The organism is Fusobacterium sp., assembly GCF_032477075.1.
Lineage (GTDB): Bacteria > Fusobacteriota > Fusobacteriia > Fusobacteriales > Fusobacteriaceae > Fusobacterium_A.
Window position 1 is genome coordinate 1 of sequence record NZ_JAWDXO010000009.1, and the last position, 57,671, is coordinate 57,671.

A 57,671-nucleotide genomic window follows, 5' to 3' on the forward strand; every position below is an offset into this window, starting at 1 on the left:
AGGAGTGGGATTCCAGTATGGAGATTATGATATAGACAGAATAGCAGCAGGAAGAGGAATAACTGAAACAAGAAATTATTCATCAAACTATAATGATATGACATATGATATCTATCTAAATGGAAGATATTCCAACCCAATAGGAGATAATCTATTTCTTGAACCATATGGAACACTTTCATATACATACATAGATCAGGATGGAGCAGATGAGGGAAACAAAGCTCTGGCTATAGAAACAGATTCAAAATCATTTGACTATACATCAGCTAAAGTAGGAGTAGACCTTAAAAAAGTAATACCACATGAAAAAGGAAAGAGTACACTGACAGCAGGAGTAAGCTATACAAGAATATTAGATGGAGCAGATGAGGAACATATCAAAGGAAGATTTAAAAGTGGAAGGGACTTTGATATCTTAGTTGCTCATAAAAATGAACATAGCATAGGACTGAATGCAAAATATGCTCTTGAACTTGAAAATGGAGTACTTTTTGATGTAAAGGGAACTTATGCAGTGGAAAGAGAATCAAATAATAATTCAGGAAAAAATAAAACAAAAGGTGAATGGATAGTAGGAGCAGGATTGGGGTATAAGTTTTAATTCCATATAAAAAATTATTTCAACAAAACAGTAAAATTCAGAGTATCTAAAAATATTTACTCTATTTTAAAAATTAATAAGGATTGATTTCTGTGACCTACAGGAGTCAGTCCTTTTATATTTCATATTTTAAGCAGAAATATATTTCCAGATTTAATATATAAAAAAAACTTATTATAAAATTTTTAGAATATAAAAAGGGAAAAAATTTTATAGAGGACTTTGTATAGATTTATGATATAATATGAAATGGAAAATAATTTGAGTTATGGAGGAGAAAAAATGAAGAAAGCTGTACTTTTGGATGTAAGTGCAATAATGTATAGAGCATATTTTGCAAACATGAATTTTAGAACTAAAAATGAACCTACAGGGGCAGTATATGGTTTTACTAATACACTTTTAAGTATAATAAAAGAGTTCTCCCCTGATTATATAGGAGCAGCTTTTGATGTAAAGAGAGCTTCTCTGAAAAGAAGTGAAATATACAGTGAATATAAAGCACAAAGAGATGCAGTACCTGAAGATCTTCTTTTGCAGATACCAAGAATAGAAGAATTATTAGATGGATTTAATATAAATAGATTTAAAATAGATGGATATGAAGCTGATGATGTAATAGGAACACTTTCTCAGAAGCTGTCAAAAGAGGGAATAGAAGTAATTGTAGTTACAGGAGATAAAGATTTAGCTCAAATACTTGATAAAAATGTAAAAATAGCTCTTCTTGGTAAAGGAGAAGGTGGAGATAAATTTAAAATACTGGAAACAGATGAAGATGTTGTAGAATATTTGGGAGTAACTTCTAAAATGATTCCGGATTTTTTTGGCTTAATAGGAGATTCAAGTGACGGAATACCAGGAGTTAGGAAAATAGGACCAAAAAAAGCTGTTCCTATGCTTGAAAAGTATAAAAATTTAGAAGGAGTTTATGAAAACATAGACAAATTAACTGAAATACCAGGAATAGGAAAATCCCTTATAACAAATATGAAAGAAGATAAAGAAATAGCTTTTATGAGCAGAAAACTTGCTGTTATAGAAAAAGATATTCCATTAGACTGTAAAATAGATGATTTAAAATATTCTCTGGATAATAAAAAACTTTTGAATTTGTTTAAAACATTGAAATTTAGAGTGTTAGTAAAAAAAATGGGATTGGAGTCAGCAGCACCACCAGTTGAAGAAAAAATACCTGAATCTAGCAATCTCCAGATGGGGTTATTTGCAACTTCTTCTGTGGAGGAAAGGGAAACCGTTGCACCAGTATCAAAAGATAGAAATTTTATGATAGTGGATGATGAAGAAAAATTTAAACAATTCAGTGATAAATTAGCAAAAGAGAAGAGATTATCTTTCTTTTATTCAGAAACAGGATTTGCTGTAAGTTCTTTAAAAGATGATTTTTATATTCCATTAGGACATACACCACTGTTTCATAAAAATCTTGATTTAAGTAAAATAAAGGAATTCTTTAGAAATTCTGATTCTGCATTTATAACATATAATTTTAAACCTTTATTAAATGAGGGTATAGAAATAAAAAATATGGATATGGATTTAATGATAGCATATCATTTAATTTCTTCTCAAACTAAAGAAGGAGTGGAAATCCCTCTTGAGCAGCTATCAGGAATAGATATACCATCATATTCGGAAAAGTTTGGAAAAGAAGCTCCAGGTAATCTTTCTACTGAAGAATATGGAAAGTTTCTTGCAGAAAGAAGCAAAGGAATAATGGAAACTTATGGTATAGCAATGGAAGAGATTAAAGGAAAAAATCTTTTTGATGTGCTTAAAAAAATAGAAATGCCTCTTATAAAAGTACTTTCTGCAATGGAAAGAAGAGGAATAAAAATAGATCCAGTATATTTTGCTAAATATGAAAAAGAGCTGGAGACATTATTAAATGACCTTCAAAAGAAAATATTTGAGATAGCAGGAGAAGAATTTAACTTAAATTCTCCTAAACAACTGGCAGAGGTTTTATTTTTTAAATTAAATTTAGACCCTGTGAAGAAAACAAAAACAGGGCTTTCTACTGATGAAGAAGTGCTGGAAAAATTGAAAAATGATGGAATAGAAATAGCTATATATATACTAGAATACAGAAAATATGCAAAACTGAAAAATACATATGTAGATGCTCTTCCTAAACTGGCAGACAGTAAGGACAGGCTTCATACAACATTTAATCAAATAGGAACTACAACTGGAAGACTTTCATCATCTAATCCAAATCTTCAAAACATACCTGTAAAAACAGATGAAGGAATGAAGATAAGACAGGGATTTATAGCTGATGAAGGAAATGTTCTTATGGGAATAGATTATTCACAGATAGAACTTAGAGTTCTGGCTGAGCTATCAAAAGATAAAAATCTTATAGCTGCTTATAAAAACAACGAAGATCTTCATAGAGTAACTGCAAAAAAAATATTTGAACTTGAAGATGGACAGGAAGTAAGCCGTGAACAGAGAATAATTGCCAAAACTATAAATTTCAGTATAATATATGGAAAAACAGCTTTTGGATTATCTAAGGAATTAGGAATCACTCAAAAAGAAGCTAATGATTATATTAACAGATATTTTGAACAGTATCCCAAAGTAAAGGATTTTGAAAGATCAATAATTGATTATGCTGAAAAAAATGGATATACAGAAACATATTTTGGCAGAAGAAGAATAATAGAAGGAATCATTTCTAAAAATAAAAATATAAAAAATCAGGCTGAAAGAATGGCTGTAAATAGTGTAATTCAAGGAACTGCTGCTGAAATACTGAAAAAGGTCATGATTGAGATATTTAAAGTTATAGAAAATAAAGAGGATATCTCTCTTTTATTGCAGGTACATGATGAACTTATATTTGAAATAAAAGAGGAAAAAATAGAAGAATATAGAACAATAATAGAAAATATAATGAGAAATTCTGTTAAATTTGATGATGTAGTCCTGGATATAAATACCAATATTGGTAAAAACTGGGCAGAGACAAAATAGTTAAAATCAAAGGGGGAGAGCAGAAATGTCTTATACCTTTAAAGTAAAGCAGGAGATATTGGCAAATGAGGTAACCAGCGAAATAGAAAAAACATCTGAATTATCTGGAATACTCCTTAGTAAGAATGCATTAGGAAAAGATAAAATAGAACTTAAGCTTGAAAATCTTTCATTAGCAAAAAGAGTATATAAGATACTTAAAGAAATAACCAATCTTACTATTGGAATAAAGTATCTTACAAGTCGGAGACTTGGAGAACATAATGTATATGTTATAACTGTGCAGAAACAAAGAGGATACAGAGATTTTATAAATAAAATAGACATACCTAAAGATGCTGTATCAGATAATGAAGATATACTTAAAGGATTTATAAAAGGAATATTTTTAGCATGTGGGTATATTAAAGACCCTGTGAAAGAGTACGCTTTAGATTTTTTTATTGACAATGAAGAAGCTGCTGACAAGCTTTATGAATTGCTTCAAGAAGAAGGAAAAAAAGTATTTAAAACTAAAAAAAGGAATAAACCTTTGGTGTATCTTAGAAATTCAGAAGATATAATGGATGTAATGGTAATGATTGGTACTATACAGGCTTTTTTCAAATATGAAGAAACTACTATGATAAAAGATTTAAAAAATAAAACTATCAGAGAGATGAACTGGGAAGTAGCCAATGAAACAAAAACATTAAATACTGGAAATAATCAAATAAAAATGATAAATTATATAGGAAAAATACTTGGTTTGAATACCCTAAGTCCTGTGTTGGAAGAAGTAGCATTTTTAAGATTACAAAATCCTGAAAGCTCTCTTCAAGAAATAGCTGAAATGATTGGTATATCAAAATCAGGAGTAAGAAATAGATTCAGAAGAATTGAAGAAATTTACAACAATCTTTTAGAGGAAGAAAGAGAATAGGGGAATAAGCAATATGAAAATAATCAATGATATTTTTGATACAAAGGAACAATTTCACAATAGCTATGTTGCCATAGGGACATTTGATGGAATACATTATGGACATCAGCAGTTGATAGAAGCAGCTGTGAAAAAAGCTAAAGAAAACAATGGGGTGTCTGTTGTGTTTACTTTTGCCAATCACCCAATGGAGATAATAGATGCTTCAAAAATACCTAAAAGTATCAATACTTTAGAAGAAAAGATATATATTTTAGAGAATATGGAGGTAGATTATCTTATCCTTCAGCCTTTTAATAAAAAATTCGCTGATTTAACAGCTGTTGAATTTGTAGAAATATTAAAAAAAGATGTAGATAGTAAGGAAATATTTGTAGGATTTAATTTTTCCTTTGGAGAAGGGGGAAAAGCAAAAACTAAAGATCTTATAGAAATTGGTGAAAGTATGGGTATTAAAGTTAACGAAATACCTGCTGTAGCTATTGATGATCAGATTATCAGTTCCACTTTAATCAGAAAAAGTATTCAGCGTGGAGAATTTGAAAAAGTGAACAAATATTTAGGACATCAGTTCCTTATAATTGGTGAAGTAATACATGGTAAAAAGATTGCAAGACAGTTAGGATTTCCTACAGCTAATATAAAATTATCAAATAGATTATATCCTCCTTTTGGAATATATGGTGCTATGGTAAAAATAGAAGGGGAAGATATAGAAAGATATGGTGTAGTAAATATAGGAGTTAACCCTACCTTAAAACCGGGAGAGAGAAGTGTAGAAGTACATATTCTTGATTTCGACGGAGATATATATGGGAAAAAAATATATGTGGAAATAATGAAGTTTATGAGAGATGAGAAAAAATTCAGTTCTGTAGATGAGCTTAAACAAGTGATAGGGAATGATGTAAAAAACTGGCAAAGTTTTGTAAAAGTGAGGAAAAATGGATATAGTTCTAAAGATAGATAATTTTGAAGGGCCTTTGGACCTTCTTCTTCATCTTATAGATAAAAAAAAATTGAAGATATCTGAAATAAAAATATCTCAAATAATAGATGAATATCTTTCTGTGCTGGAACAGGCAAAAGATGAGAACTTTCACATAAAAGTAGAATTTCTTGTTGTAGCATCTGAACTGTTAGAAATAAAAGCTTCAACTCTTTTAACTATCAATGATGAACAGAACAAAGAGAAGGAATTAAAAAGAAGATTAGAAGATTACAAACTTTTTAAAGAGATAGCTGTAAAAGTTGGAGAGATGGAAAATGAATATAATATCTCTTATTCCAGAGGTGAAGGAAGAAAAATTATTAAAAAAGTAGCAAAAGAATATGACCTTTCTAAACTAAAAGCTGGAGATTTATACAGTTTATATGTAAAGTATCTTAAAAAGAATGAAGATGATGAATATATGGAACTTCATCTGGATAAGCAGTATACTTTAAAAGATGAAATGGATAGATTATACTTAAAAACTTTTTCACAAAACAGAACTTTCGATTCACTTTTTGAAGAAGCAGAAAATAGAATGCATCTTGTATATATATTTCTTGCCATATTAGAATTATATAAGGATGGACTTATACTTATAGATGGAGATATGGTTATGAGAAATAAGCATTGATTAAATTTTTAAATACAACTATATAATAAAAATAGAGGAGTTTTTTTTTATGTTCAGAAGCGGGCTTCTAGTAATGATAATAACAATGGTAAGCAGAGTTCTGGGATTGGTAAGAGCTACTATTATAGCTTACTACTTTGGTGCTTCAGCAGCAACAGATGCATACTTTAGTGCTTTTAAAATAAGTAATTTTTTTAGACAATTACTGGGAGAAGGAGCATTGGGAAGCTCATTTATCCCTTTATATAATGAAAAAATAGAAACAGAGGGAGAGGAAAAAGGAAAAGAATTTATATATTCCATATTAAATCTTATCTTTATTTTCAGTACCATTGTAACACTTTTAATGATAATATTTTCACAGAATATAATAAATCTTATAGTAAATGGATTTCCAGCAGAAACAAAAATACTGGCATCACAACTTTTAAAAATAATGTCAGTATATTTTATATTTATAAGTATTTCTGGAATGATATGTGCTATGTTGAATAATTTTAAACAGTTTGCAATTCCAGCTTCAACTTCAATCTTTTTCAATCTTGCCATAATTTTAGCTTCAATGGGATTCAGCAAAACTTTTGGTATCTCGGCTTTAGCATATGGTGTTGTAATTGGAGGAATATTCCAGCTTTTAGTAGTACTGCCATCATTTTTTAAAATAGTAAAAGGATATTCATTCAAAATAAATTGGAGAGATCCATATTTAAAAAAAATATTTATACTTATGTGTCCTATGTTGGTAGGAATAGTTGCAAGACAATTAAATACAATAGTAGATCAGGTATTTGCTTCATATCTGCAAGAGGGTGGGGTAACAGCTTTGGAAAATGCAACAAGACTGTATCTTCTTCCAGTAGGGGTATTTGGAGTATCTATATCAACTGTTATATTTCCAGTATTAGCAAAGGCAGTAGCAAAAAATGATTTAAAAACAGCAGAAAATAATATTGTTAAAGGACTTAATATACTGTTATTTTTAATTATACCTTCAATGGCAGTACTGACATTTTATTCTGCTGATGTTATTAGATTGACACTTTCTTATGGAAAATTTGGAGAAGATGCTGTAAAAGTTACATCAGAAGTTCTGCTTTATTATTCATTGGGATTGTATTTTTATACGGCAATATATCTTATGACAAGAGCATTTTATAGTGTAAAAAATAGTTCTTATCCTGTAAGGTTTTCTATAGTCTCTATTATAATAAATATAATTCTTAATTTTATTTTGATAAAGCCAATGGCATATAGAGGACTTGCTCTTTCTACTTCTATAGCTTCAGGAGTAAATTTTTTACTTCTTGTATATGTATTCAGAAAAAAATATATGGAATTTCCATTGAAGAAATCTTTAATATTTTTCGGAAAAGTATTATTAACAACAACAGCTGCTTTAGGTGCAAGTTATTATATACATAATACAATTGTTAAATTATTTATATTTTCAGCAGTATATATGGTATTCTGGACAAAATCTCTTATAAAAAATAAAATGGAAGTGTTTTAAATTATGAAAGAAGAGTATAATTACAGTATTTATACCCCTCATAAAATAGCAAAAGAGATCATTGAACAAGCATTTAAGTGCTATTTTGGTGAGAATAAAACTTTAAAAAAATTAAAAGCCGTAAAGTTGGGAGACCTTTCCTGTGGAAATGGGAATCTTTTGTTAATAGCTTTAGAAAAACTTTTAGAGATATCTAAAGAAATTACAGGAGAATATTTTTTTTCTGATACATGGGTTACAGGATTTGATATAAATGAAAAAGCAGTAAAGCTTACTGTAGTAAAAGGCAGGGAATTATTAAAGAGATATGGACTTGTTGGAGAGATAAAAATATTATGCTGTAATTCACTGGAACTGGAAAATATAAAATTTAATATCCTTTTAGGAAACCCTCCATATTTAGGAGAAAAAAATAATAAGAGTATATTTCAAGAGATACGAGAAACAGAATTCGGTAAAAGATATTATGAAGCTAGAATGGATTATTTTTATTTTTTTATAGAAAAAGGCATAGAAATATTAGAAGATAAAGGAATAATGGCATACATAACTACGAATTACTGGCTCAGAGCCGACAGCGGCAAAAAATTGAGAAAGACATTGAGAGAAAATGGAAATTTTTTGGAGATTATAAATTATGATAACTCAGTATTCACAAAGGCTGTAGGACAGCATAATATAATATTTCTTTGGGAAAAAGATAAAAAGAAAGATAAAAAAGTAAAAATAAACATTCCTGAAAAAAAATTTGAAATAAAAAATACATTATTGTACGATGATAATGGAAAAATAGTCTTAGCTGATGAAGAAGCTCTGAAATTTAATAAAAAAATATTAAAAATGTCTAACTATAAAATGAAAGACTTGGTCAATATTAATCAAGGAATTGTTTCAGGATTAGATGAAGCATATATATTTAAAGAGTATAAAGATGAATTTAAAGATTACTTGAAACCTTTTTATAAAAATAAAGATATAGAAAAATATACAAATAAAAAAAATAGTTTCTGGATATTATATCTGGATGAAAAAACTATTCCTGATGAAACTGTTATGAAACATTTAAAAAAATATCAAACTAAACTTTCCAAAAGAAGAGAAGTAAAAACTGGAAGTATTAAGTGGTGGGAACTTCAATGGGCAAGGGAAAGAGAGATGTTTACCAAATCTAAAATATTAGTGCGTCAAAGATGTAAAACTAATCAATTCTCTTATGATGATGGAGAATTTTATGGAAGTGCAGATATATATTTTATAACAAAGAAAAATGAAAATATAAATCTTTTTTATATACTGGGGTATATAAACTCAGAAGTTTTTTTACAATGGTTTAAATACAATGGTAAAATAAAAGGAAAAAATTTTGAATTTTATTCTACGCCTTTAAAAGAGACACCTGTATATTATCCTGAAAATAAAAATGAAATAATGTATGTAGAGGAATTAGTAAAAAAGCAAATAAAAAATTTTTCTCAAGAAAGAGAAAAGGAAATAGATGATTATTTCAGAAAAAGATTGAAATAGAAGAAGTGAGGTAAATTAAATGAAGGATTCATCAAATAGAAAAAAAAAGGTAGGACTTCCTCCTGGGAGTATAATATACACAGGTGAAGATTCTGATCACAAAATATCTATTGAAGTATTTTCATATAATGACAGTATAATAAAAAAGGAAAATTATAATGAAGATGATGACTTTAGTTTTGATAAAAATTTTAGAGGGGTTACCTGGGTAAATATAGATGGTATTCATAGTATTCCCTTAATAAAAAAAGTAGGTGAAATGTATGACCTGGATAATTTGATACTGGAAGATCTTGTGAACAGCACTCAAAGAGCAAAAGTAGAGGAACGAGAAGATTATTTATTTATAGTAATGAAAATGTTAAACTTAAATCTTATTTCAAAAGAAATAGCCTATGAACAGGTATCTTTCATACTTGGAGAAGATTATCTCCTTACATTTCAAGAAAGCCCAGGAGATATTTTTGATACTATAAGAGCAAGAATAGAAGCACATAACTCTAAAATGAGAAAGAAAAGTGTAGGATATCTTGCATATACAATAATAGATACAATAGTTGATAATTATTTTCTTATATTAGATGAGGTAGAATTAGAAATAGATCGATTAGAATCTAAGGTTATAAACAATTCTAATAAAGATGATCTTCAGTCTATAATGAACTTAAAACAGAAAGTAACTACTTTAAAAAGGTCGATATCTCCAATAAGAGAGCTTATAGCTAAATTACAGTCAAAAGGACTCACAGAATATTTTAATGATGATATAAAAATATATTTGACAGACTTGTATGATCATGGAATAATTGTATGTGATACATTGGATATATTGAACAGCAGGGTAACAGAGCTTGTTCAGCTTTACAATTCTACTATCAGTAATGGAATGAATGAAGTTATGAAAATTCTTGCTATTATATCAACAATATTTATGCCATTAAGTTTTTTAGCCAGCTTATATGGTATGAATTTTAAATATATGCCAGAATTAGAATGGCGTGATGGATATTATGTAATCTTATGTGTCATGTTTATTTTAGTTTTGGGAATGCTTACATATTTTAAAAGAAAAAAATGGTTGTAGTTATTGGCAAAATGCTTTATAATCTAATTAATATCAATGTACTTGGGAGGAATTTATGGGACTATTATCAATATTCAAAAAAAGTAATGATGAAGAATATTTGAAAAAAATTGAAAAACTGGAAGAAACGCTTTCTTCTAAAGAAAATGAAATTTCTAATTTAATCAATGAAATCGAATCTTTGAATAAGTTTACACCAAGACAGTTAGAAGTATTCGAGAAAAACCTTAAGGAGAACAAAGAAGAAGTTCAAAGGTTAAAAGATATTTTGGATTCTTACTGTATTCCTTATAATACTAAAGAAAAATATTCTTATAAGGTAGAAATTGAAAAATTTTTCTCTTCAAGTAAATTTCAAGAATTAAATATGGCATTAAAAGAAAAGGGAGTTACATATCTTCAAGAGATGACTTTTGATTTGCTTGATGCTATGCCAGAGGATTTGAAAGGTATAGAAGAAGGAAAGAAAAAGTATCAAGATTATTTGGATAAAAAGATTGAATGGGAAATAGTTACTCTTTTAAACAAAGGAGAAAAGATCAGTAAAATCTATAGTAAAACTAGAAAATTTGCTAACATACTCAGTGAAGGATGTTATGAATTTATGGAAGATATGAGAGATTATGATTTTGATAGTTTAGTAGATGCAGGATTTACTGCTGAACAAATAAAAGAATTTAAAGAAAAAAGAGATGAATATTATCTTGAAAAAAGAATAGAGAAATAATTGGAGGACAATAATGAAAAATATACTGCTGGGAGTAACTGGCGGAATAGCTGCTTATAAATCAGCAAATATAGTTTCTCTTTTGAAAAAGAAAGGTTATAATGTAAAAGTTATAATGACTGAAAATGCAACTGAAATAATAACACCTCTCACTCTTGAAACTTTATCTAGAGAGAGGGTTTATGTAAGTATGTGGGATAGGACTCCTCATTTTGAAGTGGAACATATTTCACTTGCTCAATGGGCAGATGTAGTGCTTATAGCACCTGCAACATACAATATAATAGGAAAAATAGCTAATGGAATAGCAGATGATATGCTTTCAACTGTAATTTCCGCAACTAAAAGTCCAGTCTTTTTTGCTTTAGCTATGAATGTCAATATGTATGAGAATCCAATTTTAAAAGAAAATATAGAGAAACTGAAAAAATATAATTATAATTTTATTGAATCAGATGAAGGATTTTTAGCATGTAATGTAAATGCAAAAGGAAGACTGAAAAATGAAGCTGAAATAGTAAGTATATTAGAAAAATATTTTGAAGAAAAAGAAACAGATAAATATTTAACTGGTAAAAAAATACTTATTACTGCTGGAAGAACAGAAGAAGCTATAGACCCTGTAAGATATATTTCCAACAGATCAAGCGGGCAGATGGGATATTCTCTGGCGACAGCAGCACAAAAGCTGGGAGCAGATGTTATCCTGGTTTCAGGACCTTCAGAACTTGATATTCCAGAGGGATTAAAAAAATTCATAAAAGTAAGAAGTGCTCAAGAGATGTATGACGCTACTGTAAAAGAATTTGAGACAGCGGATATAGCAATTGCTTGTGCCGCAGTTGCTGATTACAAACCAAAAGTATATTCAACTGAAAAAATAAAGAAAAAAGATGAAGATATGACTATTATTTTGGATAGAAATCCTGATATTCTATTTGAAATGGGAAAATTGAAGAAAAAACAATTTTTGATAGGTTTTGCAGCTGAAACAGAAAATATTATTGAAAATGCTCTTGGTAAATTAAAAAGAAAGAATCTGGATATGATAGTAGCTAATAATGCTGTTAATATGCAGAAAAAAACTAATGAAATATTTATAATAAAAAAAGATGAAGATATGAAAGAGATACCTGAAAAGGAAAAGTCTCAACTTGCATATGATATACTTAAAGAAATAAAATTATAAAATAAAAAAAGAGAGAATTTAATGAAAGGTATTCATAAAAACTTCTCTTTTTTTTGTATAATTTTTTATTATAAAGTTTTTTAAAATCATCATATAGACTTAGAAGAATGGAATTTTTGAACAATATAGCATTGGATACTTTTAGGAAATTAAGCCTGAGGAAATTAAAGGTTGACTTACAGTATACTCTAAGGTATATAATAATAAAAGATAAATGTAATAAAGGAAGGTAATTTGAATGTATAAAATAGTAGAAAAGAAATGGCTAACACCCATCATCTGTTATATGGATATAGAAGCTCCTGATTTAGCTGCTTCAGCTCAACCAGGACAGTTTCTTATTATCAAGACAAATCCTAAAGGGGAACGTATTCCCTTGACTATATGTGACTATGACAGAAAAAAGGGAACTGTAACTATTGTTTTTCAAGTACTGGGAGAGAGTACAAGAAAAATGGGAGAATTTGAAAAAGGAGAATATTTTGCTGATGTAGTAGGTCCTCTTGGACAGCCAAGCGAATTGATTCATACAGATATAGAGGAACTGAAAAAGAAAAAATATCTCTTTGTAGCTGGAGGTGTTGGAACAGCTCCAGTATATCCACAGGTAAAGTGGATGAAAGAAAATGGAATGGATGCTGATGTAATAATTGGTACAAGGAGCAGAGATACTTTAATATTTGAAGATGAAATGAAAGCTGTATCAGAAAATCTCTATATATGTACAGATGATGGAACATATGGGAAAAAGGGAATGGTTACAGATGTGATAGATGATCTTTTAAAAGAAGGAAAACATTATGATCATGCGATTGTAATTGGTCCTATGATAATGATGAAATTTGCTTCTAAAAAATGCAGAGAAAACAATATTCCAAATACTGTAAGCTTGAACCCTCTTATGGTTGATGGAACTGGAATGTGTGGTGCGTGCAGAGTAACAATTGAAGGAAAAGTAAAATTTGCCTGTGTAGATGGGCCAGAATTTGATGGGGATCAGGTAAACTTCGATGAAGCTATGAGAAGACAGAATATGTACAAGACAGAAGAAGGAAGAAATATACTTGAGATAGAAGATGGAGAAACTCACTATAATCCATCTTGTCCAAGTCATGAAATAATAGTTGATAAAAAGAAAAGGGTACCTGTAAGAGAGCAGGAGCCAGATATAAGAAATAAAAACTTTGAAGAAGTATGCTATGGATATAATATGGAAGAAGCTCAGGCGGAAGCATCAAGATGTCTTAACTGTAAAAATCCATTATGTGTACAGGGATGTCCTGTATCAATAGATATACCAGCTTTTATTCAGAAGATAAAAGAAGGAGATATGAAGGAAGCTGGAAAAATAATAGCAAAGTATTCTAATCTTCCAGCAGTATGTGGAAGAGTGTGTCCACAGGAAACTCAGTGTGAAGGAAAATGTATATTAGGAATAAAGGGCGAACCTGTATCAATTGGAAAATTGGAAAGATTTGTTGGAGACTGGGTAATAAATAATGGAATAGAATATGAGATAAAGGAGAAGAATAATAAAAAAGTTGCAGTTATTGGAGGAGGACCAGCAGGACTTACAGCAGCAGGTGACTTAGCTAAGCTGGGATATGATGTAACTATATATGAAGCCCTTCACAAGCTGGGGGGAGTACTAAGTTATGGAATACCAGAATTCAGACTTCCAAAGGAAAAAGTAGTTGATAAGGAAATAGAAAATCTATATAAACTGGGAGTAAAAGTAGTAACTAATGCTGTAGTAGGAAGAACTTTTACAATAGATGAACTACTAGCTAGAAGAGGATTTTCTGCTGTATTTATAGGAAGTGGTGCAGGACTTCCAAGATTTATGAATATACCAGGTGAGAATTATAATGGAGTAATATCAGCAAATGAATTTTTAACAAGAGTAAATCTTATGAGAGCCAATAAGTCTGATTATGCGACACCTATAAAAATAGGTAAGAGAGTAATAGTGGTAGGTGGAGGAAATGTTGCTATGGATGCAGCAAGAACTGCCAAGAGGCTTGGAGCAGATACAACAGTTGTATATAGAAGAGGAGAGGCAGAACTTCCAGCTAGAAGAGAAGAAGTGGAGCATGCAAAGGAAGAAGGGATTAAATTTCATTTCCTAGTATCACCAACAGAAATTATAGGAGATGAAAAAGGCTGGGTAAAAGAGATAAAATGCATAAGAATGGAATTGGGAGAACCAGATGAAAGTGGGAGAGCAAAATTTTCACCAATAGAAAACAGTGAATTTATAATAGAAGGAGAAACTGTGATAATGTCATTGGGAACATCGCCAAATCCTTTGATAGCTTCAACAACGGGAAATCTTAAAGTTAATAGATGGAAAGGTATAGAAGCAGATGAAGAAACAGGAAGAACATCAAGAGAGGGAGTATTTGCAGGAGGAGATGCAGTAACAGGAGCAGCAACAGTAATACTTGCAATGGAGGCAGGAAAGAAAGCAGCAGCTGAAATAGATAAATATTTAAAAAATAAATAAATTTTTAAAACCTGATGGAGTATTTAATGTATTTGATTTTATATTCTCATCAGGTTATTTTTTATTTAATTAAATTTAAAAAATAAAGTAACTTGACAAAATAAAGTTAAAAGAGTATTATTGGGAAAAGAAGTGATAGAGGAAAAATATAAAAATAAAGGAAACTATAGATTAGGGAGGTTCTTAAAATGAAAAATTATGATGCAGTAATAATAGGATTTGGAAAAGGTGGAAAAACTTTAGCTGGAGAAATGGCAAACCATGGTTGGAAAGTTGCAGTTGTAGAAAAATCAAATAAAATGTATGGTGGAACTTGTATAAATGTAGGTTGTATTCCTACAAAGTATCTTATAATAGAGGCTGGTAAAAATAAATTTAAAAATTTAAATTCTTTTGAAGAATATGCTGAGGTATATAAAAATACTATAGAAAAAAAGAATGAATTGATTTCTATTTTCAGAAAGAAAAATTATGATAATCTTAATGATAAAGAAAATATTGATATATATACTGGTGAAGGTTCTTTTGTGAATGAAAAAGTAATTGAAATAAAATTAGAAAATGAAGCTATTCAAATAAAGGGAGAGAGAATATTTATAAATACAGGAGCAGAAACTATTATTCCACCTATAAAAGGATTGAAAGAAAATAAATATGTTTATGATAGTGAAGCCATAATGCAGTTAAAAGAACTTCCTAAAAAATTAATAATAATAGGTGGTGGATATATTGGATTGGAATATGCAGATATGTATAATAATTTTGGAGCAGAAGTGACAGTTTTAGAAGGAAGTCCATTATTTATACCACGTGAAGACAGAGAAATAGCAAATGAAATACAAAAAGTTATGGAAAAAAAGGGAATAAAATTTGTTTTAGGAGCAAAAGTAATAGAGGTATTGGAAAATAAAGTAAGCTATGAAAGAAATGGTCAGATTGAAAGTGTAGATGGAGATACTATCCTTGTAGCTGTAGGAAGAAAAGCCAATATAAAAGGGTTAAAATTGGAAAATGCTGGTATAAAAACTACAGATGGAGGAGCAGTATTAGTTGATGATAATCTTCATACATCTGTTGATAATGTATGGGCAATGGGAGATGTTCATGGAGGATTACAATTTACATATACTTCTTTAGACGATTATCGTATAATTCGTAGTGAACTTTTTGGAGATAAAAAATATTCCTTAAAAGAAAGAGGTCCAGTTCCATACACTGTATTTATAGAACCACAATTTTCAAGAGTAGGAATGACAGAAGAAGAAGCTATCCAAAAAGGATATAAAATAAAAACTTCAAAGATAACAGCAATTTCTCCAAGAATGAAAATATCTGGTGAAACTGAAGGACTTTTAAAAGCAGTAGTAGATGCAGAAACTGGAAAAATATTAGGAACATCACTATTTTTTGCTCAATCAGGTGAAGTTATAAATAGTATAAGACTTGTGATGATGGCAGATAAAGATTATACTTTTTTAAAAAATGGAATATTTACACATCCTACAATGAGTGAAACATTGAATGATCTTTTTGGACAAATAAAATAAAAAAGGAGAGCAAGTATGAAAAATCAGTATGAATTACCATGTAATATAGCACAGACATTGAACATAATTGGAGATAAATGGACTCTTCTGATTGTTCATGAAATAATGCTTGGAGATAAAAGTTATAATGAACTTTTAAATAAATTAACAGGAATAGCATCTAACCTTTTGTCTAACCGTTTAAAATCTTTAGAAGAAGATGGAATAATTAGAGGAGAACTATATCAGGCACATCCTCCTAGATATAAATATACATTAACAGATAAAGGAAGTGATCTTGAAGATGTATTTAACAGTATTATTCTTTGGGGAAGTAGACATTTGAATAAATGTTATAAAAAGCTTGTGGATAAAAAAAATGGGTATAAAGTAGAAATAAAATATTTTATCCCTGAATCTAAAGAGCTATTAAATAAAGAAGACGTTGAAGCTAGAGAAATATGTTAAAGAGTTAAATTTTTTAATAAATTCTTTACTAAATTAAAGAGATTTGCTATATTATAATTATATCATTTTTTATTTAGATTTTAAGGATATAATTGAAAATTTACATTTAATATTATATTACTTAAAAATGAAAAAAGATTTTTATATTTAGTTAAATAATAAAAAATGTAATATATAGATTTTTCTGATGTTGAAATTTAGTTAAAGGGAGAAAGGTATGACACTATTTTCAAAAAAAAATAATTATTACCATATTAATTCAAATCATCAGGTAAAAAATAATGAACTGGAAGAAGTATTGACACTAGCTGCTGATGGAATTGGAAAATTTGTACTAAATGAAGATTTAACTGTTTTGTATTTTAATCAAGGATTGTGTAATCTTGTTGGTGAAAAAGCTGAAAATATTGAAAAAAATGGATTCAATAGTAATTTTTATGTACATCCAGATGATATGGAACGTATAAAAGAAGAAGTGGAAAAGATATTAGAAGCTAACCAAAAAAACTTTGAAATGACTTACAGACTCTTGCATGTATTAGGGCATCTAGTTTATGTAAAAGTTAATGGACTGATTATTGAGGAATTATATGAGGATAAATACCCAATATTATATTTAATTTTTACAAATATATCATCATTAATGCAAATGAATCATGAGCTTGAAATGGAAAAAAAACGTTATGCAATGTTTATTGATTTACTATTAGAGAGCTATTTTGAATATGATGTAAAAAGTGATATTTTGAAAATATATGACAATACTAATTTCTATTTATTTCCAGATAAAGAAATGAGAATGTTCAGTAAACTTATTGGAGATGAAAAATCTCCAATTACTATACAAAATTGTAATTCTTTATATAAGTGTATATTATCATTAAATAATTGTGGAAAAGATATAGAATTATTAATTGATAATAATGAGAAAAATTGGTTTCATGTGAAATATCATCAGCTTTTTGATTCTGATAATACAATAAATAAAATTATTGGTTCATATAAAAATATACATAAAGAAAAAATTATTGAATTAATGCAGAATGAATATAACTGTGAATTAAAAAAGAAAGCTGAGTATGATATTGTAACAGGCCTTTTAAATAGAGCAACATTGGAAGAGTTAATATCTTTAAATCTAAAAATAGATATTATGAAGGGGATAAATGTCTTTATGATATTTGATGTAGATAACTTCAAGAATATAAATGACAGTTATGGACATCCTTTTGGAGACATAGTTCTGAATAAAATTGCAAAGATATTTAAAGATTCATTTCGTACTGTAGATGTTATAGGAAGATTAGGTGGAGATGAATTTGCTGTATTTCTTCCACAAATACCATCAATTGAATGGATAACTCAAAAATTAAAAGGTATTCTTCCAAAAGTAAAAAGACTTTCTAAAGAATTGAATATAGAGAAGCCTATATCAGTAAGTATTGGAATTTATGAAATAAAGTTCTCTGATAGCTTTAAGGATATATTTTTAAAAGCGGATAAAGCTCTGTATCAAGCTAAAAAGAGTGGAAAAAACAGATATGAATTTTATTCAAAATAAATAAGTAAAACCAGATTCTAAAATTAGGAACCTGGTTTTTTATTGTTTAAAATATAATCTTTAATATATTTATAAAAAATTTAAGTAGTAAAATATTATGATAAAATAAAGGCAATCTTTTAATAGTTAAGCAGATATAATATTATACTAAAATACTAATTTTAAAATTAAAAATTTTTATTAATATATAAAAAAATAGGATTATCGTACTAAAAAAGAACTATTTTTAATTCAAATAAAAGAAAATAAAATTTCATGTTGACATTAAAATGAAAATAATGTATCATAAATAAATCTTAGAAGTCCTATATCTGATATAGGGCTTTTATTATAACACTATTGGAATTCTTAGGGAAAGAGGAGGAAAAATGGACAGCATATTACAGATAGTGAAGAACATAAATAATGTTCTTTGGAGTTACTTATTGATTTTTTTACTGTGTGGAACAGGAATAATGTTTACAGTGATGCTGAAGGGAGTTCAGGTCACTAGGTTTATGGATAGTGTTAGAAGGGTATTTCATAGAGGCTCAAGAAAGGGTAAGGCTGATTCTCAAGGAATGAATTCATTTCAGTCACTGGCTACTGCTGTGGCAGCACAGGTAGGAACTGGAAATCTGGCTGGGGCAGCTACTGCTATAGCAGCAGGAGGACCTGGAGCAATATTCTGGATGTGGGTTACAGCTTTTTTTGGAATGGCAACTATATTTGCTGAAGCTGTTCTTGCTCAGATATACAAAGAGGATATAAATGGAGAGGTAAGAGGAGGACCAGCATTTTACATCAGTAAAGGATTAAAATGTAAAGGTTTAGCAGTATTCTTTTCCATTACTATAATAATCGCTCTTGGGTTTGTAGGAAATATGGTACAGGCAAATTCCATAGGAGAAGCATTTAATGAGGCATTTGGAATAAATCCTATAATAATGGGAGCTGTAACAGTTGTTATAGCAGGACTTATATTCAAAGGGGGAGTTAAGCAAATAGCTTCTTTTACAGAAAAAGTAGTTCCTTTTATGGCTGTATTATATATAATAGGAGGACTGTATATACTTCTTTCTAACTTGAGTGGAACTATCCACGGTATAGAAATGATATTTGTAGGAGCATTCAATCCTAGAGCTGCCACTGGAGGACTATTAGGAGTGGGGGTGAAACAGGCTGTAAGATATGGAGTTGCAAGAGGATTGTTTTCCAATGAAGCAGGAATGGGAAGTACACCTCATGCCCATGCTATAGCCAAGGTCAGGAATCCTGTAGATCAAGGTATAGTTGCAATGTTTGGAGTATTTTTTGATACATTTATAATACTTACTATAACTGCTCTTATAATATTGTCAAATGTGCCAATAGATGGAAAAATGACAGGTATATCATTGACACAGTTTGCATTTAAACAAGGAATGGGACAATTAGGAACGATATTTGTAGCTGTTGCTCTTCTTTTCTTTGCTTTTTCTACTATTATAGGCTGGTATTTCTTCGGTGAAGCAAATATCAGATATCTTTTTTCCAGTAAGAAAAGTGTGGACATATATTCATATGTGGTTTTAGTTTTCATATTTCTAGGCTGTCTTTTAAAAGTGGAACTAGTATGGGAACTTGCTGATATGTTCAACGGACTTATGGTACTGCCTAATATAATCGCACTTATTGGATTATCTGGTGTAGTTAAAAAAGGACTGGAAGAATATAATAGAAAAGAAGGAAACTTTAAATAGAAAAGAACATTTTACTTAAAGAATTTTCAATAGTGTGTAGGAAAAAAATAAAAGATTTGACAAAACTGTCTTTAGGGAATATAATCGTAAAAAAGAATATAATAATTAAACTGCTAGGGGAGCTGAAAAGCTGAGAAGGATAAAACCTGACCCTTGGAACCTGATCTGGATAGTACCAGCGGAGGGAAGCAAGTTTATTTTTCAGCCTTATTGTAATTTATCTGGCAGAAAGAGAAAAATAATTGCTCTGTACCCTTCGGTATAGGGCATTTTTTATTTTCTGCTCTATAGCTCAGGAATAAAAATAACAGGAGGAAAAGTATGTATTCTACACAAATGGAAGCAGCAAAAAAAGGTATTTTCACAAAAGAGATGGAGATAGTAGCAAGAGATGAAAATCTGACAAAAGAGGAACTTATGGAGAAGATGGCTCAAGGTAGAGTTGTAATACCAGCCAATATTAACCATAAAAATCTTTATCCAAGAGCAGTAGGAGAAGGAATAAAAACTAAAGTTAATGTAAATCTTGGAGTATCAGAAGACTGCTGTGATTATTGCGGAGAAATGGTAAAGGTACAGAAAGCTATTGAATATGGTGCTGATGCAATAATGGACTTAAGTACTTTTGGAGATACTAAAAAATTCAGAAGAGAGCTTGTAGATAAATCATCAGTTATGCTTGGAACAGTTCCAATGTATGATGCAGTTGCAAAATTAGGAAAAAATATAAAGGATATGTCTATTGAAGAATTATTTAGAGTGGTAGAAGAACATTGTGAAGATGGAATAGATTTTCTTACTATTCATGCTGGATTAAACAGAACCTGTGTAGATAGATTAAAAAATAATAAAAGATTGACTAAAATTGTAAGCAGGGGAGGTTCTATACTTTTTCAATGGATGATGCTGAATGATAAAGAAAATCCTTTCTTTGAGCATTATGACAGACTTCTTGATATCTGCAGAAAATATGATGTTACACTTAGTCTGGGAGATGGACTCAGACCTGGAAGTATTCATGATTCCACAGATGCACCTCAGATACAGGAATTGCTTATACTTGGGGAACTTACAAAAAGAGCTTGGGCAAAAGATGTGCAGGTAATGATAGAAGGACCAGGGCATGTACCTATGCACGAGATAGTAACAAATATGCAGATTGAGAAAAAGCTATGCCACAATGCACCTTTTTATGTATTAGGACCTTTAGTTACAGATATTGCTCCTGGATATGATCATATTACAGCTGCCATTGGTGGAGCTATTGCAGCATCTTCAGGAGCAGACTTTCTTTGTTATGTAACACCAGCAGAACATTTAAGACTGCCTACTCTTGAAGATATGAAAGAGGGAATAATGGCATCAAGAATTGCAGGTCATGCTGCCGATATAGCAAAAGGATTAAAAGGTGCTATTGAATGGGATCATAGAATGAGTAAATTCAGAGGAGAACTTAACTGGAAAGGAATGTTCAGCGAGTGTATAGACCCTGAAAAAGCAGAAGCATACAGAGCATCCTCTGCTCCAATAGAAGAAGAGGTATGCACTATGTGTGGAGATTTATGTCCAATGAAAAGATGTAATGAGATTCTGGATTAGGAATAGAAAGGAAGAATATGGATATAATTTTAAATGGAAAAAGTTATTCAATAGAAAAAAACTTTACAGTTCAGAAACTTCTTAAAAAGCTAGAGGAAGAATGGTCAATAGAGCTCAGTGGAGCAGTTGTTCTTGTAAATGATGAAATAGTGAAAAAAGATAGATGGGAAGAAAGTGAGATATTTGAAAATGCAGAAATAGAAGTACTTTCTTTTGTATCTGGAGGGTAATTATTAAAATAGCTGCAATAATATTTTTAGAGAATTTTAATATTGAATATGAATAAGAGATTTATATTTTAAAAAACTTGTGTGAATTATAATCAGAAGTATAATTTTAGAACTTTTTAATAGAAAGATTTGTTTTAATTTTATTTATAAAAGATAAAAGAATAAATGACTAGATTGTAATATAGTAGTTCTGTTAATCAGAGATATCTTATTATTAATTTGTAGAAAGATGTTATAAATCAATTTTATGTTTTGTTTAATTAATTATATAAATCTTTCTGAAGTTTTAAAATTTAATCTTATTTTTATTTACATATATTGAATAGAAAAGGAAGGTAAAATGGATAAATTTATATTAAAAGGACATGAATTTAGAAGCAGACTTCTTACAGGAACAGGAAAATTTTCTGATAAAAATTTAGTAGCTCCTATGATGGAAGCCAGTGGATCACAAATAATAACAATGGCATTGAGAAGAATAAATTTTCAAAATCCTAAAGAAAATATTTTAAATTATATACCTAAACACATAACACTGTTGCCTAATACATCAGGAGCAAGGACAGCAGAAGAAGCAGTAAAAATAGCGAGAATTGCAAGAGAAGCTGGATGTGGAGATTTTATTAAGATAGAAATAATTAATGATTCACAATATCTTATGCCAGATAATTCAGAAACAATAAAGGCTACAAAAATATTAGCTGATGAAGGATTTACTGTACTTCCATATATGATGCCTGACCTCATAGCTGCTAAAAGAATGGAAGATGCAGGAGCAGCAGCAGTTATGCCTCTAGGTTCTCCCATTGGTTCAAATAGAGGAATAGTTACTAAGCCTCTTATTGAAATGATGCTGGAGACTAACAGAGTTCCTATTATAGTAGACGCTGGAATAGGAAGACCATCTGATGCTGCAATAGCTATGGAAATGGGATGTGATGCTGTTCTTGTAAATACAGCAATAGCTACAGCTCAGGATCCAGTGAAAATGGGAAGAGCTTTTTCATTAGCAGTAGAAGCTGGAAGAGAAGCTTTTCTTGCAAAAATTGCTGAAGAAAAGAAATATGCCAGTGCTTCATCACCTTTGACTGGATTTCTTTTCAGAGGTGACAAATAAGTGAGCTATTATGATGAACTTGTAAAATGGAAAGATTTTGATTTTGAAAATTATTTTTCTAGTGTTACAGATGAAGATATAAGGGAAAGTATAGGAAAAGATAAACTGGGAGTATATGATTATTTAAACCTTCTTTCCCCTAAAGCACAAAACCATCTGGAAGAAATGGCAGTAAAAGCTGCAAAACTTACAAGGCAGCATTTTGGAAATGTAATAGGGCTGTATCTTCCTATATATGTTTCTAATTACTGTACAAGTAACTGTATTTACTGTGGGTTTTCAAAAAAAAACCTTATAAAAAGAAGACATATGAAATTTGAAGAAATAGAACATGAAGCACAGGAAATAGCTAAAACAGGAATAGGAAATATACTTCTTCTTACAGGAGAGGCAAAGGGGTTAGTAGATAAAGAATATCTTAAAGGTGGAATAGATATATTAAAAAAATATTTTTCCTCTGTTTCGATAGAAGTGATGCCTCTAGATGAAGAGGACTATAAATATTTAGCAGAAGATGGATTAGATGGACTTACAGTATATCAGGAGACATATGATGAAGTAAGATATGAACAGGTACATCTTTCTGGGGAAAAGAGAAATTTTAAATATCGTTTAGATACACCTGAGAGAGGAGCAAAGGCAGGAATCAGAACTATTGGAATAGGGGCTCTTCTTGGACTGGGAGGAATCAGGAGTGATGCTTTTAAGACAGGACTTCATCTGAAATATCTTATGGAAAATTATCCCAACAGTGAATTCAGTATATCTTTTCCAAGAGTAAATGAAGCAGAGGGAAATCTGAAAGACAGCTATGCTGTAGATGATTTGACTTTTGTACAGATACTCCTTGCTAACAGAATATTTCAGCCAAAAGCTGGGATAACTCTTTCAACTAGAGAAAGTGTTGTAATGAGAGATAATATTGTAGCTCTGGGAGTAACAAAATTTTCAGCTGGCTCAAAAACAGAAGTGGGAGGTTATTCTCATGAAAATGAGTCTACTGCCCAATTTGATATAAGTGATAATAGAAATGTCGAGGAAATAGTAAAGGCTATAAGAGGAAGAGGGCTGGAAGTAGTATATAAAGACTGGGAGACATTAGTATGAAGATAGGAATAGCTGGAAGTGGCGGAATAGGCTCTAATGTAGCTGTACATCTTGTGAGATTAGGAGTAAAAGAACTAAAATTTGGCGACTTTGATGTTATTGAAGAATCTAATCTCAACAGACAGTTTTATTTTAAAGATCAGATAGGAAAATATAAAGCAGAGATGTTATATGAAAATCTGAAAAGGATAAATCCTGATGGAGATTTTCAATATGATATTATTAAATTTGAAAGGGAGAATATAAAAGAATTTTTTCAAGACTGTGATATAATAATAGAAGGTTTTGATAAAAAAGAGTATAAAAGTATGCTTGTAGAGGAATTATACCCAATGGGAAAAATTATAATATCTGCTTCAGGAATAGCCAGTCATGACTGTAGGGAAATTCAAATTAAAGAGGCAGGAAAAAATTTATATGTAGTAGGAGATTTTCAAAAAGATATTTCCAATTATAAAACATATTCTCATAAGGTATCCGTAGTGTCTGCCATCATGGCAGAAATAGCATTAAAAAGAGGTGGATATATTGAGGAATAGAATAGATATACCAAAAGGGCTCTACGGAATAACAGGAGATAATTTTGCCAATGGAAAGAGTAATTATCAATGTGTAGAGGAAATGATAAAAGGCGGAATCAAAATAATTCAATATAGAGATAAGAAAAAAAGCTCTAAAGAAAAGGTTGAAGAAGTAAAAGCAATAAGAGAACTTTGCAGAAAAAATAATGTATTTTTTATAGTAAATGATGATGTAGCTATTGCTATGCTTGTAGATGCTGACGGGGTGCATGTAGGACAGGATGATATGAAACCAGATGATGTAAGAAAACTTATAGGTGTGGATAAAATAATAGGTTTATCTACTCATTCAGAGGAACAGGGAATAGCAGCATATAATAATGAAAATGTAGATTATATTGGGGTAGGACCCATATTTCCTACTACTACAAAAGATACAGCTCCAGTGGGATTGGAATATTTAGAATTTGCTGTAAGGAATCTTCATCTGCCTTTTATAGCCATAGGCGGAATAAAAGATTATAATATAGATGAAATAATAAATAGAGGAGCTCAAAGAATATGTCTTGTGAGTGATATTCTTGGTGCAGAGAATATATGTAAAAAAATTATAAGCCTAAATAATAAAATTTTGAAAAAGTAATTATCATTTAATTTGATTTTGAGGACATATTTTTCTCTTTATTATAAGTTTGATATATTATTTCAATAGGTCAAGCCTCTTGACAATTACTTAATTAAGTATTAGAGTATAGTAAGAAATAATAAATTAACTTTAAGAAGAGAGGGATTTTGTGCTGAAGATATATGACGATATAATGGGCAAAACAAATTCTAGTTTTGCATATAAAATATTGAAAGAGAATATACTTAGACTTGATTTAAAGCCAGGAGCGGAGCTTCGTGAAATTGATTTATTTCATTCTCTTAATATGAGCCGTACACCTATCAGGGAAGCACTTATTCTTTTAAAACATGATGGACTAATAGAAACCCTTCCTCAAAGTGGAACTTTTGTTACTAAAATAGATAAAGAAAAATTTGAAGATGGAAGAATGTTAAGAATTTGTGTAGAAGAGAAAATGATACAATTAGCTTGTGATAATTTTTCACAAGATTATCTAAGAAGATTAGAAGATAATCTTGCAAAGCAGAAATTTATTCTTGATACAACTAGAGATTATGTAGAATTTCATAAATTAGATGTGGAGTTTCATCAAGTAATATTTGAAGGAGTTGGATATAGAGATTTATTTAAAGTAACTACAGATAATTTTTTTGATTATCAGAGAGTCAGAGTTTTAAATTCATCAAATAAGATAAAGGATAATTTTATTCAGGAAAGTCATTTAAAAATATTAGACATTATTAAAAATAAGAAGAAAGATAAAGTTCATGAATTGCTTAATGAACATTTTTCAAGATTGCCAGCAAAACTTGAACATTTCATTGAAGAATATCCATTTTATTTTAAATAAAAGAAACTGGAACATATTAGTTCCAGTTTCTTTGCTTACAACAACAAATTATAGGGTAGTTATGGATTACAACCTTAAAAGTTAAAAAAACTTGTCATAATTAATGAAGTAAATAAAACATAAAAGAGTATTTTAAATAAAGAAAATTCACTAGTCAATCAATTAAGAAATTTTAATTGTAATATTACCTATATTTATTATATTTTATAGATAAAATTAATAGTAAGCTATTTTATTAAAAAATTCTAATTTTGTTTATTAAGCATTCATTTTTTATTTATTTTAATTATAAAATATATTAAAAATGGCAACTTGAAGAAGTATTACAATGATAATACCTATTGCTCCACCACTTGCTCTTCTTCCTTTTTTTATATTATTCTTCACTTTTTCAAAATATAATATATTTCCTTTAAAACCTATATATATAGGAAAAAGAAAAAGAAATGCCAGGAATATTGAATGCAGATGATCTGAAGTAATATTAATAAGAATTATATATAGAATGGCATATTCATAAAGACCTCTATATCCTAACCAGAAAGGTGCCAGAAAAAATGCCCAGAAATTAAACTTTGTATCATCAGAAAGCCATTCATTCATATAGTGATTGAAATCATTCCCAATATGTTCTTGAAAACATTCAATATTATTTTCAATAAATTCAACATCTTCTACTAATAATGGATTTTTCATAGTATACCTCCTTTGAGTAGTTTTATATAATGGATTATAACAAAAATAGAAAAACAAGTCAAATTTTCAACTTAAAAAATATACAAAAAATAGTTTTATAGAAGATACAGATATAATAAAAAGGAAATTAAAATTTAAATAGAACTTTAAAGTTATTTTTATTTTTTAAGAACATGAGATATTTTTAGAAATAAAGATTTAAATTCAATGTGTGGTGTTCTAATTTTTCCTGTTCAATTAAAGAAATAATTGTTAATTGATAAAAGATTAATTAAAAAATAAAATTTTATTTTTTAAACTTTAAATTTTTTATAACAAGTTAAAGAAAAATGAATAAAAAGGTAAAAAGGAGTTTTTGGGGAAAACTCCTTTTTACATATATATATTAAAACATCTCGGGGAAGAGATTTGCATTAATATTATACAAATAAATTTTAATTTTCCTTTTTTAAATAAAAAAAAGAAAAAACTTTAATATTTTTAAAACTTCTTTTTTAGATTATGTATAAAGTCTCTATAAGATATAGAATTTTATTAATATTATATTGTCAGGAATTTCATAATTCTTTTTTAACAAAATTTTTTTATAAAAAAATAAATATTCAAAAAATGAAACAAAGAATTAAATAATTATTTTATCGGAGTTTAATTATGTCTTAAATTCTAAAAAATTATTGACAAATTATATTGGGATAGTATAGGATATGATTATAAAAATCTTTTTACAGATTTTTCTATATAAATCTTTCCCCAAAATTATTTATATAGTTTAGAAAATGGAACCAGACTGCTCTCTGGTTCTTTTTTTTATAAAAAATATTTTAAAATATTAACTTATAAATTGATAGTTTTAATATAAGTTGAAGAGAATGGAATTTATTATATTTGATACAAAAAGTTTCAGTTTGAATGAAGTTTTTGTTTTATCTATTAATGAATACAAGATTTCTAAAGAATATAAATAACTGAAAAAAAATAAAAAAACATTTGACATATTCTTCTCAATATATTATAAATATATTAATATATTTAGTACTTAAATAAAACTTTGATTTCCAAAATAGTTCATAAATGGAAAAATTGTTTTATAAAATACAGTAAATAAAAGTTTTTTCACAAAAATAGGAACTATTAAAGAAGTTTAATTTAATAAATTAGGGAGGGAAGAGAAGAAATGAAATTTAGCTATTATCCTGGTTGTACTTTAAAAACTAAAGCACAAGACCTTGAGAAATATGCCTTAGATTCAGCTGCTGCTTTAGGTGTAGAATTGGAAGAGCAGAAAGATTGGCAATGCTGTGGTGCTGTATTTCCATTAGGTTCAGATGAAATTGCTACAAAACTTTCTTCAGTAAGAAGTTTAGCTGCTTCTTATGCCAAGGGAGAGAAACTTGTGACTATATGTTCTGCATGTCATCATGTAATCAAAAGAACAAATGAAGAATTAAAATCTAATGAGGATATGAGAAGAAAAGTTAATAATTATCTGCAATTAGAAAACAACTACTCAGGAGAAGGTGAAGTAATTCACTATCTTGAAATGTTAAGAGATGAAATAGGATTTGATAAGATAGGAGAAAAAGTTGTGAATCCTCTTAATCGTAAAATTGCAGCTTATTATGGATGTATGCTTTTGAAGCCTAAAAAGGCAATGAACTTTGATGATCCAGAAAATCCATCAATAATAGAGAATTTTATAAAAGCACTTGGAGGAACTCCGGTACTTTACCCATATAGAACAGAATGCTGTGGAGCTTACCTTGCTGTAAATAATAAAGAGCTTACAGAAAAAATGAGCAGCAAGATAATAAAGTCAGCTTTAGATAATGGAGCAGAGGAAATAGTAACAGCTTGTCCTTTGTGCAAGTATAACTTGGAACTTAAAGATACAACATCAGTAAGTTATTTTTCAGAGATTTTAGCTGAAGCTTTAGGAGTTAAGTAAAATATTTCTAAAGACAGGGAGGAAAAATTGGAAAGAGATAAAGTAGTTTTCAATAAAGATAAAAAAGATGTATTTACAATAGAGGAAATCAGTAAGGAAAAAACAGCAAACTGTATGCAGTGTGGAAAATGTTCTGCTGGATGTCCTGCTACAGATGGAATGGATATACTTCCTCATCAGGTAATAAGACATCTGCAAATGGGAGACGTAGAAACAATAAAAAACAGTAAAACTATATGGACTTGTGCTTCTTGTTTTACTTGTGCTTCTTGTTGTCCTAGAAATGTAGATCTTTGTAAACTGATGGAAGCAGTTCGTCTAACTATTGTAAGAAAAAAAGGAAGCAGCAAGTTGATTCCAGAAGATGTACCAGAAATAATGTCAGATAAAAAGATGCCGCAGCAAGCTATTGTCAGTGCATTTCGTAAATATAGTAAATAAACTGTTTTGTGAGGAGGAAAGAGATTGCAAAGAGTTGGAGTTTTTGTTTGTTGGTGCGGGAATAATATAGCAGGTACTGTAGATGTAGAGAGAGTATCTGAAGTAGCAAAGGATATTCCTGGAGTAGTTTATTCAACAAATTATCAATATATGTGCTCTGAGATAGGGCAAAATTTATTAAAAGATGCTATAAAAGAATATAATTTAGATAGAGTAGTAGTTGCTTCATGTTCTCCTAGAATGCATGAAACAACATTTCGTAATGCAGCTGCAAAAGCTGGATTGAATCCATATCTTGTGGAGATAGCTAATATAAGAGAACACTGTTCATGGGTACATAAAGATAAAGAACAGGGAACAGAAAAAGCAATAGCACTTGTAAAAGCTGCTGTAGCAAAAGCTATTCTTAATGCTCCATTAGTATCAGGAGAAAGCGGAGTAGAAAAAAGAGCATTGGTAATTGGAGGGGGAATTGCAGGTATACAAACAGCTATTGATATAGCTGATGCTGGATTCAAAGTAGATATAGTTGAGAAGCAGCCAAGCATAGGTGGAAAAATGGCCCAATTAGATAAAACATTCCCTACACTTGATTGTTCAGCATGTATTTTAACACCTAAAATGGTTGATGCTTCTATGCATCCAAATATTACTTTGCATACATATAGTGAAATAGAAGCTGTAAATGGTTATGTAGGAAATTTTACAGTATCTATAAAGAAAAAAGCACGTTATGTAGATATGGACAAATGTACAGGTTGTGGAATCTGTGTTGAAAAATGTCCTTCAAGAAAAGCAGGAAACGAATTTGAAGAAAATCTGACTAAAAGAGGAGCTATATACAAAGCATTTGCACAGGCAGTACCAAATGTACCAGTAATTGATAGTATTCAATGTATAAAAATGGCAACTGGAAAATGTGGAATATGTGAAAAACTTTGTATGGCAAAAGCAATAGATTTTTCTCAAAAAGATGAAATTATTGAAGAGAAATATGGAGCTATAGTGGTTGCTACTGGATATGATCTTATCAATCTTGAGAAGTTAGGAGAATATAATTATTCTCATCCTAATGTAATAACTTCATTGGAATTTGAAAGACTTACAAATGCAGCAGGACCTACTCATGGAAAATTTCTTAAACCTTCAGATAATACAAAGCCTAAAAAAGTAGTTTTTGTACAATGTGTTGGTTCAAGAGATACAAGCGACAGAGGAAAACCTTACTGTTCAAAAATATGTTGTATGTATACAGCAAAACATGCAATGCTCCTTAGAGATAAATATCCAGATATTGAGGCATATGTATTCTATATAGATGTAAGAACACCTGGTAAAAACTTTGATGAATTTCAAAGAAGAGCAGTTGAAGAATATGGAGTTCAATATATCAAAGGTATGGTTGGAAAAGTATTCCCAGAAGGGGATAAATTAATGGTAAATGGTGTAGATGCCCTTACTGGGCAGACAGTTGTTATAGATGCTGATATGGTAGTATTGGCAGCAGCTACAAGAGCTAAAGATGATGCTGTAGCTTTAAAAAGAAAGCTTAACATAAGTACAGATACAAACAACTTCTTTACAGAGGCACATCCAAAACTTAAACCAGTGGAAACTGCTTCAGCAGGAATATATCTGGCAGGAGCTTGTCAAGGGCCTAAAGATATTCCTGAAACAGTAGCACAAGCCAGTGCAGCAGCAGCAAAGGCTATAATTCTCCTTTGTAAGGATAAACTGGTAAATAATCCTTGTGTATCTTCTGTAAATACTGATTTATGCAGTGGTTGCGGTCAATGTGCACAAATGTGTCCATATGATGCTATCTCTTTAAAAATGACAGATATTAGAGATCACGGAAAAGTTGTAAGAAGATTAGTGGCAACAGTAAATGATGCACTATGTCAAGGATGTGGAGGATGTACAGTATCTTGCCGTCCAGGAGCGATTGACCTTAGAGGATTCTCAAATAAACAAATTATGGCGGAGGTAGATGCAATATGTCGTCTGTAGAAAAAGTAGAAAAAGAAGAGTTCAAACCTTTGATAGTTGCATTCTGCTGTAACTGGTGCAGTTATGCAGGTGCAGACTTAGCAGGAACAAGCAGACTGAACTACCCTGCTAATGTAAAAATAATTCGTGTTCCTTGCTCTTGCAGAGTAAATACTAACTTTATAATTCGTGCATTCCAGAAGGGTGCAGATGGAGTGGTTATTGCAGGATGCCATCCAGGAGACTGTCACTACTCAACAGGAAACTATTACACAAGACGTCGTTTCTCTGTATTTATTAATCTTCTTGAATATATGGGAATAGAAAAAGAACGTTTTAAAATAGACTGGATATCAGCTGCAGAAGCAAATAAATTTGCTACAGTAATGAATGAAGTATTGGAAAACGTTCATAAACTTGGGCCAAATAAAAAGTTGAGGGATGGTAGATGGAAATAATGACTGAAAAAATTAGAGAAATAGCTAAAGAAGCACTTTCAAGTAATAAAGTCCAAATGGTAATTGGTTGGGAAAAGGGAGACTTCTCATTTGAATCTATACCAGTTTTCATCACAGATGCAGAACAAACAGATAAACTTGTATTAGATGTTTACTGTATAAATAACCTAAGCAAATATCTTATGGAACAAACACAGAAATATGAAAAAATTGGAATATTTTTAAAAGGATGCGATTCATTAGGGTTAAACCAGTTATTAAAAGACCATAGAATAGACAGAGAAAAAGTTTATATATGGGGAGTTCCATGTAATGGAATGGTTGATTCTAAAAATAATAAATATACAAAATGTGAAACTTGTCTTCACCCTACTCCAGTAGTATATGATGAATTACTGGGAGAAGAGATAACTTCTGAAATTGATTCTGAAGAAAGATTCAGAGAAGTAAAAATACTTGAAAATATGACTGCTGATGAAAGATATGAATTCTGGAGCAATGAATTTTCAAGATGCATCAGATGTAATGCCTGTCGTAATATATGTCCAGCATGCAGCTGTGTAAAATGTGTATTTGACAATGATGAGATAAATGTTTTAGGAAAAGCTAATGTAGCTCCTGAAAATGGATTCTTTCACTTAACAAGAGCCTATCATGTAGCTGGGAACTGTGTAGACTGTGGAGAATGTGCAAGAATATGCCCTGCTCATATCAGACTTGATTTATTAAATAGAAAAATAATAAAAGATATTAATGAAACTTATGGAACATGGGAAGCAGGACTTGATTCTGAAACTCCAGCACCATTGGTATCATATACTCTAGAAGATAAAGATAATTTTGCAGTAAAAAAAGGAGGTAAATAATGAAAAAAGTATTAAAAAGCAGATTGCCTGAATTATGGGAAGCTATTAATAATAATTTTGATTTATTTCTTCCTGTGGAAAATGGTACTCTTGTAAATTTTGGAAGCTATAGTGCTGATAAAAATGTAAGATTAGATGTACTTAAAACAAATTCATCTGTGAAAGAGTTTGTTTTTCCACAAACTGAAACATATTTAAAATTTAAGAATACAAGAAAAAAACTTGAACTGACACCAGTAAATGTAGAGGGAAGAGAGTATGTACTTTTTGGTGTGAGAAACTGTGATGCAGCAAGTTTTAAAATAATGGATAACATATTCTTGAGAGAGCCAGTGGATACATATTACAGAGCTCACAGAGAAAGAGGAATCATAGTAACTATGGCATGTAATTCACCAGAGGAAACTTGTTTCTGCAGCGGTTTTGGAATAGATGCAGCTGAAGCTTCACCAGCTTCTGATATAGTTACTTGGGATATGGGGGACTATATCTTATGGGAAGCTAAAACTGATAAGGGAGAAAAACTTATAGCTGCTGTATTTTCTGTACTTGAAGATGCTGAAGATGTAAATGTTCTTGAAACACTAAAAAAAGAAATCAAGGAAAAAATAGAATCTCTTCCTTTAAAGGAGCTTAATCCTAAAAAAATAACTAGAGAGCAGCAGGAACTTTTTGATATGGAAGACTTCTGGGGAGATATCAGTAAAAAGTGTCTGGCTTGTGGATCTTGTACATTTGTATGTCCAACTTGCCACTGTTATGATGTAAAAGATTATGATGGAGGAAATTCTGGAGAAAGATACAGATGCTGGGATTCTTGCATGATATCAGACTTTACTCGTATGGCTCATGGAAATCCAAGAACTAATCAGTTACAGAGAGTAAGACAGAGATTTATGCATAAACTTGTATATTATCCAAAAAATCATGATGGATTGTACTCATGTGTAGGATGTGGAAGATGTGTTGAAAAATGTCCTGTAGGATTAAATATAGTAAGAGTAATAAAAAGATTGGGGGAGGAATAATATGAGTTGTGGTTGCGGATGTCATGATAATGACCCTTTAATGCCTAAAGTGGCAATAATAACGAATATCAGAAGAGATACTCCTGATGTTACTACATTTAGAATAGAGAGTCCAGAAGGGGGAAAACCTTTTGATTTCATGCCAGGTCAATGTGCTATGCTGTCAGTTCCTCCAATAGGAGAAGCAATATTCTCTATAACTTCATCTCCTACTGTAAAAGATTACATGGAGTGCAGTATAAAGAAATGTGGAATAGTAACTGATTATATACATCAGCTTGAAGAAGGGGCAGAAATTGGTATAAGAGGACCATATGGAAATAATTTTCCTGTAGAAGAAGCAGATGTATTAAAAGGCAAAGATTTATTATTCATAGCTGGAGGGATAGGACTTGCTCCCCTTCGTTCAGTTATTAACTATGTAATGGATAATAGAGAAAATTATGGAAAAGTTGATATCGTTTATGGATCACGTACTCCAGATGATTTAGTGCATCAAAATGATATTTTTAAAGTATGGCCTGCTCAGAAAGATACAAATGTGCATCTGACTGTAGACAGAGAATTTGAAGGATGGGATGGTCATGTTGGATTTGTACCAAACTATGTAAAAGAACTGGGACTTGATAATAATAAAGTTGCTCTTGTCTGCGGACCTCCAATCATGATTAAATTTGTACTTCAAGGTTTGGAAGAAATAGGATTTAAAAAAGAGCAGGTATTCACTACACTGGAGCTTAAAATGAAGTGTGGTGTAGGAAAATGCGGACGTTGTAACATTGGAGATAAATATGTATGTAAAGATGGTCCTGTATTTAGATGTGACGAAATTTCAGAACTTCCAAATGAATATTAATATTGAGAAAAAATCATAGTAAGGAGAAATAAATGACTGAAAAGAAAATGGTTGATATATATATATTAGGTAAAAAATATACTGTACCTTCAACTTTAACAATAATGGATTCTATGGAGTATGCAGGATATCAGCTTATCAGAAGCTGCGGATGCAGATCAGGATTCTGTGGAGCATGTGCCACTGTATACAGAGTAAAAGGTGAAAGTGAACTTAAAGTAACACTTGCTTGTCAAAGTGAAGTGGAAGATGGAATGTATCTTACTCAAATTCCTTTTTTCCCAGGAAAGAAAGCAGTATATGATATGGATAAAGTAGAAGCATCTGCTGATACTATGGTAGAAAATTATCCTGAAATCTATAAATGTATAGGATGTAATGCTTGTACAAAAGGATGTTCTCAAGGAATCAATGTAATGCAGTATATTGCATATGCACAGAGAGGAGAATTTGAGAAATGTGCTCATGAATCATTTGACTGTGTAGGATGCGGAATATGTGCATCAAAATGCCCTGCTGGAATAACTCATTACAATGTAGGACTTTTAGCTCGTCGTATTACTGGAAAACATATAGCTCCTAAGAGTAAACATTTAATTGAAAGAGTTGAAGAAATCAATGCTGGAAAATTAGATGCAGAATTAGATGAAATGATGAATAAAAGTATAGATGAACTTAAAGATCTATACAATCACAGAGATATCACTAAATAGTAGGAATGGAGGTTTTTGATAGATGTATACGGCAGAAATGAGAGAATTAATAAAAAAGGTTGAGGCAACTCGTCCAAGCAGAATGGGACATGATTTTCCAAGATTGTCTCCAGAAGCTAAATTAGAAATATTAAAAAATAATCACCCAGACTATGTGGAAAGCGGATTCAGAGCACTTGATCTTGGAGTAAATGCAGGAGCTAAAGTACCTCAGGAATTAGCTGACTTGATTGAAGCAAAAAGTAGAGTGGAATTAGATAAAGTAAATCTTAATAAAATTGATTATGATGTGGATGTTCTTATAATCGGAGCAGGAGGAGCAGGAGCCGCAGCAGCATTAGAAGCACATAATGCAGGAGCTAAAGTAATGATAGCTACTAAACTTCGTTTTGGAGATGCCAACACTATGATGGCTGAAGGAGGAATTCAAGCTGCTGACAAACCAGATGATTCCCCTGCAAGACATTATCTTGATGTATTAGGTGGAGGACATTTCACAAATATTCCTGAACTTGCAAAAGCATTAGTTCATGATGCTCCAGGAGCTATTCAATGGCTTAACGAACTGGGAGTAATGTTTGATAAAGAAGAAGATGGAAGTATGCATACTCAACATGGTGGAGGAACTTCAAGAAAAAGAATGCATGCTGCTGCTGATTACAGTGGAGCAGAAATAATGCGTGTACTTAGAGATGAAGTAAGAAATAAAGGTGTAGAGGTTATAGAATTTTCACCAGCTGTAGAACTTATAAAAGATACAGATGGAAAAGTAGCAGGAGCAGTATTATATAATCTTGAAACTAAAGAATATTCAGTAGCAAAAGCTAAAACTGTAATACTTGCTACTGGTGGAGCAGGAAGACTTCACTATCATGGTTTCCCTACTTCTAATCACTATGGAGCAACAGCTGATGGATTAATATTAGGTTACAGAGTAGGAGCAGAACTTGCTTTTGCTGATACTATCCAGTATCACCCTACAGGAGTTGCATTCCCATCTCAGATATTTGGTGCATTAGTTACTGAAAAGGTAAGAGGACTTGGAGCTACGCCTCTTAATATAGATGGAGAGCAATTTGTATATCATTTAGAGACAAGAGATATAGAAGCCTCAGCTATTATCAATGAATGTAATGTAAAAGGTAAAGGAATCCCTACACCAACTGGAGAAGTTGGAGTATGGCTGGACACTCCATTGATTGATATGATACATGGAGAGGGAACACTGGAAAAAAGACTTCCTGCAATGTTTAGAATGTTTGAAAAATTTGGAATAGATATGAGAAAAGAACCAATCCTTATTTATCCAACACTTCATTATCAAAATGGGGGACTTCTAATTAATGATAAAGGTGAAACTAAAATAGAAAATCTATTTGTAGCTGGAGAATGTGCTGGAGGTATCCACGGAAGAAACAGACTTATGGGGAACTCATTATTGGATATAATAGTGTTTGGTCGTAGAGCTGGTAAGAGTGCTGGAGCTAAAAGCAAAGAGGTTGAAGTAAAAGATTTAACATTAAAACATATAGATGAATATCATGAAGCATTAAAGGCAAGTGGAGTAGAGACTGACAGAGTATCTCCAATGCTGCTTCCTCGTTACAGACATGGTGCAGATAAGTAAAACTAACATATAAAAAGGGGGAATAAAATGAATTTTATAGTTGCAATTTTGGTAATAGTGGCAGTTGGATATCTTATTGTTAAAAAGTATTATGCACAGGGTGTATTATTACTTGGGGGAGCTATACTTTTATTAGCTGCTGTGGTTTTTAATGGAACTCCTATTCTTGCAAAAGGGGGAACAGGATCACTTTATCTTGATGTATTTGCTCAGTTAAAAGCTAATTTTATCAAAACTACTGGAAGTCTTGGAATAGCTATCATGATAGTATCAGCATTTGCTAAATACATGGACCATATAGGAGCAAGTAAAGCTCTTGTAAAAGTTGCTATAAAGCCTTTACAAAAACTTAACTCTCCGTATATAGTACTTGCATTATCATATGTAGTGGGACAGATACTTAATATCTTCATCCCAAGTGCATCTGGACTTGGAGTTCTTCTAATGGTAACAGTATATCCTATTGTTGTATCTCTTGGAGTATCACCTCTGGCAGCTACAGCAGTAATAGGAACATCAGCTTGTCTGGATCTGGGACCTGCATCAGGAAATGCCGTTCTTGCTTCTAAGACTGCTGAGATGGATGCAGCTCTGTACTTTGTTGATTATCAAATACCAGTAGCAATTGTTACAGTAATTGTTATCACAGTTATTCATTACTTTGTAAATAAATCTATGGATAGAAAAATGGATCTGGCAGAAAAAGCAAAGGAAGAAGCTGAATTTGAAAAAGAAATGAATGCAGAAGGAAAAGTTCCTGGATTCTATGCTCTTTTACCTATTATTCCATTGATTATAATACTTATGTTCAGTCCATTAACTGGAAGCAGCATCAAAGTAGATGTTGTAGAAGCTATGTTTATGAGTATTGCTTTGAGTATGCTTATTGAAGGTATCAGAAGAAAAGCTTTCAAGAGTACTCTTGCTGAATTGAAAATAGTATTTACAGCAATGGGAAGCCAGTTTGCCAATGTTATCACTCTGATTGTAGCTGGAGAATTCTTTGCCCTTGGACTTACAAGAATAGGAGTTATCTCAGCTCTTATTGATTCAACTAAATCAGCAGGACTTGGACCTCAGCCAATGATTTTGGTTATGACTGCTATAATAGCAATTTCTTCTATCCTTATGGGATCAGGAAATGCTCCATTCTTCGCATTTGCTGCGTTAGCACCAGCAGTGGCAGCTTCAGTTGATCTTAATCCAATTGTTATGTTAATGCCAATGCAGCTGGCAGCTGGAATAGCAAGAAGTATTTCTCCTATTACTGCAGTTATAGTTGCAGTTGCAGGAATTTCAGGAGTGTCTCCATTTGATGTTGTAAAAAGAACAGCAGCTCCAATGATTGGAGGACTTTTAGCAGTTCTTATCACTAACATGATTCTATTTGGATAATATAAAAAAATTAAAGGGGGATTACGTAAAATGGATATGAAAAAATATTTAGCAGACTTGGAAAAATTAGTAAATATTGATTGTGGAAGTAATGTACCTGAAGGTGTACAGGAAGTTACAGAATTTTTCAAAAAAGAACTTGAAAACGAATGGATACTTAAAGTATATCCTCAAAATGATGGAAAAAATCCTGTATTAGTAGCTAAAAACAGAGACAGTGAAGAGATAGATCTTATGTTCTTAGGTCATAATGATACTGTATTCCCTAAGGGAACTGTACCAGCATGGTCATACAAACTTGAAGGAAATATAGCAACAGGAGCAGGGGTATATGATATGAAATCTGGAGTACTTTCTATGATAGAAGTAGCTAAAGAATTCAAAAATGAAGATATTACTATTGCCCTTGTGATGAATACAGATGAAGAAATCAGTTCTCGTTATTCAAGACCTGTAATAGAAGAAGTAGGAAAGAATGCAAAATATGCAATGGTATTTGAACCAGCTCGTAAAAATGGAAATGCTGTAATAGAGAGAAAAGGACTTGTAAAATACAAGGTTGAGTTCTTTGGAAAATCTTCTCATGCAGGGAACTATCCACAAGAGGGAATCAATGCTATTCTTGAAGCTTCTCGTTGGGTAACTGAAATATCTAAGCTTCATAACTGGGATATAAAGAACTCACTTAATGTGGGTCTTATAGAAGGTGGAAGCGGTGTAAATATTGTTCCTGATTATGCTTGTATTAAATTTGAAGGAAGATCACATCAAGTAGAATTCTTTGAAACTATTAGAAAAACTATGGAGGATTTAAAAGCAAATCCATTAGTTGAAGGAATTAAAGTTGAGCTTGAGGAAATCGGATACAGACCACCATTAGTATTAAATGATAAATCAGCTGTACTTCGTGATCTTTTTGATGAAAGTAAAGGTGAAATGGGAATAAAATATGATTGGGAAGTAGCTGGAGGATGTTCTGATGGAAACTTTCTAGGTGTGTTGGGAGTAGGAGTTGTTGACGCTGTAGGTCCTGTTGGAGGAGAAGCTCACAGCAAAAATGAATATTTGGATATATCTACTATTGAAGAAAGAATTAACTTGGCTAAAGCTGTAGTTAGAAAAATGATTGATAGAAAGATAATTTAATAATAAGTTTACAAGGATTAAAAAAGGCTGTCATAAGACAGTCTTTTTTGTATTTATTTTATTTTCCTGCAAATACTTTTATAATAATTTAATCAGCAGTGGAGAAGATTTTTGAATTAGTATTATTTCTTTTATGTTACTTATGACAATTTTTGATAGCTATTTTTGTTTTTTATAATATATCCTGTATAAAATTATTATGTTACGATATACGAAATTAGATAATTATGTTTTGATAACTGAGAGTTTATTCTGTTAAAATATAAATATGGAGGAAAGGTTATGGAAAAGAAAGGTTCACCAAAAGTTGTAAAAATGGAAGTATATCCAGTAGCTGGATATGACAGTATGCTTTTAACACTCAGTGGGTGTCATGCACCATACTTTACAAGAAATATAGTAATATTGGAAGATGAAACTGGAAACAAAGGAATAGGAGAAATACATGGAGGAGAAGCTATTACTGAAATGCTTGAAAGTTATAAACCAATAGTAATAGGAGCAGAAATAGCAGATTACAGACAGGTAATAACAAACATAAGAAAAAATGGACAAAAGGCTAAAGGCGATAGTGGGGAAGGGCTTCAGGAATTAAATATAAGCAATTTGAAATTCGTAGTTCAAGCTGAGGCTGCTATAGAATGTGCTATGCTCGATTTATTAGGAAAATATGTAAATAAACCTATGGCATCTTTATTAGGAGATGGTGGAATTCAAAGAAAAGAAGTTCCTTTTTTAGGTTATTTATTTTATATAGCTGATACAAATAAAACAGATCTTCCTTATTTAGTAGAAACTGAATGTAAAGACAGATGGGAAGAAATAAGAAGAAAAGAAACACTCACTCCAGAAGCTGTAGTAGAACAGGCAAAAGCTCTTTACGAAAGATATGGATTTAAAGACTTTAAATTAAAAGGAGGAGTTTTAGCAGGAGAAGAGGAAATGAAAGCTATAGAAGCCCTTCATAAAGCTTTTCCAGATGCCAGAGTAAATCTTGATCCTAATGGAGCATGGACTTTAGAGGAAGCTATAAGATTATGTAAAGATAAAAATAGTGTTGTAGCATATATGGAGGATCCTTGCGGACCAGAAGCAGGATTCTCAAGCAGAGAGATAATGGCAGAATTTAAAAATGCCACAGGATTAAAAATTGCAACAAATATGATTGCTACAAACTGGAGACAGTTTTATCATGCAGCAACATTAAAATCAGTAGATATAATACTTGCTGATCCTCATTTCTGGACATTGAACGGAAGTATAAGAATGGCCTATTTATTGAAGGATTGGGGATTAACTTGGGGATCGCATTCAAATAACCATTTTGATATAACTCTTGCAACATTTGCACAGGTAGCAGCAGCAGCACCAGGGAATATTACTCCTGTAGATACACACTATATATGGCAGGATGGGCAAGGACTTACAAAAGAATCACCTATAATAAAAAATGGAGTTATAGAAATAACTGATAAACCAGGACTTGGAGTAGAAATAGACATGGAAAAATTATTAAAAGCTCATGAATTATATAAAACAATGCCAGCAAAATTTAGGGATCGTGATGATACATTAGCAATGCAGTATTTGATAAAAGATTGGAAATATAATTCTAAAAAACCTTGTATGGTGAGATAAGGAAGGGGAGATTAATGAGTAGCAAAAGCTTAAATTGGGAAAATAAAGATACTGTATTGGGAATTATTATGCTTTTATGCGGAATAGGATATGGCATATTAGTGCTTAAAATTCCAGGAACAAGATCACAGCTATTTGATTCTAGATTTGTACCATCTCTTATCAGTGTTTTAATTATAATAGTTGGAATACTGCAAATTGGAACAGGTCTTAGAAGTCCAAAAGAAAAAATTGAAAAAAAAGAATTTGATAAAAAAACAGTGGTATGTACATTTGCCTTAATAGCATTATATATTTTACTTTATTCTAGTGTAGGTTTCATTATAATGACTTTTTTATTTCTTTTCTTAGAAATGAATATATTAACTCCTGGATATGTTAGGAAAAATCAAGTTGTTTACTTAATAATTTCTCTGTTTTTTTCTGTAGGAATATATTATCTATTCTATTTTGGATTTAGTATCTTCCTTCCTGGCGGATTGCTTGATACACTTTTATAAAGAAAATAAGGGAGGGAAGAAAAAATGTTTGAATTATTTGGAGAAGGACTGTTAACAGCATTGCAGCCATATACATTAATACTTATGTTAGTGGGAACTGCTGTAGGAATAGTATTTGGAGCAGTTCCAGGACTGTCTACAGTTATGGGATTGGTTTTGGGTCTGCCATTTACATATGCAATGTCTCCTGCTGTAGGAATATGTTTTTTAATATCCCTATACATAGGAGGAACTTCTGGAGGACTTATTTCAGCAATATTATTAGGTATTCCTGGAACGCCTTCATCAATTGCCACATGTTTTGATGGACTGCCAATGAAAAATAATGGCAGGGTTATGGAAGCACTGGGAATGGGAGTAGTATTCAGTTTTATAGGAACTGTTGTAAGTACTTTAGCACTTGTATTTATTTCACCACTTCTTGCAAAAGTTGCATTACAATTTGGACCGCATGAATATTTTTCAATTGCTATATTTGCAATTATACTTATCACTTCATTAGCAGGAAGCAGTTTGCCTAGAGCATTCTTCGCTGCATTTATGGGAATAGGATTTGCAACAGTGGGATTATCACCTACAGATGCTGTAAAAAGATTTACATTTGGAAATCCTCAATTAGTAGGAGGATTTAATACACTAACAGTATTAATAGGACTTTTTGCTATAACAGAGATACTTCTTACATCTGAAACTATCAAATTTTCTACTAAGCAGGAAAAAATAGAAGTAAATATGAAAAATGTCAAAGGATTTGGATTTTCATTAAAAGAATTTGCAGCGCAAAAATGGAACGCATTAGTGGCTTCTGTTATAGGAATTGTTATAGGAATCATACCAGGAATTGGAGGTTCTACATCTAATCTTATAGCATATAATGTTATAAAAAGCAGATCAAAATATCCTGAAAAGTTTGGAACTGGAATACCAGATGGAGTAGTTGCTTCTGAAGCTTCAAATAATGCTTCAGTAGGTGGAGCAATGATTCCTCTTCTTACTTTAGGGATACCAGGTGATGGAGCAACAGCAGTATTATTAGGAGCTTTTATGGTACATGGTATTGTGCCAGGTCCATTATTATTTAAAAATAACGCTTCATTGGTATTTGCAATATTTGCAGCTATGTTTATAGGAGCTTTTCTTATGCTGATAGTAGAGTTCTTTGGATTAAGAATATTTGCTCAAGTGCTGAGAGTACCTAAATATGTACTGCTTCCTATTGTTACAGTATTTACAACAGTTGGAGCTTTTGCTCTGGCAAGCAGAGGATTTGATGTCATAGCTATTCTGGTATTTGGTATTTTAGGTTATATATTTGTTAAATTTAAAGTACCTCAGTCACCATTTATAATTGGATTTATTCTAGGAAGAATGGCAGAAGAGAATTTGAGAAGAGGGCTTATACTTTCTAATAATAATATATTGAATTTTTTCTCAAAACCAATAGCTTGTGTATTTTTAGTAGCAACTATTCTATATCTAGGATATTTATTATTTGGATATTGTAGAAAATGTAAAGTAATGAAAATGGCATAAATATATAAAATGGAGGTATTTATTAATGAAGAAAATTGGAAAATTATTTTTAATGGGATTATGTGCAGCAACGATATTGGCAGGGTGTGGAGGAAAAAAAGATGGAGGAAAAGATGCAGCAGCAGTATGGCCTAATAAACCTGTAGAAGTAGTTCTTCATGCATCAGCTGGTGGAGATACAGACTTTAATGCTAGAACATTTGGAGAATTTTTTGAAAAAGAAACTAAAAAACCATTAGTTGTAACTAATATGCCAGGAGCTTCTGGACTTGCAGCTACAGAAAATATAAAAGGAACACCAGCAAATGGGTACAAAGCTCTATTTACTCATTCAGGACCAATGGTAGTAAACTATGTATCTGGAATATCAGATTATGATTTTAAAGAATTTGATGTAGCATGTATTCCAGCAATAGATGGAGGATCAGTATTAGTAGCAAGCAAACAATCAGGAATTACTTCATTGAAAGACCTTATAGAAAAGAGTCAGGCTAATCCTGAAAGTGTAATTTATGGAACTGAATTTGGAGGATTTTCTCATTTGCAGGTATTGATTCTTCAAGATAAAACAGGAGTGAAATTAAAACTTGCAGATATAGGTTCAACATCTGAAAAAGTTACAAACTTGTTAGGTGGAAGAATAGATGTAGCTTCTATAGCTTATGGAAGTATAAAAGATTATGTACAAAATGGAGATATGGTAGCATTGGCTCAATATAATGGAGAAAGAAATCCATATTTAGGAGATGTTCCAACAGCTAAAGAAAGCGGTGTGGATATGGAAATGAACAACCCATATATTATAGCTTTTCCTAAAGGAACAGATCCAGCAATAGTAGATAAAATGAGTGAAGTAGCAGAAAAAATAGTAGGAACACCAGAATATGCTGAAAAATTAAAAGTTGGATTCAGTCAGCAGGCAAAAATATTAACAACTGAAGAAGCAAAAGCATATCTTCAAAAAATAGAAGATGAATATATGGAATATAAAGATATATTAAGAAATACAACAAAATAATATTATAAATAAAGTGAGTGACCAAAAGATAAAGCAAAGTTTTAAAATTATGTTTTTCTTCCAGGTCATTCTCTTTTTTTTATTATGGAGTTATGTTATAATAAGTTTAAAATAAAAAACAAAGGGGTAGGAATATGAAAACTTATGGACTTATAGGAGAGAAACTTGGACATTCTCTTTCGCCAGTTATTCATCAATATATATTTGAAAGATATAAAATAAAAGGATATTATTCACTTTATGAGATAGAGAAAAAAAATGCTGAAAATATAATAGAAGGTATGAAAATAATGGGAATAGAAGGTGTAAATATAACTATTCCATATAAAGAAACACTTCTTTCTAAAATAGATTTTTTATCTGAAGAAGGAGAAAAAATAGGAGCTATAAATGTTCTTAAAATAAAATCTGGAAAAAGTTATGGTTATAACAGTGACTATTATGGATTTATAAGACTTTTAGAAAGAGGGGAGATAGAGGTAAAAAATAAGAGATGTGTCATACTTGGAACTGGTGGAGCAGCTAAATCTGTAATAACAGCTCTTCACGACTTAGGAGCAGAAAGCATAACAGTAGTATCAAGAACTCTTTCAAGTAAACTTACTGATCTTTTAAGAATTTTTCCTTATATTAATCTGGCTGTCTATGAAAATTTTCTGGAAGGAGATGTCATAATAAATACAACACCTGTGGGAATGTATCCTAATGTTGAAATTTCCCCAGTAGATGAGGAAGTTATAAAAAGATTTAGAACAGCAGTGGATATAATTTACAACCCTTTAAAAACAGAATTTTTAAAATTAGCTGAAAAAAATAAACTCCAATGTGCAGATGGACTGCATATGCTGATAGAGCAGGCAATAAAAGCACAGGAAATATGGCAGGAAACAAAATTTGATGATTCATTGGGAGAAGAACTTTATAGCTATTTAGCAGATAATTTTATAGGATAATAGGGAGAGATATAATGAAAATAATGGTATTGAATGGACCTAATCTAAATTTTTTAGGCATAAGAGAAAAGAATATATACGGGCAAGAGAATTATCAGAATGTATGTGAATATATTAAGGACAAATTCAATGGTTGTAATATTGAAATAAATATATTTCAAAGTAATATAGAGGGGGAAATGATAAATATACTTCAAAGAGCATATTCTGAAAAATATGATGGTATAGTTATAAATCCAGGAGCATATACACATACTTCAATAGCTCTTTATGATGCTATAAAAAGTATAAATATTCCAACTGTAGAGATTCATCTTTCAAATATTCACCAAAGGGAAGAATTCAGACATAAATCATATACTGCCCCTGCATGTATAGGACAAATCTGTGGTTTTGGAAAAGAGGGATATATATTTGCTATTGAAGGATTAATCGCACATTTATCTAAATAAAAATTCCACAAATAAAAAAAATATATAATTACAGCAGTGTAAATTAAACTTTTCTTTCTTTGTCACATTTACTTTGACAAAATTCAGTATATATGATATTCTAAAAGTAAGGTAATAAAAGACTCATATATACCTGTAATATGGACAGGAGTTTCTACGGCTAACCTTAAAATAGCTGCTATGGGTGAAGTAAGCATAGTTAATCTTTGTTTTTTGATTTTTTGAAAAAAAGATTTACTTCATCTAAAATAATATTTGAAATGAAGTGGCAAAAGCAATTTAAAGGAGGATTATACTATGTTATCTCATAAAAGAATAAAAAAGAAAATAGGACAGAATAAAAATATAGTAAATCAACCTAAGAATAAAACAAAGGTCTAAGTGTGCACTTAACGGAATGAGTGTGTACTTAGGCCTTTTTAATTATTTATATAAAATTTCAAGGGAGGAAATTTGTGAAAACGGATATTCAAATTGCACAGGAAGCTAAAATAGTCAACATTAAGGAAATCGCTAAAAAAATAGGACTTGATGAAGACAGCATCGAACAATATGGGAAATACAAGGCTAAAGTAGATTTGAAAGTACTTAAAAACCTAGAGAGTAAAAAAGATGGAAAACTGGTACTAGTTACAGCTATCACACCTACTCCTGCTGGAGAGGGGAAATCAACTGTTACAGTTGGACTTACACAGGCACTTAATAAACTTGGAAAATCATCTATAGCAGCTCTTAGAGAACCATCATTGGGGCCAGTTTTCGGAATGAAAGGAGGAGCTACTGGAGGAGGTTATTCACAGGTTATACCTATGGAAGATATAAATTTACATTTTACAGGAGATCTTCATGCTATTGGAGTTGCTCATAATCTTATAGCAGCCTGTATAGATAATCATATCAATTCTGGAAATGCTCTTGATATAGATCTTACAAAAATAACTTGGAAAAGAGTTCTGGATATGAATGACAGAGCACTTAGAAATATAGTGATAGGACTTGGAGGAAAGGCCAATGGAATTCCTAGAGAAAGTTCTTTTCAAATTACTGTTGCATCTGAAATAATGGCAGCATTATGTCTGGCTACATCACTTTCAGATCTTAAAGATAAAATAAAAAGTATGGTATTTGGATATGCAAGAGATGGAAGAGCTCTTAAAGTAGGAGAACTAAAAATAGAAGGAGCTATTACAGCACTTCTTAAAGAAGCAATTAAACCAAATCTTGTACAGACATTAGAAAATACACCAGTATTTATTCATGGAGGACCTTTTGCAAATATAGCTCATGGATGCAATTCTATACTGGCTACTAAACTTGCACTTAAACTTTCTGATTATACAATAACAGAAGCTGGGTTTGCTGCTGATCTTGGAGCAGAAAAATTCTTAGATATAAAATGCAGAAAAGGTGGACTTACTCCTAACTGTGTGGTTGTAGTAGCAACAGTAAGAGCTTTGAAGCATCATGGTGGAGCTAAAGAACTTTCTGAAGAAAATCTTGAAGCATTAGAAAAGGGAATAGCTAACTTAGATAAACATATAGAAAATATGAAAAAGTATAAATTACCAGTAGTAGTAGCCATCAACAGATTTGTAAGTGATACTGAGAAAGAGCTTGAATTTGTTGATAAACATTGTAGAGAGTATGGAGTACCAGTAGCTCTTTGCGAAGTATGGGCCAAAGGAGGAGAAGGAGGAATTGCTCTTGCTGAAGAAGTACTTGCTCAACTGGAAAAAGGAACAGATAACTATACTCCATTATATGATTTAGATATAAGTATAAAAGAAAAAATAGAAAAAATAGCAAAAGAAATATATGGAGCAGATGGAGTGGAATTTGCTGGAACTGCTAAGAAAATGCTTAAGATTATAGATGAACTAGGATATGGAAAACTTCCAGTATGTATGTCAAAAACTCAAAAATCATTGTCAGATAATGCAGCACTTTTAGGAAGACCTACAGGATTTACAGTGTCTGTAAAAGAATTGAGAATATCAGCTGGAGCAGGATTTATAGTGGCCATGGCTGGAGATATAATAGATATGCCTGGACTTCCTAAAAAACCGGCAGCAGAGTCTATAGACATTGATGAAAATGGAAAAATTGATGGATTATTCTAGTTTGATTGAAAGCAAAGAGATTAATTATTAAAATATAATTGCAGGGGGCACGATGAATTATCGTATTTATGTTGAAAAGAAAACCGGATTTGATTTAGAAGCTAAGAGATTAGAAAATGAATTAAAGGAAAGTTTTCAAGATTTAAAACTTTCAAAAGTAAGGCTTCTTAATTGCTATGATGTGTTTGATATCGAATCTGCTGAATTAGCAGAAGCAGAAAAACTTATATTTTCAGAAATAGTTACTGATACTGTAACTGAAACTCTTGATACTAAAGGAGCTAGATATTTTGCAGTAGAATTTCTTCCAGGACAGTTCGATCAGAGAGCAGATTCAGCTATGCAGTGTTTAAATCTGATATCTGATAAAAATCAAAATGTTTCTGTCACAAGTGGAAAAGTTATTATTCTTGAAGGAGAGATAACAGAGGCAGATATAGAAAAAGTTAAAAAATATTATATCAACCCAGTTGAAATGAGAGAGAAAGATCTTACTAAATTAGAGACAGAAGAGGGAGAAAGGGCACAGGATGTTCCTGTTTTTACTGGCTTTATAAATTACAGCATAGATGAATTAAAAACTTTTAAAGAGGAATTAGGACTAGCTATGACATTGGCAGATGTGGCTTTTGTTCAGGAGTATTTTAAAAATACAGAAAAAAGAGATCCTACTGAAACTGAAATAAAAGTATTGGATACTTACTGGTCAGATCACTGCAGACATACTACATTTGAAACAAAAATTAAGAATATAGTATTTCCAAAATCTTCTTTTGGAGATACACTTCAGAAAGTTTTTGATGAATACTTAAAAGCAAGAGAATTTGTACATGGAGAAAGAATTGAAAAGAAATATATTTCTCTTATGGATATGGCAACTATATGTGGAAAAGAAATGAGAAAAAGCGGGAAACTTGATGATTTGGAAGTGTCTGATGAAATCAATGCCTGCTCTGTATATATAGATGTAGATGTAGATGGAAAAATGGAAAAATGGCTTCTTATGTTTAAGAATGAAACTCATAACCATCCTACAGAAATTGAACCATTTGGAGGAGCTTCTACTTGTCTGGGAGGAGCTATAAGAGACCCATTATCAGGAAGATCATATGTTTATCAGGCAATAAGAGTAACTGGTTCTGGTAATCCATTGGAAAAACTGGAAGATACACTTCCTGGAAAACTTCCTCAAAAGAAAATAACTACTGGGGCTGCAAGTGGATATGCAGCATATGGGAACCAGATTGGACTTACAACTGGACACGTATGTGAAATATATCACGATGGATATAAAGCAAAAAGAATGGAAGTAGGAGCAGTAGTTGGTGCTGTACCTGCTGACTGGATAAGAAGAGAGAATGCTTCTAAAGGGGATATAGTAATTCTTTTAGGAGGAAAAACTGGAAGAGATGGATGTGGAGGAGCGACTGGTTCATCTAAGGAGCATACAGGAGATTCATTGAGATTATGTGGTGCAGAAGTTCAAAAAGGAAATGCACCAGAAGAAAGAAAAATTCAAAGATTATTCAGAAATCCAGAAGTTACTAAACTTATAAAAAAATGTAATGACTTTGGTGCTGGAGGAGTATCAGTAGCTATTGGAGAATTAGCTCCAGGTCTTGATATAAATCTTGATGTAGTTCCTACTAAATATGTTGGACTTAGTGGTACTGAACTTGCTATATCTGAATCACAAGAGAGAATGGCAGTAGTAATTGAAGCTAAAGATAAAGAAAAATTTATGGAGCTTGCAGGAAAAGAAAATCTTTTAGCAACAGAAGTTGCAGCAGTAACTGATGACAACAGACTTGTTCTTAACTTTAAAGGTAAAAAGATAGTAGATATCTCAAGAGAATTCCTTGATACTAATGGAGTTACTCAGGAAACTACTGTAGAAGTTGAAGATATAAAAGAGGATACTCCATTGAATGAAGTTAAATTTGAAGGAACAGATATTAAAGAAAAATGGCTGAATATGCTATCTTCTTTAAATGTAGCTTCTCAAAAAGGACTTATGGAAATATTTGATGCTACAATTGGAGCTACAACTGTACTTATGCCTTTCGGAGGAAAATATCAAATGACGCCTACTGATGTAAGTGTGCAGAAAATACCTCTGTTAAAAGGTGAAACTGATACAGCATCTGCTATTACTTGGGGATATGACCCAGTGCTTTCATCTTGGTCGCAATTCCATGGAGGAGCTTATGCAGTAGTAGAATCTCTTGCTAAATTAGTTGCAGCAGGAGCAGATTATAAGACTGTAAGACTTTCATTCCAGGAATATTTCCAAAAACTTGGACAGAATCCAATGAACTGGGGAAAACCATTCTCAGCATTATTAGGAACAATAGAAGCTCAAAGAAAATTTGGTATTCCAGCTATTGGTGGAAAAGACTCAATGAGCGGAACATTTAATGATATTCATGTACCACCTACGCTTATCTCTTTTGCAGTAACTCCTGTAAAAGCAAGTGTTGTTATATCACCTGAATTTAAAGCTGCTGGAAATAAAATATATTTAGTAAAACATCATATGCTTGACAGCTATATGCCAAATATAGAAGAACTTAAAGAAAACTTTGAGTTTGTATATGAAAATATTAAAAATGGAACTATTCTTTCAGCAATGACTCTAAAAAGAGGAGGAATAGCTGAAGCTGTAAGCAAAATGACTCTGGGAAACAGAGTAGGAGCTAAGATAGCTGACCTTGGAGATGAATTGTTTAAATTAGGATATGGAATATTTGTGGTAGAAACTTCTAAAGAGCTTACAGGTAAAAATGTAGAACTGTTGGGAGAAACAATAAAAGAATACAAGATTGTAGTTGGAGAAACAGAAATATGTATGACTGAAGGAGAAAAGGTATGGCTGGATAAACTATTCCCAGTATTCCCTCACAAGACAATAGAAAAAGTAGAAAACCACATCTGGACACCATATGAGAAGAAAGAAATAATAGTATGTAAAAATAAAATTGCTAAACCAAGAGTATTAGTGCCAGCATTCCCAGGAACTAACTGTGAATATGATTCAGCTAGAGTGTTTGAAAAAGCTGGAGCAGAGGCTAATATACTTTTATTCAGAAATATAACTCAGGATTATATCAATGATTCAATAGAAAAAATGGTAAAAGAAATAAATAATTCACAAATACTTATGTTCCCAGGAGGATTCAGTTCTGGAGATGAGCCAGATGGATCAGGAAAATTTATTGCAACTGTCCTTACAAATCCTGAGGTAGCAGAAGCAATAGCTAAATTCCTTGAAAGAGATGGATTGATACTAGGTATTTGTAATGGATTCCAAGCTCTTGTAAAATCAGGACTTCTGCCATATGGAGAAATTGGAAAAGTTACAGAAAATTCACCTACTCTTACATTTAATAAAATAGGCAGACATGTTTCTCAAATAGTAAAAACAAAAGTTACTTCAAATAAATCACCATGGCTGGCAGGAATTGAAACAGGAGAGGAATTTGAAATAGCCGTATCACATGGAGAAGGAAGATTCTTTGCTAATGATGAAGTTATCAAGAAACTATTTGAAAATGGACAGGTAGCTACTCAGTATGTAAATCTTGAAGGAATTCCTACTAATGAATTCAGATTCAATCCTAATGCTTCTACATGTGCTATTGAGGGGATAACTTCAATAGATGGTAAGGTATTTGGTAAAATGGGACACTCTGAAAGAGCAGGTAAAAACATTTTCAAAAATATCACTGGAAACAAAGAGCAAAAAATATTTGAAAATGGAGTTAAATACTTTAAATAATAGATATTCTCAGGAGGATAGTAAAAAATGAAAGTTGCCATAATATTTGGTAGTAAATCAGACACAGATAAAATGAAGGGAGCAGCTAACTGCTTAAAAGAGTTTGGAATTGAGTATTCTGCTCATGTTCTTTCTGCTCATAGAGTACCAGAAAAATTAGAAGAGACACTGGAAAAACTGGAAAAAGATGGATATGAAGTAATAATAGCAGGAGCTGGGCTGGCTGCCCATCTTCCTGGAGTAATAGCTTCTAAAACTGTACTTCCTGTAATAGGAGTACCAATTGAAGCTGCTTTTAATGGAATGGATGCACTTCTTTCAATAGTACAGATGCCTAAATCTATTCCAGTGGCAACAGTTGGAGTTAATAACTCATATAATGCTGGAATGCTTGCAGTACAAATGCTTTCTTTAAAGTGTCCTGAATTAAAGGAAAAACTTGTAAAATTCAGAAAGGATATGAAAGCAAAATTTATAGCTGACAATGAAACTGGGGTAGAACTATAAAATAACTTAATCAAAAATTTTTAAATTTTTATACATTAATTATTTCTAGGAGGAAAAAAGAAATGTCTGCACAAAAAAAAGAATTTATTTATGAAGGAAAAGCTAAACAAGTATACTCAACTGATGATGAAAATCTGGTTATTATTCATTACAAAGATGATGCAACAGCAGGAAATGGAGCTAAAAAAGGAACTATAGAAAATAAAGGAATAATGAATAATAAAATAACTGCTATGTTATTTGAAATGCTTGAAAAAAATGGAATTAAAACACATTTAGTAGAAGTACTTAATGACAGAGATCAGCTTTGTCAAAAAGTAAAAATATTTCCTTTGGAAGTAATAGTGAGAAATGTTATAGCAGGGTCAATGGCTAAAAGAGTGGGGGTAGAAGAAGGAACTAAGCCTGTAAATACTATATTTGAAATATGCTACAAAAATGATGCTTATGGAGATCCACTAATTAATGATCACCATGCAGTTGCATTGGGACTTGCTACTTATGAAGAATTAGCTGAAATCTATAGAATAACTGGACAAATCAATGATCTGTTAAAAAATTCTTTTGATAAAATAGGAATTACTTTAGTTGACTTCAAAATAGAATTTGGTAAAAACAGCAAAGGGGAAATTCTTCTTGCTGATGAAATCACTCCAGATACTTGCAGATTATGGGATAAAGAAACTGGTATGAAATTGGATAAAGACAGATTCAGAAGAGATTTAGGTGGAATTGAAGAAGCATATATAGAAGTCTTAAAAAGATTGGGGGCTGAATAATGAACTGCACAGAAATGATGTTGGCAAAGGACAAAATGGAAGAGGAATGTGGAGTTTTTGGAGTATACAGCAAAACCCAAAAAGAAGTTTCACAATTAACTTACTATGCCCTATATGCTCTTCAACACAGAGGACAGGAAAGTGCAGGAATATCTGTTTCAAATAATGGAGAATTAATAACATATAAAGGTATGGGGCTTACTGCAGATGTGTTTACACAGGAAACTCTGAATAATTTAAAAGGAAATGCAGCTATTGGACATGTAAGATACTCTACTACTGGTGAAAGTAAAATAGAAAATGCACAGCCTTTAGAAAGCAGATTTAAGCTTGGACAAATAGCAGTTGCTCACAATGGAAATCTGACTAATACTAAAGTAATAAGAGAATTATTGGAAGATGGAGGAGCTACTTTTACATCTACTACTGATTCAGAAGTTATAATAAAAATGGTTGCAAGAAAGGCTATGAATGGCTTTGAAGAAGCAATCAGAAGTACAGTTGGAGCAATAAAAGGGGCTTATGCTCTTGTAATACTGGCAGATAACAAACTTATTGGTGTAAGAGATCCATATGGAATCAGACCTCTATGTCTTGGAATGAATGAAGAGGGAGATTATTTCCTTGCTTCTGAATCTTGTGCCATTGATTCTATTGGGGGACATCTAATAAGAGATGTAGAAGCTGGAGAAATGGTAATTATAGACGAATCAGGAGTTAAGTCAATCAGATATGCTGAAAAGAATAAAGTAGCACCTTGTTCATTTGAGCATATTTACTTTGCTAGACCTGATAGCATTATTGATGGAATAAATGTATATGAAGCAAGAGTAAAAGCTGGAAGACTTTTGGCTAAACAAATGAAAATAGAGGCTGATATTGTTATTGGAGTACCAGATTCTGGAATTCCAGCAGCTATTGGTTATGCTGAAGAAAGTGGAATACCTTATGCAATGGGACTTATTAAAAATAAATATATAGGAAGAACATTTATTAAACCAACTCAAGCTTTGAGAGAACAGGCCGTAATGGTAAAACTTAACCCATTGAGAGTGCAGCTTGAAGGAAAAAGAGTTATAATTATTGATGATTCTCTAGTAAGAGGAACAACAAGTAAAATACTTATTGATATCATAAGAAGAGCAGGGGCTAAAGAAGTTCACTTCAGATCAGCTTCCCCAGCAGTTAAATATTCTTGCTTCTATGGAATAGATACAGCACACAGAGATGAACTTATAGCTGCGAAAATGGCAGTTGATGAGATCAGAAAAGAAATAAATGCTGATACATTGGATTATTTGTCAATGGATAATATGCTGAAATCATTAAATTGCAAAGATTATTGTGTAGGATGTTTCAATGGAATATATCCTATGTGTACACCAACAGAAGAGTAGAAAATTATTTGGGAGGAAAAAATGGCAATTTCTTATAAAGAAGCTGGAGTGGATAAAGAAGAAGGTTACAAGGCAGTAGAACTTATGAAAAAAGCAGTAGCTAAAACTCAAAACAGCAATGTACTGAATGGACTTGGAAGTTTTGGAGCTATGTATGAATTGGGAAAATATGAAAATCCTGTATTAGTTTCTGGAACTGATGGAGTAGGAACAAAACTTGAAGTAGCATTGACATCAAAAAAATATGATACAGTAGGAATAGATGCTGTGGCTATGTGTGTAAATGATGTACTTTGTCATGGAGCACAACCTATATTCTTCTTAGACTATCTGGCTTGTGGAAAACTAGATGCTGAAGTGGCTGCTGAACTTGTATCAGGAGTTGCAGAAGGTTGTTATCAGGCAGGAGCTGCACTTATAGGGGGAGAAACTGCTGAAATGCCTGGATTCTATAAAGTGGGAGATTATGATATTGCTGGATTCTGTGTAGGAGCAGTGGAAAAATCTAAAATAGTAAATGGAAGTACAACTTCTGAAGGAGATATCCTTATAGCAATTCCTTCTTCTGGAGTACACAGCAACGGATTCTCATTAGTAAGAAAAATAATAACTGATTATACTAAGGATTTTAATGGAAAACCTATCAGTGAAACTCTTTTAACACCTACAAAAATATATGTTAAACCTGTATTAGCTGTATTGGAAAAATATAATATAAAAGGAATGGCTCATATAACTGGAGGAGGTCTTCCTGAAAATCTTCCCAGAACTATAAGTGAAGGACATCAACCAGTAGTTTTCAAAGATAAATTGAGAGTTCTTGACATATTTAAATATATTCAAAAAGAGGGAGAAATACCTGAAAATGAAATGTATGGTACATTCAATATGGGGGTAGGATTTGTTTTGGTAGTAAATCCTAAAGATAAAGATGGAGTAATAGAAGAATTGGAAAAATATGGAGAGGAAGCTTTTGAAATAGGATATGTTCAAAAGGGAGAGAAAGGCCTATGTTTAAGATAGCAGTATTAGTATCAGGAGGAGGAAGCAATCTTCAATCTATAATAGAGAAGTCAAAAAGCGGAGAGCTAGCTTGTGAAATAGCTTGCGTCATTGGAGACAGAGAGTGTTATGGAGTGGAGAGAGCAGCTGAACAAGGGATAGTAAGCTGTATTCTTGACAGAAAAGTTTTTAAAAAAGAATTATGCAGGGAGATAGACAGAGTTGTTTCTGAAAAAGAAGTAGATCTTATAGTTCTTGCAGGATTTTTATCTATAATTGATGAAGAATTTGTGGAAAAATGGAAAGGGAAGATAATTAATATTCATCCATCACTTCTTCCTAAATTTGGAGGACCTGGAATGTATGGAATAAAAGTACATGAGGCAGTCCTTGCAGCAGGAGAAAAAGAAAGCGGATGCACAGTTCACTATGTGGATATAGGTGTGGATAGTGGAGAGATAATCTTTCAAATAAAAGTTCCTGTAATGGAAGGGGATACAGCTGAAATTCTTCAAAAAAGAATATTAGTAGAAGAGCACAAACTTTTACCAAAATCTATTTCTAAAATAATATCAGAGAGATAAAAAGGAGAAAAAGTTGATGAAAAGAGCATTGATATCAGTTTTTGATAAGAATGGTATATTAGAATTTGCTAACTTTTTAGTTAAACATGGAGTAGAAATAATTTCAACAGGTGGAACATATAAACATTTAAAGGAAAATGGAGTACCTGTAATAGAGGTTGCTGAAGTTACTGGAGCTCCAGAAATGCTTGATGGAAGAGTAAAAACTCTTCATCCAGTTATTCATGGGGGAATACTTGCTATAAGAGACAATGCTGAACATATGGCAACTATTAAAGAAAGAGGGATATCTACTATTGATATGGTAGTTGTAAATCTTTATCCTTTCTTTAAAAAAGTAAACGAAGATCTTACTTTTGAAGAAAAAGTAGAATTTATTGATATTGGTGGACCTACTATGCTGAGATCTGCTGCTAAATCATTTAATGATGTAGTAGTTATAAGTGATACTGCTGATTATGAAACAGTAATGAAAGAGATGGAAGCTGGAGAAGTTACATTTGAAACTAAAAAAAGGCTGGCTGGAAAAGTATTTAATCTGACATCAGCTTATGATGCAGCTATATCTCAATTCTTGCTGGGAGATGAGATGCCTAAATATTTAAATGCTTCATATGAAAAATTAATGGACCTTAGATATGGGGAAAATCCTCACCAGAAAGCAGCATATTATGTATCTACTACTGATACTGGAGCTATGAAGGATTTTGAACAATTAAATGGAAAAGAACTTTCATTTAATAATCTAAGAGATATGGATGTAGCTTGGAGAACTGTATGCGAATTTACTCAGCCTGCCTGCTGTGGATTAAAACATTCCACTCCTTGTGGAGCGGCTATAGGTAATGATGCTCATGAGGCTTATATAAAAGCTTATGAATGCGATCCTGTATCTATTTTTGGTGGAATAGTAGCTTTAAATAGAGAAGTAGATGCTGATACAGCTAGAGAAATGGTAAAAATATTCTTAGAGATTGTTATAGCACCATCATTTACTGATGAGGCTTTAGAAGTACTTAAAGTTAAGAAAAATCTTAGAGTTATAAAATGTAAACATATACCACAGGATAAAATTAATATGGTAAAGGTAGACGGAGGACTTCTTATTCAGGATGAAGACCTAAGCTTTACTACTGATTATGAAGCGGTTACAGAAAAAGCTCCAACTGCTGAAGAAATGGAAAACCTTATATTTGGAATGAAAGTGGTAAAACATGTAAAATCAAATGCTATTGTAGTGGTAAAAGATATGATGGCAGTAGGAATTGGAAATGGTGAAACTAACAGGATATGGCCGACTAAACAGGCAATAGAAAGAGCAGGAGATAAAGTAAAAGGAGCTATCCTTGCTTCTGATGCTTTCTTTCCATTCAGAGATGTTGTTGATGAATGTGCAAAAGCTGGAATAAAAGCTATCATTCAGCCAGGTGGATCTATGAGAGATCAGGAATCTATTGAAGCATGTAATGAGCATGGGATTTCAATGGTATTCACTGGAATGAGACACTTTAAACACTAATACAAAGGAGATATTAAAATATGAAAATATTAGTAGTTGGCAGTGGTGGAAGAGAACATGCTATCTGCTGGAAAGTAAGCCAGAACAAAAATGTAGAAAAAGTTTTCTGTGCTCCTGGTAATGGAGGAACTGCAACACTTCCAAAAGGAGAAAATGTAAATATAAAAGGAATAGATGAGCTTTTAGCATTTGCTGTGAAAGAAAATATAGACCTGACTATTGTAGGAAGTGAAGAACTTCTTGTAGATGGAATAGTAGATAAATTCCAAGAAAAAGGATTGAAAATATTCGGACCAGATAAAAAAGCTGCTCTTTTGGAAGGGTCAAAAGCATATGCAAAGGATTTTATGAAAAAGTATGGAGTAAAAACTGCTGCCTATGAAATATTTACTTGTCCTGAAAAAGCAAAAGAATATATAAAAACTTGTGAATTTCCATTGGTTGTAAAAGCCAGCGGACTTGCAGCAGGAAAAGGAGTGCTTATCTGTCAGAATTTAGAAGAAGCTCTGAAAGCTGTAGATGAAATCATGGTAGATAAGGTATTCAGCAGTGCAGGAGAGGAAATAGTTGTTGAAGAATTTTTAGATGGAGTGGAAGCTTCTATATTGTCAGTTACAGATTCTAAAATTATACTTCCTTTTATATCTGCTAAGGATCACAAAAAGATAGGAGAAAAGGAAACTGGATTAAATACTGGAGGAATGGG

Annotated in this window: 49 protein-coding genes and 2 riboswitches (1 of these 51 running past the window's edge); of the genes, 48 read left to right on the plus strand and 1 reads right to left on the minus strand. The window is 31.5% G+C overall.

Annotated features, from left to right (window positions below; all coding sequences use genetic code 11):
* The 22 genes from E6771_RS05445 to E6771_RS05550 form a co-directional block, all read left to right on the plus strand.
* On the plus strand, window positions 1–604 hold a 604-nt coding region (locus E6771_RS05445), incomplete at its 5' end, for an autotransporter outer membrane beta-barrel domain-containing protein (RefSeq protein ID WP_316090136.1).
* 282 nt (window positions 605–886) lie between these two features.
* Window positions 887–3,610: a DNA polymerase I gene (polA, locus tag E6771_RS05450; protein WP_316090137.1), complete on the plus strand. Its 2,724-nt coding sequence runs from the start codon at window positions 887–889 to the stop codon at window positions 3,608–3,610.
* Window positions 3,611–3,635: 25 nt separating this feature from the next.
* Window positions 3,636–4,532 (plus strand): DNA-binding protein WhiA, encoded by an 897-nt coding sequence (whiA, locus tag E6771_RS05455; RefSeq protein WP_316090138.1) that lies wholly within the window; start codon window positions 3,636–3,638, stop codon window positions 4,530–4,532.
* A 13-nt stretch (window positions 4,533–4,545) separates the two neighbouring features.
* Window positions 4,546–5,502: a bifunctional riboflavin kinase/FAD synthetase gene (locus E6771_RS05460; RefSeq protein WP_316090139.1), complete on the plus strand. Its 957-nt coding sequence runs from the start codon at window positions 4,546–4,548 to the stop codon at window positions 5,500–5,502.
* A complete protein-coding gene (locus E6771_RS05465; RefSeq protein ID WP_316090140.1) occupies window positions 5,477–6,157 on the plus strand; it encodes a ScpA family protein in 681 nt (226 codons plus the stop codon). Before E6771_RS05460 ends, E6771_RS05465 begins: the two co-directional genes overlap by 26 nt.
* A 49-nt stretch (window positions 6,158–6,206) precedes the next feature.
* Window positions 6,207–7,667, plus strand: coding sequence for a murein biosynthesis integral membrane protein MurJ (murJ, locus tag E6771_RS05470; RefSeq protein WP_316090141.1), 1,461 nt, complete (start codon window positions 6,207–6,209; stop codon window positions 7,665–7,667).
* 3 nt (window positions 7,668–7,670) lie between these two features.
* Entirely contained in the window at window positions 7,671–9,191 is a 1,521-nt protein-coding gene (locus E6771_RS05475) for an Eco57I restriction-modification methylase domain-containing protein (RefSeq protein ID WP_316090142.1), read from the plus strand.
* Window positions 9,192–9,210: 19 nt separating this feature from the next.
* Window positions 9,211–10,275: a magnesium/cobalt transporter CorA gene (corA, locus tag E6771_RS05480; protein ID WP_316090143.1), complete on the plus strand. Its 1,065-nt coding sequence runs from the start codon at window positions 9,211–9,213 to the stop codon at window positions 10,273–10,275.
* Window positions 10,276–10,330: 55 nt separating this feature from the next.
* On the plus strand, window positions 10,331–11,002 hold the full coding sequence (locus E6771_RS05485; protein ID WP_316090144.1) for a hypothetical protein: 672 nt from the start codon (window positions 10,331–10,333) through the stop codon (window positions 11,000–11,002).
* A gap of 13 nt (window positions 11,003–11,015) precedes the next feature.
* On the plus strand, window positions 11,016–12,191 hold the full coding sequence (coaBC, locus tag E6771_RS05490; RefSeq protein ID WP_316090145.1) for a bifunctional phosphopantothenoylcysteine decarboxylase/phosphopantothenate--cysteine ligase CoaBC: 1,176 nt from the start codon (window positions 11,016–11,018) through the stop codon (window positions 12,189–12,191).
* A gap of 238 nt (window positions 12,192–12,429) precedes the next feature.
* Window positions 12,430–14,697 (plus strand): bifunctional dihydroorotate dehydrogenase B NAD binding subunit/NADPH-dependent glutamate synthase, encoded by a 2,268-nt coding sequence (locus E6771_RS05495; protein WP_316090146.1) that lies wholly within the window; start codon window positions 12,430–12,432, stop codon window positions 14,695–14,697.
* Window positions 14,698–14,885: 188 nt separating this feature from the next.
* Window positions 14,886–16,244 carry an FAD-dependent oxidoreductase gene (locus E6771_RS05500; RefSeq protein WP_316090147.1) on the plus strand — a complete coding sequence of 453 codons (1,359 nt, stop codon included), beginning with the start codon at window positions 14,886–14,888 and terminating at the stop codon, window positions 16,242–16,244.
* 15 nt (window positions 16,245–16,259) lie between these two features.
* Window positions 16,260–16,691: a helix-turn-helix domain-containing protein gene (locus E6771_RS05505; protein ID WP_316090148.1), complete on the plus strand. Its 432-nt coding sequence runs from the start codon at window positions 16,260–16,262 to the stop codon at window positions 16,689–16,691.
* A 217-nt stretch (window positions 16,692–16,908) separates the two neighbouring features.
* Window positions 16,909–18,252, plus strand: a complete 1,344-nt coding sequence (locus tag E6771_RS05510; RefSeq protein WP_316090149.1) for a sensor domain-containing diguanylate cyclase — start codon at window positions 16,909–16,911, stop codon at window positions 18,250–18,252.
* Window positions 18,253–18,620: 368 nt separating this feature from the next.
* On the plus strand, window positions 18,621–19,973 hold the full coding sequence (locus tag E6771_RS05515) for a sodium:alanine symporter family protein (RefSeq protein WP_316090150.1): 1,353 nt from the start codon (window positions 18,621–18,623) through the stop codon (window positions 19,971–19,973).
* 105 nt (window positions 19,974–20,078) lie between these two features.
* Window positions 20,079–20,177: riboswitch (TPP riboswitch) on the plus strand.
* A gap of 117 nt (window positions 20,178–20,294) precedes the next feature.
* Complete coding sequence (gene thiC / locus E6771_RS05520) at window positions 20,295–21,572, plus strand: phosphomethylpyrimidine synthase ThiC (protein ID WP_316090151.1); 1,278 nt, start codon at window positions 20,295–20,297, stop codon at window positions 21,570–21,572.
* Window positions 21,573–21,589: 17 nt separating this feature from the next.
* Entirely contained in the window at window positions 21,590–21,802 is a 213-nt protein-coding gene (gene thiS, locus E6771_RS05525) for a sulfur carrier protein ThiS (RefSeq protein ID WP_316090152.1), read from the plus strand.
* 340 nt (window positions 21,803–22,142) lie between these two features.
* Window positions 22,143–22,919 (plus strand): thiazole synthase, encoded by a 777-nt coding sequence (locus E6771_RS05530; protein WP_316090153.1) that lies wholly within the window; start codon window positions 22,143–22,145, stop codon window positions 22,917–22,919.
* Window positions 22,920–24,026, plus strand: coding sequence for a 2-iminoacetate synthase ThiH (thiH, locus tag E6771_RS05535; RefSeq protein WP_316090155.1), 1,107 nt, complete (start codon window positions 22,920–22,922; stop codon window positions 24,024–24,026).
* Window positions 24,023–24,565, plus strand: coding sequence for a sulfur carrier protein ThiS adenylyltransferase ThiF (gene thiF, locus E6771_RS05540; protein ID WP_316090156.1), 543 nt, complete (start codon window positions 24,023–24,025; stop codon window positions 24,563–24,565). The genes thiH and thiF overlap by 4 nt, the downstream gene beginning before the upstream one ends.
* On the plus strand, window positions 24,555–25,190 hold the full coding sequence (gene thiE / locus E6771_RS05545) for a thiamine phosphate synthase (protein WP_316090158.1): 636 nt from the start codon (window positions 24,555–24,557) through the stop codon (window positions 25,188–25,190). The genes thiF and thiE overlap by 11 nt, the downstream gene beginning before the upstream one ends.
* Before the next feature lie 151 nt (window positions 25,191–25,341).
* Window positions 25,342–26,025: a GntR family transcriptional regulator gene (locus E6771_RS05550; RefSeq protein ID WP_316090159.1), complete on the plus strand. Its 684-nt coding sequence runs from the start codon at window positions 25,342–25,344 to the stop codon at window positions 26,023–26,025.
* A 282-nt stretch (window positions 26,026–26,307) separates the two neighbouring features.
* On the opposite strand, the gene E6771_RS05555 is transcribed toward E6771_RS05550, so the two are convergent.
* Window positions 26,308–26,721 (minus strand): DUF2628 domain-containing protein, encoded by a 414-nt coding sequence (locus E6771_RS05555; protein ID WP_316090160.1) that lies wholly within the window; start codon window positions 26,719–26,721, stop codon window positions 26,308–26,310.
* A 1,174-nt stretch (window positions 26,722–27,895) separates the two neighbouring features.
* On the opposite strand from E6771_RS05555, the gene E6771_RS05560 reads away from it, so the two are divergent.
* The 26 genes from E6771_RS05560 to purD all read left to right on the plus strand — a co-directional run.
* On the plus strand, window positions 27,896–28,666 hold the full coding sequence (locus tag E6771_RS05560; RefSeq protein WP_316090162.1) for a CoB--CoM heterodisulfide reductase iron-sulfur subunit B family protein: 771 nt from the start codon (window positions 27,896–27,898) through the stop codon (window positions 28,664–28,666).
* Window positions 28,667–28,693: 27 nt separating this feature from the next.
* Window positions 28,694–29,107, plus strand: coding sequence for a 4Fe-4S dicluster domain-containing protein (locus tag E6771_RS05565; protein ID WP_316090163.1), 414 nt, complete (start codon window positions 28,694–28,696; stop codon window positions 29,105–29,107).
* 24 nt (window positions 29,108–29,131) lie between these two features.
* Window positions 29,132–31,117, plus strand: coding sequence for a CoB--CoM heterodisulfide reductase iron-sulfur subunit A family protein (locus tag E6771_RS05570; RefSeq protein WP_316090165.1), 1,986 nt, complete (start codon window positions 29,132–29,134; stop codon window positions 31,115–31,117).
* A complete protein-coding gene (locus E6771_RS05575; RefSeq protein ID WP_308009397.1) occupies window positions 31,105–31,554 on the plus strand; it encodes a hydrogenase iron-sulfur subunit in 450 nt (149 codons plus the stop codon). Before E6771_RS05570 ends, E6771_RS05575 begins: the two co-directional genes overlap by 13 nt.
* Window positions 31,545–32,420 (plus strand): 4Fe-4S dicluster domain-containing protein, encoded by an 876-nt coding sequence (locus tag E6771_RS05580; RefSeq protein ID WP_316090170.1) that lies wholly within the window; start codon window positions 31,545–31,547, stop codon window positions 32,418–32,420. Before E6771_RS05575 ends, E6771_RS05580 begins: the two co-directional genes overlap by 10 nt.
* Window positions 32,420–33,448: a 4Fe-4S dicluster domain-containing protein gene (locus E6771_RS05585; protein WP_316090172.1), complete on the plus strand. Its 1,029-nt coding sequence runs from the start codon at window positions 32,420–32,422 to the stop codon at window positions 33,446–33,448. Before E6771_RS05580 ends, E6771_RS05585 begins: the two co-directional genes overlap by 1 nt.
* Before the next feature lies 1 nt (window position 33,449).
* Entirely contained in the window at window positions 33,450–34,304 is an 855-nt protein-coding gene (locus tag E6771_RS05590; RefSeq protein ID WP_316090174.1) for an FAD/NAD(P)-binding protein, read from the plus strand.
* A gap of 32 nt (window positions 34,305–34,336) precedes the next feature.
* Entirely contained in the window at window positions 34,337–35,017 is a 681-nt protein-coding gene (locus tag E6771_RS05595) for a 4Fe-4S dicluster domain-containing protein (RefSeq protein WP_316090176.1), read from the plus strand.
* A gap of 22 nt (window positions 35,018–35,039) precedes the next feature.
* A complete protein-coding gene (locus tag E6771_RS05600; protein ID WP_316090178.1) occupies window positions 35,040–36,644 on the plus strand; it encodes an FAD-binding protein in 1,605 nt (534 codons plus the stop codon).
* Between the two features lie 27 nt (window positions 36,645–36,671).
* Window positions 36,672–38,039: a C4-dicarboxylate transporter DcuC gene (dcuC, locus tag E6771_RS05605; protein WP_316090180.1), complete on the plus strand. Its 1,368-nt coding sequence runs from the start codon at window positions 36,672–36,674 to the stop codon at window positions 38,037–38,039.
* Between the two features lie 30 nt (window positions 38,040–38,069).
* A complete protein-coding gene (locus E6771_RS05610) occupies window positions 38,070–39,185 on the plus strand; it encodes a M20 family metallopeptidase (RefSeq protein WP_316090182.1) in 1,116 nt (371 codons plus the stop codon).
* Between the two features lie 282 nt (window positions 39,186–39,467).
* Complete coding sequence (locus tag E6771_RS05615; RefSeq protein ID WP_316090184.1) at window positions 39,468–40,823, plus strand: glucarate dehydratase family protein; 1,356 nt, start codon at window positions 39,468–39,470, stop codon at window positions 40,821–40,823.
* Between the two features lie 14 nt (window positions 40,824–40,837).
* On the plus strand, window positions 40,838–41,323 hold the full coding sequence (locus E6771_RS05620) for a tripartite tricarboxylate transporter TctB family protein (RefSeq protein ID WP_316090186.1): 486 nt from the start codon (window positions 40,838–40,840) through the stop codon (window positions 41,321–41,323).
* Window positions 41,324–41,347: 24 nt separating this feature from the next.
* Window positions 41,348–42,856, plus strand: coding sequence for a tripartite tricarboxylate transporter permease (locus tag E6771_RS05625; protein ID WP_316090188.1), 1,509 nt, complete (start codon window positions 41,348–41,350; stop codon window positions 42,854–42,856).
* A 25-nt stretch (window positions 42,857–42,881) separates the two neighbouring features.
* Window positions 42,882–43,874 carry a tripartite tricarboxylate transporter substrate binding protein gene (locus E6771_RS05630; RefSeq protein ID WP_316090190.1) on the plus strand — a complete coding sequence of 331 codons (993 nt, stop codon included), beginning with the start codon at window positions 42,882–42,884 and terminating at the stop codon, window positions 43,872–43,874.
* Window positions 43,875–44,008: 134 nt separating this feature from the next.
* The gene (aroE, locus tag E6771_RS05635) at window positions 44,009–44,827 is read left to right on the plus strand and encodes a shikimate dehydrogenase (RefSeq protein WP_316090192.1); all 819 of its coding nucleotides are present in this window, start codon (window positions 44,009–44,011) and stop codon (window positions 44,825–44,827) included.
* Window positions 44,828–44,841: 14 nt separating this feature from the next.
* Window positions 44,842–45,279, plus strand: a complete 438-nt coding sequence (gene aroQ / locus E6771_RS05640; RefSeq protein WP_316090194.1) for a type II 3-dehydroquinate dehydratase — start codon at window positions 44,842–44,844, stop codon at window positions 45,277–45,279.
* A gap of 103 nt (window positions 45,280–45,382) precedes the next feature.
* A riboswitch (purine riboswitch) is annotated at window positions 45,383–45,480 on the plus strand.
* 254 nt (window positions 45,481–45,734) lie between these two features.
* Window positions 45,735–47,399, plus strand: coding sequence for a formate--tetrahydrofolate ligase (locus tag E6771_RS05645; RefSeq protein WP_316090196.1), 1,665 nt, complete (start codon window positions 45,735–45,737; stop codon window positions 47,397–47,399).
* Window positions 47,400–47,451: 52 nt separating this feature from the next.
* The gene (locus tag E6771_RS05650; protein ID WP_316090197.1) at window positions 47,452–51,177 is read left to right on the plus strand and encodes a phosphoribosylformylglycinamidine synthase; all 3,726 of its coding nucleotides are present in this window, start codon (window positions 47,452–47,454) and stop codon (window positions 51,175–51,177) included.
* Window positions 51,178–51,204: 27 nt separating this feature from the next.
* A complete protein-coding gene (gene purE, locus E6771_RS05655; RefSeq protein ID WP_111711112.1) occupies window positions 51,205–51,684 on the plus strand; it encodes a 5-(carboxyamino)imidazole ribonucleotide mutase in 480 nt (159 codons plus the stop codon).
* A gap of 62 nt (window positions 51,685–51,746) precedes the next feature.
* Window positions 51,747–52,463: a phosphoribosylaminoimidazolesuccinocarboxamide synthase gene (purC, locus tag E6771_RS05660; RefSeq protein WP_130890461.1), complete on the plus strand. Its 717-nt coding sequence runs from the start codon at window positions 51,747–51,749 to the stop codon at window positions 52,461–52,463.
* Window positions 52,463–53,860 (plus strand): amidophosphoribosyltransferase, encoded by a 1,398-nt coding sequence (purF, locus tag E6771_RS05665; RefSeq protein ID WP_316090199.1) that lies wholly within the window; start codon window positions 52,463–52,465, stop codon window positions 53,858–53,860. Before purC ends, purF begins: the two co-directional genes overlap by 1 nt.
* A 21-nt stretch (window positions 53,861–53,881) precedes the next feature.
* Complete coding sequence (purM, locus tag E6771_RS05670; protein ID WP_316090202.1) at window positions 53,882–54,883, plus strand: phosphoribosylformylglycinamidine cyclo-ligase; 1,002 nt, start codon at window positions 53,882–53,884, stop codon at window positions 54,881–54,883.
* Window positions 54,871–55,446 (plus strand): phosphoribosylglycinamide formyltransferase, encoded by a 576-nt coding sequence (gene purN / locus E6771_RS05675; protein WP_316090203.1) that lies wholly within the window; start codon window positions 54,871–54,873, stop codon window positions 55,444–55,446. The genes purM and purN overlap by 13 nt, the downstream gene beginning before the upstream one ends.
* 13 nt (window positions 55,447–55,459) lie before the next feature.
* Window positions 55,460–56,965 carry a bifunctional phosphoribosylaminoimidazolecarboxamide formyltransferase/IMP cyclohydrolase gene (gene purH / locus E6771_RS05680; RefSeq protein WP_316090206.1) on the plus strand — a complete coding sequence of 502 codons (1,506 nt, stop codon included), beginning with the start codon at window positions 55,460–55,462 and terminating at the stop codon, window positions 56,963–56,965.
* 20 nt (window positions 56,966–56,985) lie between these two features.
* On the plus strand, window positions 56,986–57,671 hold the 5' portion of the coding sequence (gene purD, locus E6771_RS05685; RefSeq protein ID WP_316090208.1) for a phosphoribosylamine--glycine ligase. The gene runs 568 nt beyond the window's last position; the window shows 686 of its 1,254 coding nt (coding positions 1–686); the start codon lies at window positions 56,986–56,988; the stop codon falls past the right edge of the window.

Bases quoted from the DNA above. Each gene is read 5' to 3' on its own strand.
- thiS (WP_316090152.1), top strand. From the start codon at position 21,590: ATGGATATAATTTTAAATGGAAAAAGTTATTCAATAGAAAAAAACTTT.
- E6771_RS05500 (WP_316090147.1), top strand. From the start codon at position 14,886: ATGAAAAATTATGATGCAGTAATAATAGGATTTGGAAAAGGTGGAAAA.
- aroE (WP_316090192.1), top strand. From the start codon at position 44,009: ATGAAAACTTATGGACTTATAGGAGAGAAACTTGGACATTCTCTTTCG.
- E6771_RS05475 (WP_316090142.1), top strand. From the start codon at position 7,671: ATGAAAGAAGAGTATAATTACAGTATTTATACCCCTCATAAAATAGCA.
- E6771_RS05620 (WP_316090186.1), top strand. From the start codon at position 40,838: ATGAGTAGCAAAAGCTTAAATTGGGAAAATAAAGATACTGTATTGGGA.
- E6771_RS05650 (WP_316090197.1), top strand. From the start codon at position 47,452: ATGAATTATCGTATTTATGTTGAAAAGAAAACCGGATTTGATTTAGAA.
- E6771_RS05600 (WP_316090178.1), top strand. From the start codon at position 35,040: ATGTATACGGCAGAAATGAGAGAATTAATAAAAAAGGTTGAGGCAACT.
- aroQ (WP_316090194.1), top strand. From the start codon at position 44,842: ATGAAAATAATGGTATTGAATGGACCTAATCTAAATTTTTTAGGCATA.
- purC (WP_130890461.1), top strand. From the start codon at position 51,747: ATGTCTGCACAAAAAAAAGAATTTATTTATGAAGGAAAAGCTAAACAA.
- thiF (WP_316090156.1), top strand. From the start codon at position 24,023: ATGAAGATAGGAATAGCTGGAAGTGGCGGAATAGGCTCTAATGTAGCT.
- E6771_RS05560 (WP_316090162.1), top strand. From the start codon at position 27,896: ATGAAATTTAGCTATTATCCTGGTTGTACTTTAAAAACTAAAGCACAA.
- thiC (WP_316090151.1), top strand. From the start codon at position 20,295: ATGTATTCTACACAAATGGAAGCAGCAAAAAAAGGTATTTTCACAAAA.
- coaBC (WP_316090145.1), top strand. From the start codon at position 11,016: ATGAAAAATATACTGCTGGGAGTAACTGGCGGAATAGCTGCTTATAAA.
- purE (WP_111711112.1), top strand. From the start codon at position 51,205: ATGAAAGTTGCCATAATATTTGGTAGTAAATCAGACACAGATAAAATG.
- E6771_RS05485 (WP_316090144.1), top strand. From the start codon at position 10,331: ATGGGACTATTATCAATATTCAAAAAAAGTAATGATGAAGAATATTTG.
- E6771_RS05495 (WP_316090146.1), top strand. From the start codon at position 12,430: ATGTATAAAATAGTAGAAAAGAAATGGCTAACACCCATCATCTGTTAT.
- E6771_RS05465 (WP_316090140.1), top strand. From the start codon at position 5,477: ATGGATATAGTTCTAAAGATAGATAATTTTGAAGGGCCTTTGGACCTT.
- E6771_RS05585 (WP_316090172.1), top strand. From the start codon at position 32,420: ATGAAAAAAGTATTAAAAAGCAGATTGCCTGAATTATGGGAAGCTATT.
- E6771_RS05630 (WP_316090190.1), top strand. From the start codon at position 42,882: ATGAAGAAAATTGGAAAATTATTTTTAATGGGATTATGTGCAGCAACG.
- E6771_RS05625 (WP_316090188.1), top strand. From the start codon at position 41,348: ATGTTTGAATTATTTGGAGAAGGACTGTTAACAGCATTGCAGCCATAT.
- E6771_RS05460 (WP_316090139.1), top strand. From the start codon at position 4,546: ATGAAAATAATCAATGATATTTTTGATACAAAGGAACAATTTCACAAT.
- E6771_RS05580 (WP_316090170.1), top strand. From the start codon at position 31,545: ATGGAAATAATGACTGAAAAAATTAGAGAAATAGCTAAAGAAGCACTT.
- E6771_RS05590 (WP_316090174.1), top strand. From the start codon at position 33,450: ATGAGTTGTGGTTGCGGATGTCATGATAATGACCCTTTAATGCCTAAA.
- murJ (WP_316090141.1), top strand. From the start codon at position 6,207: ATGTTCAGAAGCGGGCTTCTAGTAATGATAATAACAATGGTAAGCAGA.
- E6771_RS05510 (WP_316090149.1), top strand. From the start codon at position 16,909: ATGACACTATTTTCAAAAAAAAATAATTATTACCATATTAATTCAAAT.
- corA (WP_316090143.1), top strand. From the start codon at position 9,211: ATGAAGGATTCATCAAATAGAAAAAAAAAGGTAGGACTTCCTCCTGGG.
- E6771_RS05555 (WP_316090160.1), bottom strand. From the start codon at position 26,721: ATGAAAAATCCATTATTAGTAGAAGATGTTGAATTTATTGAAAATAAT.
- E6771_RS05595 (WP_316090176.1), top strand. From the start codon at position 34,337: ATGACTGAAAAGAAAATGGTTGATATATATATATTAGGTAAAAAATAT.
- polA (WP_316090137.1), top strand. From the start codon at position 887: ATGAAGAAAGCTGTACTTTTGGATGTAAGTGCAATAATGTATAGAGCA.
- E6771_RS05575 (WP_308009397.1), top strand. From the start codon at position 31,105: ATGTCGTCTGTAGAAAAAGTAGAAAAAGAAGAGTTCAAACCTTTGATA.
- dcuC (WP_316090180.1), top strand. From the start codon at position 36,672: ATGAATTTTATAGTTGCAATTTTGGTAATAGTGGCAGTTGGATATCTT.
- E6771_RS05530 (WP_316090153.1), top strand. From the start codon at position 22,143: ATGGATAAATTTATATTAAAAGGACATGAATTTAGAAGCAGACTTCTT.
- E6771_RS05615 (WP_316090184.1), top strand. From the start codon at position 39,468: ATGGAAAAGAAAGGTTCACCAAAAGTTGTAAAAATGGAAGTATATCCA.
- E6771_RS05515 (WP_316090150.1), top strand. From the start codon at position 18,621: ATGGACAGCATATTACAGATAGTGAAGAACATAAATAATGTTCTTTGG.
- E6771_RS05505 (WP_316090148.1), top strand. From the start codon at position 16,260: ATGAAAAATCAGTATGAATTACCATGTAATATAGCACAGACATTGAAC.
- purN (WP_316090203.1), top strand. From the start codon at position 54,871: ATGTTTAAGATAGCAGTATTAGTATCAGGAGGAGGAAGCAATCTTCAA.
- E6771_RS05610 (WP_316090182.1), top strand. From the start codon at position 38,070: ATGGATATGAAAAAATATTTAGCAGACTTGGAAAAATTAGTAAATATT.
- purF (WP_316090199.1), top strand. From the start codon at position 52,463: ATGAACTGCACAGAAATGATGTTGGCAAAGGACAAAATGGAAGAGGAA.
- whiA (WP_316090138.1), top strand. From the start codon at position 3,636: ATGTCTTATACCTTTAAAGTAAAGCAGGAGATATTGGCAAATGAGGTA.
- purM (WP_316090202.1), top strand. From the start codon at position 53,882: ATGGCAATTTCTTATAAAGAAGCTGGAGTGGATAAAGAAGAAGGTTAC.